The organism is Stakelama marina (genome assembly GCF_018122655.1).
Taxonomy (GTDB): Bacteria; Pseudomonadota; Alphaproteobacteria; order Sphingomonadales; family Sphingomonadaceae; genus Sphingomonas; species Sphingomonas marina.
In genome coordinates this window covers 114,859-170,489 of the sequence record NZ_JAGRQC010000003.1, presented here as the reverse complement: position 1 = coordinate 170,489, position 55,631 = coordinate 114,859, and the positions used below count along the sequence as shown (strand labels likewise).

The window sequence follows — 55,631 nt, the reverse complement described above, 5'->3', positions numbered from 1 at the left end:
CCGCCCGCGCCGTCGACCGCGCGCGCGGCGACGCCGGCATCGGTCAGCGCCTTTACCACGGCATCGACATGCGCGTCGGGGCCGGCGACGCCGATCGGCGTGTTGATCCGCTGGCCCGCCCAGATCGCGGTTTTCAGCGCCGCCTCGCCCTTGTCGGTCGGGATATCGGCGGGCGCGTTTTCGTCGTCCTTCGCCGCCGGATTGGCCTTGAACGCGATGTCGGGCAGCGCCGCCGCCGGCGGGATCAGTTCTACCGACCAGCCGGTCGCGACCTGCGCGACGCGCTGTTCGAGCGTGCGGTAGGCGGCGAGCCCGGTATCGGGCAGCGGCTTGGCGGTCACCACCGCGCGGCGATGGTCGCGGTCGAGCAGCACCGACCCCGGATCGACGCCCGCGACGATGGCGAGCTGGTTGGTCAGCTGCGCCGCCGCCCGGTCGGCGGCCTGTTGCCGTGCATTTGCCTGCGCCGCCGCGATCTGCTGCGCCTCCGCCGCCGCGCCTGTCGAAACGCGATATTGCTCCAGCGTCACCTTGACCGGTTCGCCGAACAGCCGTGTCAGCGTGACCTGCGCATCGCGCTCGGCATCCTTCTGGAATTCGGGCGTCAGCACCGTGGCATCGACATGGATTGGCTTGGGATCGTAGCTGACGTCCATCTGGCTGATCCGCGAATCGTTGCTGAACTGGCTGTAGACGACGTCGCGTGCCTCACGTTGCGCGGTCGCCTCCCACGCGATCTGCTTCAGCGACAGCCCCAGCGGAATGGCGAATGCGATGAACAGCACGCCCATCACCACCGTCTGCAGGATGGTATGCTGCGGCGACAGGTCCGACCCGAAGCCATAGAGCCGCGCCATGATCGCAGCCGCCACCGCGATCGTCATCAGGTTGGTGAAGAAAAGGAGCGTCGATCCGGTGAACACCGTCCAGTTCGCGGTGGCGAGGCCATATCCCATCACCGCGAGCGGCGGCATCAACGCGGTGGCGATGGCGACGCCGACGATCGTGCCTTCGCGCCCCCGCACCATGGCATAGGAACCGGCCAGCGCCGAAAACAGCGCGACCGCGAGGTCGAACAGGTTGGGCCGGGTCCGCGCGGCGATTTCGGGCGTGACATTCTGTAGCGGCGACAGCAGCACGATCATCGCGCAGAACAGCACCGCAAGCACCACGCCCAGCCCGAGCGCGACCGCCGATGCCTTGATCTCGGCCGTGTCGAAGGTCGCGAGCCCGAAGCCCAGTCCGATGATCGGTCCCATCAGCGGCGAAATCAGCATCGCGCCGATCACCACCGCCGGCGACGACAGCAGCAGGCCGAGCACCGCGATGCCCGCCGACATCAGCGTCATGAAGGCGTAGCGGCCGCTCCACCCCGATTCGCCGCGCACCTTGTCGAGCACGCGGACATGATCGACCGACGAGACGATGTGATCGCGCCACCACGCGATGACCGGATTCTGCTGGATGATGGCAGGAGCGTCCATGGTCGATCGGGCTTAGGCGTTGCGCCCGTGAACGACAATGGGGATCGCTCGTCCGGCCTTATGGGGGTTTGCCTGCGCCGCGCCAGCCGATAGGAGGTTGCTCGAGGAAGTGAAAGGGAGGCGAATGGCGGAAAGCGTGCCAGCGAAAGCGGGTTCCGCGCTCAGGGGATTTCTGCGCAGCGAGGCATCGGGCGGCATCGTCCTGATCGTCGCGGCGCTGGCGGCAATGGTGGCCGCCAATATCCCCGGCGTTTCCGAGAGCTATTTCCACTTTCTGCATTTCGAAACCGGGCCGCTGATCAATCCCAAATACGGCCCGATGTCGGTCCATCTGTGGATCAACGACGGGTTGATGGCGATCTTCTTCTTCCTCGTGGGACTGGAGATAAAGCGCGAGTTCGTCGACGGTCGGCTTTCGACCTGGGAACGGCGCCGCCTGCCGGTAATCGCCGCGGCCGCGGGCATGATCGCGCCGGCGATCATCTATCTGACGATCACCTATAGCCGCCCCGACCTGCAGTCGGGCTGGGCGATCCCTGCCGCCACCGACATCGCCTTTGCGATCGGCGTTCTCGCGATCCTCGGCAGCCGTGCGCCGGCGTCGCTCAAGCTGTTCCTCACGACCGTCGCGATCGTCGACGATATGGGCGCGGTGGCGATCATCGCGCTTGCCTATACCGATCATCTGTCGTCGCTCGCGCTGATGCTGGCGGCGATGACGCTGGGCGCGATGTACGTGCTCAACAAATCGAACGTGCAGCGATTGTCGCCCTATGTGATCCTGGCGTTGCTACTATGGTATTTCGTGTTCCTGTCGGGCGTCCATGCGACGATCGCCGGGGTGCTGGCGGCATTCATGGTGCCGATCACCAAATCGCCGGGCGCCCCCGACGATGTCGATTCGCCGCTCCACCGGCTCGAGCACAAGCTCGAATACTGGGTCGCCTTCCTGATCGTGCCGCTGTTCGGTTTCGCCAATGCCGGCGTGTCCTTTCAGGGCATGTCGCCGTCGATCCTGTTAAACACGCTGCCGCTGGCGATCGCGCTTGGCCTGTTCGTCGGCAAGCAGGTTGGCATCTTCGGCATCATCTTCCTCGCCTATCACACCAAATTCGCGAAGACGCCCGGCGGATCGACCTGGACACAGGTGTATGGCGTGTCGCTGCTCGCCGGCATCGGCTTCACGATGAGTCTGTTCATTGGCGGGCTGGCCTTTCCCGGTGCCGAACTGCTGATCGACGAGGTGAAGATCGGCGTTCTTGCAGGTTCGATCCTGTCGGCGGTGGCCGGTTATCTGGTCCTGCGTTTTGCGCCCAGTGCCCGGACGGCGGATTGAATTGGCATTGCAACGCGGTGCAGGCACGCTAGGCTGAGGCCATGGATCGCGCCGGAACCCGGGCTGAAGCGGATGCGGCGCGCGAGCGGCTGGTGTTGGCGCTTGCCGGTGTGGCGCGGCGCGACCATGCGGCGCTGCGTCAGGTCTATGACCTGACCTCGGCGAAGCTTTTCGGCATCTGCCTGCGTATCTCCCGCGACAGGGAAGCAGCGGAAGACATTTTGCAGACGGTGTATATCAAGATCTGGGATCGTGCCGGCCGGTTTGACGCGTCGCGCGCGAGTCCGATCACCTGGCTCGGTACGATTGCCCGCAACACCGCGATCGACTGGAAGCGCGCGTCGGGTCGTATCGAATCGGCACCGGAAGAGGCCGCGCTCGAGATTGCCGACGACCGGCCGTCGGCGGACGCGCTGCTCGAGCAGGAAGAGCAGGGCGAGCGTATTTCCGAATGTATGGACGACCTCGAACAGCGCCAGCGCGGCGCGATCCGGTCGGCCTTTTTCGACGGCTTCACCTATGCCGAGCTCGCCGAGCGTGCAAAGGTGCCGCTCGGTACGATGAAGAGCTGGATTCGCCGCGGCCTGCAAAAGTTGAAGGCGTGTCTCGATGGCTGAGGGCGCGCTACCTCGCGACGAATGGGAGGCGCTGGCCGCCGAACGCGCGCTTGGCGTGATCGCGGGCGAGGATCTGGCGCGCGCGATGCGGCTCGAGCTGTCGGACCCCGATTTCGCGGCAGAGGTAGAGGCGTGGCATCGCCGGTTCGGCGCGCTTTTCGCCGAAGTCGAACCCGTCTCTCCGCCCGAAGGCGTATGGCAGGCAATCGCAACGCGCATCCAGGCCGCGAGTGGCGGGTCGGTCAGCGCGTTGCGCGCAGTGCGACGGTGGCGTGCAGGCGCGGTCGCCGCGACTGTGGTTGCCGCCTGCCTCGCGCTGGTGTTGCTGTTTCGCGGGCCAACCGAGCAGGTGCCGGTTCCTGTGCCCTCTCCGACGAGCGCAGGGCCGATGGCGGTGGCGCAGCTATCGGGGCCGGAGGCGGATTCGCCGTCGCTCGCCGCGCGCTACGATCCCGCCGACGCGACGCTGCATGTCAGCGCCAGCAAGGTCTCTCCGGCCAGCGGCATGGCGCCCGAACTCTGGGTCATTCCAGACGATGGTGTGCCGCGTTCGCTGGGCCTGATCCCCGCCAAGGGAACCTCTCAGGTGACGGTGCCGCAGGGCGACCGGTCGTTCCTGACCGATGGATCGGTGCTCGCGCTGACCTATGAGGACGCGCAGACCGCACCGCATGAAAAGCCGGGAATGGCGCCGGTCGCGCTCGGCACGATCTCGGTGCTCTAGCGCGTCGGACGTTTCGTAAATCCGGTTAGCGTTTCGTTCGAATCATCATCGCTGACATCGACTGCTTCGACGCGTGAGGCGGGCGAACCCTCATGTGCCTTTGCGATCAGCGTATCCACCATTTCGGAAGGGCCTTCGACGACCGCCTCGACACTGCCGTCGGCGCGGTTGCGGACCCAGCCGTCGAGGCCGAGCGATGTTGCCTGCTCGACCGTCCAGTCGCGGAAAAAGACGTTCTGCACACGTCCGGTGATGACAAGTCTGCGTCTGATCATGATCGGTCAACGCGCGTGCGGGCGGTGATTTCCAACCCGGTCACAGTCGCTCAAGCGTCGCGACATCGCGGGCGCCGCCGTAAAAGGCGTCGAGGCAGCGCGCGAAGGGCTGACCTTCTTCGGCGACCGCGTCGAACAGCGTCATCGACGACCGCAGCTTCATGGCGTCGATATCGCCCAGGATCGCCTTTGCACTGCGGTTGCCGGCATGGATGAGCATCGCGTCGGTCGCTTCGACCAGTCGCGGACCGAGCACCGGATGTGCCAGATAGGCGCGCGCTTCGGCGGCATCGGCAATGGCATAAGATTGAGCGGTCTCGCTGCGGCCGAGGCCTGCGATCTGGGGAAAGACGAACCACATCCAGTGGCTTGTCTTGCGGCCCGCGCGCAGTTCGGCAAGCGCCCGGTCATAGGTGCTGCGCTGCGCATCGACGAAGCGGTCAAGCGAATCGGTCATGGCGGTTCAACGCACGTGCTGCGCCTGCGGTCCCGCGCCGACGATTGCGTTGCCGCCCCTCGCGATGCCATGACGGATGGCGATGCTTCCGTCGCTTCTTATCCTTGACGACTTTCTGCGCGATCCGCACGCGATCAGGCGCCGCGCGCTGGCGCTCGATTACGATCCGGCATTCAAGAAGGGTAATTATCCCGGTCTGATTTCGGGCGATCCGCTGCCGCTTGCCGGGTTGAACGAGGCGGTGTCGGCGCGGATCGGCGTTCCCGTTGCGCCGTGCGCGGGTACGACGCACCTCCACTGCCGCCTGACGCTCGCCGGGGACAAGGGGAAAAGCGGGGTTCATATCGACCCCTGTTTTTATTCGGGTATCCTTTTCCTCAGCCTGCCCGAACACTGCAAGGGGGGTACCGAATTCTTTCGCCACAGACCGACCGGGCTCGACCGGGTGCCGTCGAACCCCGCAGAACTGGTTGCGTCGGGCTTTTCCGACGTCAACGCGCTGGTCGAAGAGGTCGTCAATCGTGACACGCTGAAGCCTGCGCGCTGGGAACGCGTCATGCAGGTGCCGATGCGCTTCAACCGGTTGATCCTGTTCAGTCCCTGGCTGTTTCACAACGCGGGCAAACCGTTCGGTGACCGCCTCGAAAATGGTCGGCTCGTCCATCTGATGTTCTTCGCCGCGGCGCAGGGTGGCACGCGCTGACGATCAGCCGATGCGGGCGTGCGCTGCCTGCAGGTCGTCGATGAAGCGCGCGGTCTCGTCCAAGGCCTTTGCGGCGTCGGGGATGCGCAGCAGATAGCTTGGATGGACGGTGATCCAGCCTTCGCCGCCATCCGTCAGTTCGATCGGGCGCCCACGCTCACGCCCGATCGTGACGTTCTTGCCGAGCAGTGCTCGCGCCGCCGTCGCACCCAGCGCGACGCGGACCTTGGGCGCGATCAGCATCACTTCCTGCTCGAGCCACCAGCGGCAGGCGTCGATCTCACCGGCGTCGGGCTTGTCATGGATGCGTCGCTTGCCGCGCGGCTTGAATTTGAAATGCTTGACCGCATTGGTGACATACACGCTCGCGCGGTCGATCCCGGCCTTTTCCAACGCATCGTCCAGCACCTGACCGGCAGGGCCGACAAAAGGCTTTCCGGCCAGATCCTCCTGATCGCCGGGCTGCTCGCCGATCAGCATCATCGCGGCGTCGACCGGACCTTCGCCGAACACGGTCTGTGTCGCGTCTTGGTAGAGGTGACAGCGCCGGCACCCCGCCGCCTCGTCGCGCAGCGCCGCCCATGCGGCCTCGCTATTGTCGCCCTTTACCGCGCGTTTCTGCACCATCGCCGTCTCCCGCTGCCGGGCACCCGCCACCAATTCGCCGACCAGCGCGGTTTCGGGCATGTTCTTCCAGTATTTGCGCGGCATTTCCTTCAGCATCGCACCGGTCTTCAGCCGCGCGGGGTTGAAGATCGACGCATAATAGGTCTTCCACACCGCTTCGATCGGGTCGCCGTCGGGTGCGTCGGCCCTGGTCGCACCGGGGCCTTCGCGCAGCGCCTTGCCGTCCCAGTGCAGCGAAAGTTCGGGCGTCAGGATCGACCAGCGCATGCTGGCGAAGCGGTTGACGAAGAACGCGGCGTTGGCGCGCACGATATGGTGTTCGGGTTCGAACCAGGCGACATAGCGTTCGCCGCGATCATCCGCCACTTGGCGAAAGCGCACGAACGCGCGCATCTTGTGAATGTCGCGCCGAACCGCCTTCGCCATCGCCGCCAGCCGGCGGACCAGCGGATCGACCTGATCGTCGATCAGCCGTGGCTGGTCTTTGAGACGGACGAGCAGCGCATAGGCGAGCGCAAAGCGTTCGGAGTCGCTGTGGAGCAGGGCATTGCGCGCCAGCTCGATGAACCGGCGCGATACGCGGATGTCGCCACGCGCGGGGGGAAAGGGGGCCTGATCGTCGGCAAACAGGTCGCCGGGAGCGCCGCCGACCTGCCATATCACCGCATCAGCAGGAACGCCGGCGGCGGCGAGCGCGCGGGCGGCGTCGCGCCAGCCCTCGAAATCGTCCTCCGCCGCCAGCCGGACCGTATGCATCCCATCCGTTCGGGAATTATTCGCGTTCGTCGCCCGATTCGCTTTCTTCGGCGCGTTCGAGTTCCTTGGGTTTGCGCGTCTCGAACACCTTGGCGAGGCGCGCTTCCTCCGCCTCGCTCAGGCCCTTGGCGGCGGCGGGGAACATGTCTTCCTCTTCCTCGTCGATATGATGTTCATAGCGGTGGCGCATGTCCTTGAACTTGGTCAGCCACGCGCTCGAGCTCATGTCGGTATCGGCAAGTTCGCCCAGAAAATCGTCGATTTCCTTGTGTTCGGACACCGAATGGCGCGCATCGTCGCGCAGATCGGGTTCTTCGAGCATCGTTGCATAGAGCGATTCCTCTTCGGCCGCGGCATGCGCCGAAACCTCGACGCGGAATTTCTCGAACAGTTCGCGCCGTTCCTCGCTGTCGCCCGACGTTTCGGCGATCTTGGCGAGCAGATCGCGGTGCCGGTCGTGGTCGCGCTTCAGATCCTCAAAAATGCGTTCGTCTGCCATGGCGTGTTTTCCTCGTGATGATGGTCCGCCTGTCCAACCGCCGAAGCCCGAATGGGTTCATTCACGCCGCAAACAGCTCGAGCTGTTCCGACCGCGGCGTAACGAGTGAGCGCAGATCGGCGCGGTCGGTCAGGAGGGTCGGTCGCCAGTCGACGGCGATCAGGAACGGCCGCACCTTGGCCACCGACACGGTCAGCCGGGAGATGTCGGACAGCCGCAATTGCCGCCAGCGCCGCGCGGTGACAATCGAATTCACCGCCTTCACACCCAGTCCGGGGACGCGCAGCAGCATCTCGCGCGGGGCGCGGTTTACATCGACGGGAAACCGGTCGCGAAATTTTAGCGCCCAGGCGAGTTTCGGATCGATGTCGAGCGGCAGCATGCCCGTCGCATCGTCGGCTGCGGCCACCACCTCGTCGGGGCGATAGTCGTAAAAGCGCATCAGCCAGTCGGACTGGTACAGGCGGTGTTCGCGCATCAGCGGTGGGCGCTGGAGCGGCAGTACCGCGCTGGGGTGGGGGATCGGGCTGAACGCCGAATAATAGACGCGGCGCAGGCGAAAGCGATCGTACAGCGTCGAGGCCCGACGGACGATATCGCCGTCGGTCGCGGCATCGGCACCGACGATCATCTGCGTCGATTGCCCGGCGGGCGCAAAACGCGGCGCCGATTTATAGCGCTTCTTCGCATCGCTCAGATCGTCGATCGCGCCGCGCATGTCGCCCATCGCGCCTTCGATGCGAACGGCCGATTTCTCGGGCGCGAGCCGCGTCAGCCCCTGTGTCGTCGGCAATTCGACATTGATCGAGACGCGGTCGGCATGAAGGCCCGCCTGATGCACCAGTTCGGGATCGGCGTCTGGGATCGTCTTCAGATGGATATAGCCGCGGAAATCATGGTCCTCGCGCAGCGACCGGGCGACCTCGACGATCTGCTCCATCGTGTAATTGGACGAACGGATGATGCCCGAGGAGAGGAACAGCCCCTCGATATAGTTGCGCCGATAGAAGGACAGCGTGAGTTGGACGACTTCCTCCGCCGTGAAGCGGGCGCGGCGGACATTCGAGCTTTTGCGGTTGATGCAGTAGTGACAGTCGAAGACGCAGCTGTTGGTCAGCAGAATCTTGAGCAGGCTGATGCAGCGGCCATCGGGGGCATAGGCATGGCAAATGCCCATCCCTTCGGTCGATCCCAGCCCCTTGCCGCCCGCCGAGGAGCGCCTGGTCGTGCCCGACGATGCGCATGACGCATCATATTTCGCGGCATCGGCCAGGATCGCCAGCTTTTCGCGAACATCGAGTTGCGCCATTTGTTCGATATATGTTCCGCACGGATGCTTGTCGAATCAAATCGTGCTGCCGGCCGCCGGCGGTGGATATGCTCTATTTCGGAAGCGGCAGGTTCTCGGCGTCGTGCTGGCGTTCCTTCGCTTCCTGCGATCCGCGTGCGATGGTCTGCTGCGAACAGCCGATCCCGCCGCCGGGGCCGACCGCCGAACAGCTACCGATGCCGGTCTTGCCGGTGTCGAGCACCTGCTCCTGCTTGACCGCCCAGCTGCGGTTTTCCGGCGCGATCTTCAGATCGCGAAGTTCCTTGGGAATCCGGTATCGCTCGGTCTCGGGACGGCGCGCGCACACGACGATCTCGTTGCCGTTGCTGTCGGTCGGGCATTTGTCGTTGCCATAGATGATGAGAACGCCGTTCTGAACCGCGCTCTGCGCCAGCGCGGGGGCGGGCGTCAGCGGCAGCACAGCGCCGATCGCGGCAAGCGGCAGCATCCATCGGGCCATCAAATCTCTCCTCGTTCCGGCGCCGCGTGACAGCGTACCGGGCAGTACATCATATCCGCTTCGATATGGCGATTGCGGCGCGGCATCCCAGCCGGATCACGCCCGACAGCACCGGATATCCGATCGCCTGTTCCGCCCCCGATTCGAGCGCGGTGTCGCGATGTTCCAGTTCCTCGTCGCGGAACTGCGCAACGGCATCCGAAAGCTCGGGATCGCTGTCGCCCAGCGTATCGAGCTGCTTTTTGTAATGATCGTCGATCTCGGTCTCGACCGCGACGGTACATGCCATCGCCGCCTCGGGGCCGAGCGCCGCCGTTGTCGCACCGAGCGCGAAGCCCGCGACATGCCAGAAGGGCTGCAACAATGTCGGACGCACGCCGCGATCGGCGATCATCTTGTCGAAAAAGGCGCGGTGGCGTTCTTCCTGCGCCGCCATGCCCGAAATCGATCGCGCCATCTTCGATCCGTCGCCCATCACCGCGAGTTGTCCGCCATAGATGCGCGTCGCGCCGAATTCGCCGGCCTGATCGACGCGGATCATCGCATCGGTCGCTTCACGGCGGTCTCCGGGTTTCCAGCGCATTATCGGCGTCCTCCCAGCAACAGGGTAAAGATCATCGCGGCTCCTCCCAGCGACAATATCGCATTGAAGCCGGCGAGCGAAATGCCGAACAGCGTCCATTGCGGCACATCACAGCGGATAACCGGCGCGTTCATCAGCTGTTCCATGAAATCGCCGCCATGCGCGGTGAAGGTCGTGCTGCACGGCGTGATGCCCTGCCACCAATGATATTCGACCCCGGCATGGAACACGCCGATCAACCCCGACACCGCGATCAGCAGTCCGGCAAGGACAACGAGCGGGACGCGGATGCGCTGGCGCGCCACCAGAAAGCCGAATCCGGCGACGACCACCGCGGCATAATGCGGCCAGCGCTGCCAGCGGCACATCTCGCACGGGAAAAGCCCGCCAAGATATTGTGAACCGAGCGCGCCTGCGAGCAGCGCCGCCGGCAGCAGCAGCGCGATCCAGTGCGCAAGCGAAATTCGCGAAGACCGCATGGCCGAATGCGCCACCGCTATTTCTTCGCGACCCTGGTGCCGCCGCCCAGCCGCGCGATCGTCTTGACCGCATAATCAAGCTGGAAGTCCTCGACGCCGTCCTTCTTCAGCGCCTCGGCGCTTTCGTCGAAGCGGGGATCTTCCTTGTCGTCGGCCTCGAGCACCGAATTATCGACCTTCGCCTCGTTGATGAGGTGCTTGCGCAGATCGACCTCGCGGAAGACGGGGCGATCCTTGTAATCGGGGTCGGAAAGCTGCGGCACCTTGATATCGGGCTCGATACCGCCTTCCTGCACCGACCGGCCCGACGGCGTGTAATAACGCGCGGTGGTCAGGCGCAGCGCGGTCTTCGGCCCCAGCGGCAGCAGTGTCTGCACCGATCCCTTGCCGAAGCTGCGTTCGCCCATGATGAGCGCGCGGTGATGGTCCTGCAGCGCGCCGGCGACGATTTCGGAGGCCGAGGCCGTGCCCGCATCGACCAGCACGACGACCGGCAGTCCATCGGCGACATCGCCCGGCACCGCCGATTCGGCGTAATAGCGTTCGATATCGACGTCGCGGCCACGCTGCGACACGATCTCGCCGTGCGTCAGGAACGTGTCCGATACCGCGATCGCCTGGGTCAGCAGCCCGCCGCCATTTTCGCGAAGATCGACGACATAGCCGAGCGGCTTGTGGCCGAGCGACTTGTTGATCGCCAAAATCGCCGCGCGCGTGTCGGCGCCGGTAGAGGCGGAGAAGGTGTTGATGTTGATGACGCCGACATCGCCCTTCACTTCCCACTTCACCGGCTTCTGGACGATCACTTCGCGCGTCAGCGTGACGTCGATCGGCTTGTCCTTGCCCGGACGGATCAGCGTCAGCGATACCTTGCTGCCCGGCTTGCCGCGCATCGCCTCGACCGCATGGTCGAGCGTGTCGCCATAGATCAGCTTGCCGTCGATATGCGTGATATAGTCGCCGGCCTTGATCCCGGCGCGGTCGGCGGGGGTATCCTCGGTCGGCGCGATCACCTTGACCGCGCCGTCCTCCATCGTGACGGTCAGGCCCAGCCCGCCATAATTGCCCTGCGTCTGGATCTGCAGATTGTCGTAATCGAGCTCGTCGACATAGGAGCTGTGCGGATCGAGCGCTGCCAGCATCCCGTCGATCGCGCCCTTGACCAGCGTCTTGTCGTCGACCTTGTCGACATAATCGGCCTTCACCCGGTTATAGACGTCCATGAACAGGTCGAGCTGGCGATAGCTGTTGGTGTCGACCTGGGCCATCGCGCCGGTGGACACGGGGATAAGCGCCAGCGCGCCAACCACCGCGGTAGCCTGCAACAGGGGACGGAACATTCGGTACGCCTTCGTCAAAGAGGGAATTCTCCACCGGTGATAGCCGCAATCGGGTGCCGGATCAAAGCGCGACCTTGCTGAACGGGCGATGACGCGGGCATTTCAGCCGAGCAGCCCGGTAAGGTCGACCGGCTCGCCCTTGCGGCGCAGCTCGACGGTGACGCGCGGTTCGTCGCCCTGCGGTGCGCGGCCGATCGGCTTGCCCTGCGCCACGCGGTCGCCGCGCGACACCGAAAGCCCGCCCAGTCCGGTGACGAGCGTCGTCCAGCCCTTGCCGTGATCGATCAGGACGATATCGCCGTAATTGCCGAATTTCCGCGCGACGAGCACGCGCCCCGCCGCCGGCGCGACGACGCGCGCCCCCGGCCATGCGGCAAGCGTCAGCCCGCGCGAGCGAACGCCGCTGTCCGAAACCTCGCCCAGCCCGGTTTCGACCTGACCGACAACGGGAAGAATATAGGGTGAAGCGCCCGCCTTATCCTGTTTGTGGGGCGAATCGTCGTCGCCGTCGTCGGTGGGGCGCGGCAGCGGCCCCGGCAGCGCGGCAAGCTGTTCGCGCGTCGCGGCGGCAGCGTTGATGACGTCCATCCTGTCGACGATGTCGCGCGCACGCTCGCCCAGCGCGATCGCGCGGTCCGATTCGACCATCGCGCTGCGGTTGAGGTCGCGCGCATTGAGACGGTGCCTCGCCTCCATCTTCGCCAGCGCCATGCGTTCGTCCTCGAGCCGCTGGCGACTGTCGCTGAGGCTCTTGACCGCGAGTTGCGCCTGCGACCGCAGTGCCTGGACGCGGTCGATCTCTGCGCGCAGGTCGGCGGTCCTCGCGCGCACGACGGGCATCATCGTGCCGAGCATCGCGCGAACATGGACGATGTCGCGCGTCGATCCGGGCTGAGCGATGCTCAGCACCGCAGGCCGCCGCGCGAGCGACTGTAACGCCGCTACCAGCCGGGCGATCGGCTCCTGCCGCTCGCCGAGCCGGCTGCGCTGATTGGCGAGGCGCCTGCGCGTGATCGCGACCCGGGCCTGCGCCGCTTCGATATCCGAACGCGCGGCGTCGATCCGCGCCGAAACCGCGGCCTTTTCGGCGCGTGCGCGGGCGGCGGCGTCGCGCTCCTTCTTCGCTGCGGCTTCGAGTTGCGACGATCGCCTGCGCGCGGCCGCAGCGTCTTCGCGCGCGTTCTGCAGTCGTTCGCGCTGCGTATCGAGCGCGGTCTGCGCGGGTAGAATCGTGGCTGCGCCAATGCCCAGCGCCGCCGCAACAGACAGGATGGCCGCTCGTCCCCGCCGCATCGGTTCAGCCTTCGCGGTGATAGGGGTGGTTGGCAAGGATGCTCGCCGCGCGCCAGAGCTGCTCGGCAAGCATCGCGCGCGCCATCATGTGCGGCCAGGTCAGCTTGCCGAACGACAGCAGCAGATCGGCCTCGGCGCGGTCGCTGTCGTCGAAACCATCGGCGGCGCCGATCATGAACCGCGCCTCGCGCACGCCGTCTTCGCGCCAGTGCCCGACCAGCGCCGCGAAATCGGTCGAGGGCATATCCTTGCCCTTTTCATCGAGGAGGACGAGGCGGCTATTGGCCTCGCGCGCGGGAATCTTGCCGCCCTGATCCGGCAACTCGGTGACTTTGGTCGGCCAGGTCACGCGCTTCAGATAGCGCGCGACCAGATCGGCCTCCGGGCTGCGCCCGATACGCCCGCGCGCGACGATATGGATCAGCACGGGCGCAAGGGACGGATCAGGCGTGTTCGGGCGATGCGTCGCCGAACGCCCACATCCGTTCCAGATTGTAGAAGCTGCGCACTTCCGGCCGGAACAGGTGGACGATCACGTCGCCGGCATCGATCAACACCCAGTCGGCGGTGTTCAGCCCCTCGATCTTGGGGCTGTGGCCGAACTGATCCTTGATCTTCTGCGCAAGCTTGGTCGCCATCGACGCGACCTGACGCGAAGAACGGCCCGATGCGACGACCATATAGTCGGCGATGCTGCTCTTTCCCGCGAGCGGGATCGACACGGCCTCGACCGCCTGATCGTCGTCGAGCGACTTCATGACGAGCGCATGCAACGCCGAGACCTCTTCGGGGTCTGGCGTCCGGACTGCATTGGGCGAAGTTGCCAAGGTGACTCCTAGGGTTGCAACGAATGCGTGCTCTGCGATTGGGACGGCGGAAACCGCCGGTGCCAGGCCGGATCGGCGGCGCGGATGCGGGTCGCCGAAGTAGGATCAGGGGAAAAACGCAACAGCACGAGTGCCGGCAATCTCCACTTCGTCCAGTTCTTCGCCTGGCCTGCGGGCCGCACGAAGCGCCGCAGCCAGCCCATGGCAGGACTTGCCCGGGCAGCTGCATCATACCCCGGACGCGCGACGACCGCAATCGGAACCGTGCGCGCGATTCTCCGCCAGTCGCGCCAGCGGTGGAACTGGCCGAGATTGTCGGCCCCCATCAGCCAGATGAAATCGTGATTGGGATAGTGGCGGACCAGCTTTTTCAGCGTGTCGGCGGTGTAGCGGGTGCCGAGCGTGCGTTCGATATCGCTCGGGCGGATGCGGGCGCGGCGCGATGCCGCGCGCGCCGACGCCATCCGCGCTGCAAACGGCGCCATGTCGCCGCTGTCTTCCTTCAGCGGGTTGCCCGGCGACACCAGCCACCACACCTCGTCGAGCCCGAGCGCGTCCAGGGCATCGAGCGAAATCGCCCGGTGCCCCGAATGCGCCGGATTGAACGAGCCGCCGAGCAGACCGATACGCCGTTTCATGGCCCCGCGATGGCAGGCTTCGCGCCGCCCGGCAAGCGCATCAGCGCGTCGCGCTGCCGGGGTCCATGCCCTCGCGATATTCCCCCTGCCGCGCGATCATCCAGCCGGGATATTCCTTGGGCAGCTCGCTCACCGCGTCGAGTTTCGCCAGCTCGTCCTCGCTCAGCGTCAGTTCGACCGCACCGAGATTGTCCTGCAACTGGTCGAGCCGCTTTGCGCCGACGATCACGCTGGTGACGTGCGGCCGCGACAGCAGCCAGCCGAGCGCGACCTGCGCGACCGAGACATTGTGCGCCTCGGCAATCGGCTCCATCGCGTCGAGCACCTTGTCGGCGCGGTTCATGTCGACCGGAGGAAAATCGAAATTCGCACGCCGCCCCTCGGCGCCTTCCTTGCGATATTTGCCCGACAGCAGACCGCCCGCGAGCGGGCTCCACACCATCAGGCCCAGCTTTTCGCTGTTCATCATCGGTACGATCTCGCGCTCCAGGTCGCGCCCGGCGATGGTGTAATAGGATTGAACCGTCTCGAACCGCGCCAGCCGATCCTTCGCCGAAATGCCGAGCGCCTTGGCGATCTGCCACGCCGCCCAGTTCGACACGCCGATATAGCGGACATGGCCCTGCCGCACACAGTCGTCGAGCGCACCCAGCGTCTCCTCGATCGGCGTCATCGGGTCCCAGCCATGGATCTGATAGAGGTCGATATGATCGGTGCCGAGGCGGGTCAGGCTGGCCTTGACCTGATCCATGATGTGCCCGCGCGACGCACCGCGGTCGTTGACGCCCTCGCCCATCGGACCGAGCACCTTGGTCGCCAGCACGACATCCTCGCGCTTGATGCCGAGGTCCTTCAGCGCCTGCCCGGTGATCTTTTCCGACAGTCCCTGCGAATAGACGTTCGCAGTGTCGATGAAATTGATACCGCCGTCGATCGCCGCCTTGACGAGATCGTTGGCTTCGTCCTGCTGGACCTGGCCGACCTGCTTGAAAAAGCCCTCGCCGCCGAAGGTCATCGTGCCGAGGCACAGTTCGGAAACGAACAGGCCGGTATTGCCGAGGCGATTGTAGCGCATGGAAGAACTCCGTTGATCGGTGGGCGCGGGCGCGCGAACGGCGCTCGCAGGGCATGTCGGCGGGGCGGTCACGGCGCTGCGCGGTCCGAAGGCCCGTGGCCGGGATCGGAGTGGAGCGCGAGGCGATCGGAAATGTCGACGGCCGGGAGATGGTGGTCCCCCGGCCGTCCGGCAATGGTTGCTATTGTTGGAAAATTTCGATCAGCGCGCGTCAGGGACGCGTCTGACCGGTGCCGAGCACCACCCATTTATACGTCGTCAGCCCTTCGAGCGCGACCGGGCCGCGCGCGTGCAGCCGACCGGTCGAAATGCCGATTTCGGCGCCCAGCCCGAATTCGCCGCCATCGGCGAACTGGCTCGACGCGTTCCACATCACGATGGCCGAATCTACGCCGTTCAGGAATTTCTGCGCGGTCGCCTCGTCACCGGTGACGATGGCGTCGGTATGGCCCGACGAATGTTCGGCGATATGCGCCATCGCGCCGTCGACGCCATCGACGAACTTCACCGCGACGATCGGCTCCAGATATTCGGTGTCCCAGTCCTCGTCATTGGCGGCGACGACGTTGGCGCCGGCCTTCTGCGCTTCGGCGTCGCCGCGTACTTCGCAGCCCGCTTCGGCGAGCGCGGCGATGATCGGCTTGGGATCGGCGAATGCGCGGTCGATCAGCAGCGTTTCCATCGCGCCGCAGATGCCGGTGCGGCGCATCTTGGCGTTGACCGCGATCTCGCGCGCCATATCGGGGTCGGCAGCCTTGTCGATATAGGTGTGGTTGATGCCGTCGAGATGCGCGAGCACCGCGACCTTGGCCTCGTCCTGCACGCGCGCGACCAGGCTCTTGCCGCCGCGCGGCACGATCAGGTCGATGAGCCCCGCCGCGGTCAGCATCGCACCCACGGCGGCGCGGTCGGTGGTGGGGACAAGCTGCACGGCATCGCCCGGCACGCCGCCTGCTTCCAGCCCGCGCGCGAGTGCCTTATGCACCGCGCGGTTCGATTCGATCGCTTCCGATCCGCCGCGCAGGATCGCGGCATTGCCCGACATCACGCACAGCGCGCCGGCATCGGCGGTGACGTTGGGGCGGCTCTCATAGATGATGCCGATCACGCCGATCGGCACGCGCACACGGCGCAGCTTCATGCCGTTGGGGCGCTCGCTCTCGGAAATGATCGAACCGACGGGATCGTTGAGGTTAGCCACGGCTTCGACGCCAGCGGCCATTCCTTCGATCCGGTCGTCGTCGAGCTTCAACCGGTCGAGCATCGCGCCCGACAGGCCCTTTTCCTCGGCGCGCTTCATGTCCTCGGCATTGGCGGCCTTGATATCCGCGGCAGAGGTACGGATTTCGGTGGCGGCCTTTTTCAGCGCAGCGGCCTTTTCCGCACTCGACATCGCGGCGAGCGTGCGCGCGACGCTGCGGGCGCGCTTGCCCATGTCGGTGACCAGCGCCTTGGGGTCCTGGTTCTCTGTGATCGGGGTGACGGTGGCGTTCATCAAATCCTCCGGGCTTTTCTTCTCGTCTGACGTGCGCGCTGGCGGCGCGCGGAAACTGTGCTACGACTTCGCCCCATGACAGGGGGTCTGGAAGCAGCGGGCGACATCGCCACCGGCGCGCTGATCGGGCGCGCGATCGAACCGTCACGGGGCGAACATGCCGGCGACGGCGATGGCGGTCTATGCCTAAACTGCGGAACCGCGCTTGTGGGTCCACATTGTCATCGCTGCGGGCAGGATGCCCATGTTCATCGGTCGATCGGGGCGATCGGCCATGAACTCCTACATGGGGTGCTTCATTTCGAGGGCAAGCTCTGGCGCACGCTTCCAATGCTCGCCTGGCACCCCGGCGTCCTGACGCGCCGCTATATCGCGGGGGAGCGCGCACGCTTCGTCACACCGATGGCGCTGTTCCTGTTCTCGATCTTCACGATGTTCGCGGTGTTCTCGATCATCGGCCTGTCGCCGCCGGCAGAAGTCGGCAATGTCGTCCAGGTCCGCGACGGCATGGAGCAGGTCACCAAGCGCACCGAAAAGGCACGCGCCGACCTTGTCGAACAGCGCAACGCGCTGAATCCCGGCGACCCCGAACGCACCCGGATCGACGCGCGCATCGCAAAGATCGACGGTGATCTCGAAAGCCTGAAGCATGTCCCGTCGGTCATCGACCTGAAAGAGGGCGAGGCGAATATAAATAGCGGCTGGGACCGGCTCGATCACGGCATCGAGAAATGGCGCAAGAACCCGGGGCTGATGCTCTACAAGCTGCAATCGAGCGGCTATAAATTCTCGTGGTTGCTCATCCCGATATCGCTGCCCTTCATGTGGTCGCTGTTCTTCTGGAAGCGCGGCATCCACATGTACGACCATGCGGTCTTCGTGACCTATTCGATCGCGTTCATGTCGCTCCTGTTCATCGCGCTGACCATCGCCGGCGCATTCGGCGTCGGCATGACCGCGCTGTCGATCGTCGGTGTCACCATCCCGCTCTGGCATATCCACCGCCAGCTGAAGGAAGCGTACAGGCTAAGCCGGTTCTCCGCGCTGTGGCGCGAGCTGATGCTGCTATTCTACATGATCCTCATCGGCACGATCTTCTTTGTCGCGCTGCTGATGCTGGGGATGCTGGGCTAGAATCCGGCGTTCTCTGGCCATGTCGGCCTGCTTATGCGGCCTCACAACATGCCGATATCGTGCAGCCACTGCTTGACCTCTGCCGGCCATTCGGTGGTGACGGGATCCTTGGTCGGGCGCATGCCGAACGCGTGGCCGCCCCTGGCGTATAGGCGCATATCGACCGGTACGCCGGCATCGTTCAGCGCCAGCGCATAGGCCATCGCGTGACGAACATTGTCGGTGGGGTCGTTCATCGCCTGTATGATGAGCGTCGGCGGAGCGTTCGCGCTGATCTGCGCCCACGGCGCTAGTTCCAGGTTGTTCCTGCCCTTGTCCGGGTCCCACAGCCGGGCGGTATAGGCCATGATCGCAAAGTCGGGCCGCGGTGACTGACGGTCGGCGGCATCGGCGACCGGATAGGTTCGCTGGGTCGTATTGCTCATGTTCGCGACGAGATATGCGCCCGCGGAAAAGCCGATCACGCCGATCTTGTCCGGGTCTATGCCGTAGGTCGAAGCGCGTTGCCGCAACAATCCCATGGCGCGCTGGGCATCTTCCAGTCCCAGCAGCACTTTCGGCCGTTTGGCCCGACCATTTTCCTTCGGCCAGACCTGCGGCGTCCGGTATTTCAGGACGACACAGGTGATGCCGAGCCGCGTCACCCAGTCGCAGATCTCGGTGCCTTCCAGGTCCATCGCGACCGCGTAGAATCCACCGCCCGGCAGGACCATCATCGCGGCGCCCGTATTCGGGCCCTCGGGGCGGTAGATCGTCATCGTTGGCCGGGTAATGTAACTCGCCCAATGCCATTTGCGGCCCCCGACAAGCGGTGATCCATTGCCGGTTGCTTCGGGATGATCGCCGGTATCGGGTTTCTTGAGCGCGACATTTGCGGGCCAAAGCGGAATCTGCGTCGCGCCTGCGGGCGGCTGCCAGACCCCCGGATGCTCTATCTTCGGAACCTCTTTCCTTGGCGGCAAAGTGTCGGATTGTCGGCTTTGGCCATGCGCCGCGCCAGTGCTTCCTGCGGCTATGATAAGCAGAGCAAGCAAGCCGAACCGCGCCATGATCGTCTCCCGAGTTGAAATCCTTGCTTACACGAATCTCGTGGAGCGCAAGCGCCGGAATGCACGGGCGGACAGGCTCGCGCGCAGCCGCCCGGCAGTTTTCGGTTCCGCCCGGAGAAACGATACAAAAAAAACCTCCCGCAGCGAACCGCGGGAGGGTCTGTGTTCTTGTCCTTTGTACCGGCTCAGGCGCCTTGCGGGCTCGGATTGCCGAAGGGGCCGCGCGGGCGTTTGGTCTTGGGGATCGAGGTGCCACCGACCGGCACCTGCTTCACATCGGCGTCGACCGTGTCGCGGCCGATATCCTCGCCGGCGATCAGGCGCTTGATCTCGTCGCCCGAGAGCGTCTCGTAATCGAGCATCGCACCCGCGAGCAGGTGGAGCTGATCGATATGTTCGGTCAGCACTTCCTTCGCGCGCTGATAGCCATCCTCGACGATGCGGCGGATTTCGCTGTCGATCGCCTTGGCGGTCTCGTCCGACATCGAGCTGTTCTGCTGGCGCGAATAGCCGAGGAACACCTCTTCCTCGCCCTCCGAATACATCAGCGGGCCCATCTTGTCTGACATGCCCCAGCGCGTGACCATGTCGCGCGCCAGCTTGGTGGCATATTGGATGTCGCCGCTCGCGCCGCTTGACACCTTGTCATAGCCGAAGATGATTTCCTCGGCGATGCGCCCGCCCATCGAAACCGCCAGGTTCGCGTACATCTTGTCGCGGTGATACGAATAGCTGTCGCGTTCGGGAAGCCGCATGACCATGCCCAGCGCGCGACCGCGCGGGATGATCGTCGCCTTGTGGATCGGGTCCGACGCCGGCTCGTGCAGCGCGACGATCGCGTGCCCCGCCTCGTGATAGGCGGTCATCCGCTTTTCGTCGTCGGTCATCACCATGGATTTCCGTTCGGAACCCATCATGACCTTGTCCTTGGCCTCTTCGAACTCGCTCATCGCGACAAGGCGCTTCGAACGCCGCGCGGCGATCAGCGCCGCCTCGTTGACGAGATTGGCGAGGTCGGCGCCCGAAAAGCCCGGCGTGCCGCGCGCGATGACCCGCGCATCGACATCGGGTGCCAGCGGCACCTTCTTCATATGGACCTGGAGGATCTTGACCCGGCCCTCGATATCGGGACGCGGCACCGTCACCTGACGGTCGAAACGGCCCGGACGCAGCAGCGCGGGGTCGAGCACATCGGGGCGGTTGGTCGCCGCGACGATGATGATGCCTTCATTGGCCTCGAACCCGTCCATTTCGACGAGAAGCTGGTTGAGCGTCTGTTCGCGTTCGTCATTGCCGTTGCCGAGCCCCGCGCCGCGGTGGCGGCCGACGGCGTCGATCTCGTCGATAAAGACGATGCACGGCGCGGCCTTCTTCGCCTGTTCGAACATGTCGCGGACACGGCTGGCGCCGACGCCGACGAACATCTCGACGAAATCGGAACCCGAAATGGTGAAGAACGGCACGCCCGCCTCGCCGGCGATCGCGCGCGCGAGCAGCGTCTTACCCGTACCCGGCGAACCGACGAGCAGCGCGCCCTTCGGAATCTTGCCGCCCAACTTGGCGAATTTGGTCGGGTCCTTCAGGAACTCGACGATCTCCTGCAATTCCTCGCGCGCCTCGTCGATGCCGGCGACGTCCTCGAACGTGACCTTGCCTTCCTTCTGCGTCAGCATCCGCGCCTTGGACTTGCCAAAGCCCATCGCGCCCGACCCCGAATTTTTCTGCATCTGTCGGACCACGAAGAAGGCGATACCGAGGAACAGCAGGAAGGGCAGCGACTGGACGAGCAGATACTGCCACAGCGAACCCTGTTCGGGCGGCTGCGCGGTGATCGTGACTCCCGAATTGCGAAGCGTCTGGATCAGCTGCGGGTCCTGCGGCGCATTGGCGCTGAACTTCTTGCCGTCGCTCAGCACGCCCGAAACCGCGTCCTTTCCGACATTCACGCTCTTCACATCGCCAGCCTCGACCTTGTCGAGGAAGCTCGAATAGGAAATCTGCGAATCGACCGGCTGCGTCGAGCGTCCGTCGAGCAGCGTGACGAACAGGGCAAGCGCGACGAGAATGCCGACCCAGATCAGCAGGCTCTTCATCCAGGGATTGCCGCCGCCGCCGTTTTCGGGGCCGCCCGGCTGCTTGTCGTTATCGTTCATGCGTGTAGATACCTTTCCTCTCCTACTAGATAGGAGATCACAGGTTAATGGCAACGGAACAACGCCGATCAGTGTGATCGACGCGGTGGGGCCTTGGCAAAGGTCCAGCGGCCGCCAGACGGCGTCACCAGCACCCCGGCCTGCGTTGCCGGCTTGTGGTTTTCGAGCGCATCGAGCAGCGCCTCGACATTGCTGGCCGCCGAAAATGCGGGCGACTCGATGCCCCAGTCGGCGCGCGTCTGTTCGATTCCCTTGCGCGCGATGATCCGGCGGACGCCGCGCGGCAATCCGGAAACATCGCATCCGGCTTCGTCGTGAGCGCGTTCGCGCCAGACCCAGTCCGCGACCGCCAGCAAGTCGGCCTCCGCCTCGGCCAGATATTCGGCCGACCTTGCCACCGCGCCCGCATCGAACCACGGCGCACCCGCCAGCCATGTACGCAGCCTCGCCCGGTCGAAGCGCGGATCGGCATTGCTCGGATCATCGACGAAGGGAAGCTGTGCGGCCTGCGCCGCCGACCGCAATTCACTGCGCCGCCAGCGGAGCAGCGGGCGGATGATGCGCACGCGCCCCGGCTCGGCATGGACGCCGCGCACCCCCGCCAGCCCCGACAGGCCCGCCGCTCGGCCCGCGCGCATCAGAAAGGTTTCGGCCTGGTCGTCGGCATGGTGCGCGGTTGCGACCGCCACCGCACCGTGCTCCGCCGCCCAGCTTTCGAGCAGCCGATAGCGTTCGGCGCGCGCCCAGGCGTGGAGATTGTCGCCCCCGGGCCCGCCTGCCACAGACAGCGTCGCGTGCTCGATGCCGCGTTCGGCGCAGGCGGACGCGACCATCGCGGCCTCGCTGGCCGATTCGCGCCTCAGCCCGTGATCGACCGTGGCGGCAATTACCGATCCCGGAAACGCCGCGGCGCCAAGCGCGAGCATCGCCATGCTGTCGGGCCCGCCCGACACTGCGAGCGCAAGCGGCGCCCCGGGTGCCGGAGACATTTCCGTCAGCCGCGCGCAGTCCTCGCCGAATCGTTCGACTTGCGCCCGATCCGGCGCGCGCCGATCATTTGCAGTTGGCGGTGTCACGGCCCTCGGCGATCCCCGCCTTCATCGAAGCCGAGATCTTGTTTCCATAGACATCGGTCAGCTCGTCATAGACCTGGCAGGCGTCCGACGGCTTCTTGAGCTGGATCAGCGCCTTGGCGAGATAGAACAGGCTGTCGGGCGCGCGTTCGCCATTGGGCATCTTCTTGTAATTGTCGTAAAAGGCGATCGAGGCGAGCGACGGCTTGCCTTCGTCGAGATAGGCGCGGCCGAGCAGGTTCTGCGCAAAGCTCGCCCGGCGGCTGTCGGGATATTTGGCGACCACCGATTTCAGTTGCTTTTCCGCTTCGGGATACAGTTTCGCATCCCACAGGCGATAGCCGTAGATATAGGCATCCTCCGCAGGATCGCCGGTGTCGGGCCGTTCGACCGCAGCGACGCGTTGCGCGCGCGCGTTGCTCGCCGTGGGATGCGCGGTCGCAGCCTTGTCGCCCTGTTCGCCGTCGGGCGCCTTCAATACGCCGTTGCCGTGCACGCCGGGCGGCGGCGTATAGTCGTCATCGCCTGCGGCCGTGCCGCCGCCAGCAGCAGTGCCGCCGCCAGCGGCTGGACCGCCGCCCTGCAACGCAGCCAGCTTCGCATCGGTCGCCTTCTTGTACGCGTTGAACGCGTCCTCGAGCTGGCGCACCTTGTACTGCGACTGTTCGACCTGGCCCGTCAGCGTGGAAATCTGCGATTCGAGCGCGGTCACGCGCGATTCGAGATTGACGAGCGGGCCCGCCGCGGGGGAGCCGGGCTGCGTCTGGGGTTGCTGTTGCGGCGTGATCTGCGGCTGGAAATATTTGCCCGCGCCGTCGGGAAAGACCTTGCGCTGCACGGCGCGCATTTCCTGTTCCAGCCGGTCGACGCGGCGGTCGATCGTGGTCTGGGCCTGCGCGGCGCCTGCGGCGGCCAGACCGGTCGCGATCAGCGCGGCGCCAATAAGAAAACGCATTGTCACATCCCTTGGTGGAGTTGAACCTGTCGGCGGCATGGCACCAATCGCCTGTCGCCAGCCTTAAGTACCTGTCGTGGCGGAAGTCTGGGTATCGCTGCTGCCACGCGCGCGAAGCGCGTCGGCGCTGACCCCGACATCCTTGATCGCGCGTTCGGGCGGGCCGAGCGGCGCGACTTCGGAGCCGTTGATCGTGACCTTCAGTTCGCCCGGACGACCGACATTGATCATCGGCTGGTTGGCGTCCTGCGGCACATTGTAGCTCTCGCCCTGTTGCAGCGTCTTCATCACCAGCGTCTTGTTGTCGGCGTCATAGACGCGGATCCACACCGGCCCGGTCGCGGTCAGCGTCACCTGCCCGCCGGTCTGCGGCGTCGGAGTGGGGGCAGGGGCCGTCGGCTGCTGTTGCTGCTGCGGCGTCTGCGTCTGCGCGACTTGCGCCGGCGGCTCGGCCTCGTCGCCGCGGAACCAGTCGGTGCCGTACCAGATGCCAGCACCGATCAGCACGAGCACCGCGATGATCGCGCTGATCATGGCAATCCCGCCCGAAGGCACGCGGTCGGGGTCGCTGACGTCATAGGGTATGTGCGGCGCTTCGCGCTCATAGCCCGTGTCGAGTTCGGCGCGCAGGTCGCGGCCCACCGCCGCCTCGTCGAGGCCGACGACGCGGGCATGCGCCTTGGCGAACCCCATCGCATAGGTGGTCGAGGGCAGGCGCGAATAATCCGATTCCTCGATTGCTTCGAGGTGGCGCCGCGGGATGCGCGTCCGCGACGCGATATCGTCGATATCGAGACCCTGTTTGACGCGGGCGTCGCGCAACCGCTCGCCGACGGATTTGGGAAACAGGTCGTCGCCGTTTTCGGCTTCGGATTCGCCCATCAAACTCTCCAGCGGGGAGGGTTGCGACCGGTAAGAGATCCCCGCTCCCCTTGGATGTCCAACAGCAGCGACGCGCTGTCAACGCCGCAGCCGCGGATTTGCGCCGCGATCAGGCGAGTTCGACGCCGTTTTCGATCGCCCAGCGCTTGAGCGGCTCGCGCAGACTGCGCTGCGGTGCGGCAAGCATGTCGGCAACCGCCTCCATCACCTTGCCCCGGTCGAGCGAGCGAATCATCGCCTTGACGGGGCCGACCGCGGCGGGCGTGATCGACAGACGTTCGATTCCAATTCCGATCAGCGCCATCGCGTCGAGCGGACGGCCGCCCATTTCGCCGCATACGGCGACGGGTACGTCGGCGGCGCGCGCCTGATCGGCGACGCGGCGCAGGAAGCGCAGAATCGACGGGCTCAGCCAGTCATAGCGCATCGCAAGCTTGGGGTGCGCGCGGTCGGCGGCGAACAGGAACTGGGTCAGATCGTTGGTGCCGATCGACAGGAATTGCAGCTTGGGCAGCAGCATGTCGAGCGTCTCGGCAAGCGCCGGAACCTCGAGCATCGCGCCGTAGCGGATCTCGGTCGGCAGCTTGCGCCCGCGCGAGTGAATCCATTCGCGCTGCTGTTCGAATATCGCGCGCGCCTCGTCGAACTCCCAGGGTTCGGAAACCATCGGGAACATGACGTTCAGCGTGCGCCCCGCCGCCGCCTCGATCAAGGCGCGCGCCTGCGCCTTCATCAGCGCGTCGCGTTCCAGCCCCAGCCGCAGCGCGCGCCAGCCCATCGCGGGATTTTCTTCTTCGTCATCGGCGTCGTGATCGAGATAGGGCAGCGTCTTGTCGCCGCCGACATCGACGGTGCGAAAGGTAACGGGCCGGTCGCCCGCGGCATCGAGCACGTCGCGGTACAGCCGTTGCTGGCGCTCGCGCTGCGGCAGCGTCGCCGATACGAGGAACTGGAACTCGGTGCGGAACAGGCCGATGCCGTCGGCACCGGTCACGTCGAGCGCGGCGACATCGTCGCGCAGACCGGCATTGACCATCACCGTGACGCGGTGCCCGTCCCTGGTGACCGGCGGCTCGGATTTCAGCTTGGCGAACTTGGCGCGCCGTTCCTGCGTCAGCAGCAGCTTCGCCTCGAACGATTCCTCCATCGCCTCGTTCGGGCGGATGATGACCGATTCCTCTGCGGCATCGAGCAGCAGCATGTCGCCTTCCGCGATCAGCCGGCGGACATCGCGCACCCGGCCGATCATCGGCAGGCCCATCGCGCGCGCCACGATGGTGACATGCGCGGTCAGCGATCCTTCCTCCAGGATCACGCCCTTCAGCCGCCGGCGGTCATATTCCAGCAGCTCGGCAGGACCCAGATTGCGCGCGATCAGGATCGAATCCTGTCGCAGCCCCAGTTGCGCCGCGGTGCCGAGCTGGCCCGACACGATCCGGATCAGCCGGTTGGACAGGTCTTCCAGATCGTGCATCCGGTCGCGCAGCAGCGGATCGTCGATCTCGCGCATGCGCATCCGGGTGCGTTGCTGGACGCGTTCGATCGCCGCCTCGGCGGTCAGGCCGCTGTCGATCGCCTCGTTGATGCGCCGTGCCCAGCCCTCGTCATAGGCGAACATCTTGTAGGTTTCGAGGACCTCTTCATGCTCGCCGCCGACGCCGAATTCGGCCTGGCTCGACATGCGCTCGATGCCGTCGCGCATCTTGTCGAACGCGGCATAGACGCGGTGACGCTCGGACTCGGTGTCCTCCGCGACGGTATGTTCGATATGGATGCGCGGCTGGTGATAGACGGCGATGCCCGCGGCCATGCCATCGACCAGTTTGAAACCCGACACCTGTTCGGTCGCGGTCGATTGCGGGCGGGTCGACGGATCGCTCGTCGAATCGACCAGCCCGGCATTGGCGATGAGTTCGCTCAGCACCATGGCGACGGTCTGCAGCGCCTCGATCTCGACATCCTCGTACCGGCGCGGGTCGGCATGCTGCACCGCCAGCACGCCGACCGCGCGTTCGCGCCGGATGATGGGAACGCCGGCAAAGCTGTGGAACCGGTCCTCGCCCGTTTCGGGGCGATAGGCGAAGTCGGGATGCGCCGCGGCTTCGGCCAGGTTCAGCGTCTCGACATTGGCGGCGATGGTGCCGACCAGACCTTCGCCCGGTGCCAGCTTGGTAACGTGGACCGCCTCCTGGTCGAGGCCGCGCGTCGCGAACAGTTCGAGCAGCCCCTCGCGCAGCAGATAGATCGAGCAGACCTCGCTATCGAGTGCTTCGCCGATGATGTTGACGACCGCGTTCAGCTTCGATTGCGCCCGGTCGCGCGATGCCATCACGTCGTGAAGACGTGTCAGGATTTCGCGGGCGGATGCGGCGGCCGAAAGGGGCATGGTCACTCGCTATCAGATTGCCGCATCCCGCGCCAATGACAAGGATCAGCCCTCGGCCGGCGCGCCGGCGGCGGCGGCAAGGATGCAAAGCGCGCCGACCACCGCGAAGAAGGTCAGCTGGACCGGCCCCGCCTTGCCTTCCTTGCGTCCGATGATGAAGGCGATGGCGCATTGAAAGGCATAGAACAGCGCGAATGCGCGCGACGCGACGGCGATGACCTGAAACGAATCGGTCGTCCAGGTGACGAGGATGGCGAGCGCGCCGGCGAGCAGGAAGCCCGTCGCCACCGTCAGGCGTTGGCGCGACAGTTCGATGGCAAGTCCCGTCGATCCGATCGAATCGGCGACCGCAGCGCTCAACTGGCTGGTTACCGCCGCTGCCAGCACGAACGCGCCAAGGAACGGCGCGACCGATTCCATCACGTCGAGCACGCCCGCCACGCCTTCCGTGCCCGCCGCCTGGCCGAGGCGGGGCGTCAGCAGGACAAGGAATAGGACATAGATGACCGATGAGATCAGCTGCGCGTTGCGCATCGTGCGGATGCGCGTCTTGCGATCATAGCTTTCGCCCATATAGCGCGATGTCTCGAACCCCTGCACGGTGATGAGCAGGCCGAGGAGCAACAGCACGCTGTTCCAGGAGACGTTGACGGGCGGCAGCGTCTCCGGTCCCGCGGTACGGATCCAGTCGAGCGCGAGCGCGGCGAGCATTCCTGCGATCAGGCCGAGCTTCAGCGACACGCTCGCATCGGCCACGCGCTCCACCCGGCGCAGCCCGCCGGTAAAGGCGAGTGCGGTCAGGACGGCGATGATCGCGGTGACGATGACATTGGCGAGCAGTTCCGATTCGGAATGGACCGCGCGCAGGATGAACATCGCCAGCAATTTCAGATAATAGGCGACCGATACGGCATAGGCGGCGGCGAGCACGCCCTGCGCGACGCGCGCCGTCCACGCGACGGGATCGTTGAACCGCGCCTCGGTCAGATAGGGTTCGGCCGCTGCGATGTTGAAGCGCACGATCGACCCGACACCATAGGCGAGCAGCAGCAGCGCGATCATCGCGGGCGCTGCCAATGCGCCGAATTCGCGTGCCAGCAACGGCCCGCAGATCAGGAAGCCGCTGCCGATGATCGACGCCAGCGGCGTGACCGTGGCGAGCCAGGATTCGCTGCGCGCGAACCGCGCGAACATCAATGTCAGCGCCACGATCAGGCCAAGCCCGATCGCAACGCCGATGACCACGTGATCGCTCATGCGCGCGAAATTCCCCTGTTCGTTTCTCGGTGCCCGTACCGCGCCCCGGACGGGGTGCGAGGATCAGGAACGCGCGAGAACGCTAGCGGCTCCGCAAGAGCGCGCAAAGTCCCAGCGATCAGTCCTGCCGCTTTTCGAGCGCCGACGCCGCTTCGGCCATCAGCGCGGCGATGATGTCGGCGACCGGTTCCTCGGCCTTGACCATGCCGACCGACTGTCCGGCCATCACCGATCCGTGCTCGACATCGCCGTCGATCACCGCCCGCCGAAGCGCACCTGCCCAGTAATGTTCGATCTGGAGCTGCGCCTCGGCCATTTCGACCGCGCCTTCGTCGAGCGCCTGTGCGACTTCGCGCTGCTTTTTCGTGAACAGCTCGCCGCCGGCGTTCTTCAGCGCGCGAACCGGAATGACGGGCAGGCGCGGGTCGATCTGCACGCTCGTCACCGCGTCGCGGGCGGAGGCGCGGATGAACGCCTTCTTGAAATTCTCATGCGCGATTGATTCGGTGGCGCAGACGAAGCGCGTGCCGAGCTGTACGCCCGCCGCGCCCATTTCCAAATATCCGGCGATCGCCTCTCCCCGGCCGATACCGCCGGCGACGAATACCGGAATGTCGCCTGCCACTTCGGGCAGGATTTCCTGCGCCAGCACCGACGTCGATACGGGGCCGATATGGCCACCCGCCTCGTTGCCCTCGACCACCAGCGCGTCGACGCCCGACCGGATCAGCTTCTTCGCCATGACGAGCGCGGGTGCGAAACAGATCAGCTTCGCGCCGGTATTCTTGATCGCCTCGATCGCCCCCTTGGGCGGCAGGCCGCCGGCGAGGACGACATGGCCGACATCGTGGCGCCTGCACACCTCGATCAGCTCGAACAGCTGCGGGTGCATGGTGATCAGGTTGACGCCGAACGGCTTCGTCGTGCGCTCCTTCGTGCCCGCGATCTCGGCATCGAGCAGTTCGGGCGTCATCGCGCCGCACGCGATCACGCCGAACCCGCCGGCATTGGATATCGCGGCCACCAGATTGCGTTCGGATACCCAGGACATCGCGCCGCCCATGATGGCGACATCGGTGCCCAGGAATTCGCAGCCGCGGGCCATGCGGCGGGCGAGGCGTTCCTCGCCGACAGTGGAAGTGCTGGTCATATCAGTGCCGTAGCGTCGCGAGGGTGGATCGGGCAAGCTGCTAAGCGAAAGGAAGACGATGCGACAGGCTGCAACCGAGATCACGATCGAAACGAGCGGGCAGGGGCTGTGGGAATGTACCGGTCATGTCTCGGACTGGGCGGCGGACAGCGGGATCGTGCAAGGTCTGCTGACGCTGTTCGTCCGTCATACCTCGGCATCGCTGCTGATTCAGGAAAATGCGGCGCCGGCGGCGCGGCGCGACCTGGAGGCCTATTTCGCCCGCATCGCGCCCGAAAGCGATGCCTATGAACATGACGACGAAGGCCCCGACGACATGCCCGCGCACCTGCGGTCGGCGCTGAGCGCGACTAGCCTGTCGATACCCGTGGCCGGCGGCCGTCCGGTGCTCGGCACGTGGCAGGGCATCTATCTGTTCGAACATCGCCGCGCCCCGCAGCGCCGCCGCGTCGCGCTGCATCTGATCGGCGAATAGGAGGCGCCAGCTGTTGGATAGGGAGCGGACAATCAGAAATATACGAGGCATGGTGGGAGTACGATCCATCGCCACAGCCTTATGCGCTTGCCTGATTGCGAGTTGCACAATGGCGGCACAAACATTTCCTCAAAAACCTGCCGCTGAGAGGTGTTTCGACGTCTTGGTTTTCGGTAAAATCGTCGGTCAAACCCCCAGCGACCCTCCGAACCTCGGAGATGGCAATATCCTCATGTCGTGGCCATACTTTATCGACCTCAAGATTACGCGCGTAAATAAAGGCAAAATCGGCGCGAAAAAAATCACGGCCCTTTCCGTCCAGCACACCTACTGGCGCAGTGATTTGGGGACGAAAAAGTGGTGGCTGCGACGCAATACCGAGGGCGGCTATAACATCCTCACAGTTCAAGGAGGTCATGAGCCGCCGCAATGTTCGGCAGCAATGCCCCCCGCGACTGCATATTTGACGCCAGCACCAGGCCAAACGCTCGACGACATGAGAAAAGCCGGGAAGCAACGGTATGGGAGCAGGCCATAATCACGTCTGGCCCTGCTGCCGTTGATCCTTACGTCGGCTACTGGGCGAACAACGACGACACGTCCCTGCCTACCCCCTCATCTATTCCTGAAAATGCCGGCGCGGCAGTAGGGCGATGATCAGCGTCAGGACCGCCGCTGCGGCGGGCGCCGCCCAGAACGCCCACTCGCCATAGTCGGTGAAGGTGAACGATCCGCCCAGCACGCCGCAGAAGAAGCCGACCCATAGCAGCAGGTCGCGCAGCCATTCCCAGCGCCCGCCGACGCCCATCAGTGCGCAGCCGAGCTTCTGCCCGAACCGCACCAGCGTGCCGGTCATATAGGTGATGTTGATGCGGATATGGCCGCCGAACGCGAAGACGCCGTTTTCGGCGCCCATCGCCGCGGCAAGGAACAGCAGCGCCACCGGGCGCGGGCCGAGCCAGTCGGTCACCGCCGCCGCAGCGAGCAGCAACGTGACGGCGACCATCACGCTGACGCCCTTCCAGCGCGGCCAGGCATGGTTGATTACCGAGGATAATACGACGCCGCTCAGAAAGCTGAGGATCAGCGATCCGGCGATGACCGCGTCGCGATATTCGGACGTGCCGAGCGACACGCCGATACGCGTCGTGTTGCCGCTCATGAACGAGGCGAAGAAGCCGCCAAGGCTCGCATAGGCCAGCGCATCGACGAAACCGGCAAGCGCTGCGAGCAGGATGGCGACGCCGATGACGGGCATGGGATAGCGTTGCATCGCGCGCCTTTTCGCGCATATGGCCGCGCATTTCCAGCCCATCTTCGCGCAATGGTTGCACGCCTTCGCGAAATGTCTAAGGGCGCGGGCGATGGAGACGCTTCCCGCCTGGCAGATCGGCCCGCTGCTGCCGTGGCTCGACCTGATCGCGATCGCCGTGTTCGCGGCGACCGGCGCGGTGGCGGCGACGCGCAGCGCGCAGACCTTCGTCACCGCCGCCTTTTTCGCGCTGATTACCGGTGTCGGTGGCGGCACGGTGCGCGATCTTCTGATCGGGGCGCCTGTCTTCTGGGTGCATGACCGGCTCGTCGCGGGCATATGCCTTGCCGCCGCGCTGATCGTGTGGCTGACGCCCGAAGGGTTCTGGCAGGGAAAGGTCTTTGCCTGGCTCGATGCGATGGGGCTGTCCGCCTATGCGGTGTTCGGCGCGGCAAAGGCGCTCGCATTCGGCATTCCGCCCATTCCGGCAATGGTCATGGGCATCGTGACCGCCTGTGTCGGTGGTATCATCCGCGACATGCTGGCCAACGAACCGTCGATCCTGATGCGGCCCGAACTTTATGTCACCGCAGCGGCGCTCGCTTCCAGCCTGTATGTCGTGCTCGGGTTGTGCGATGTATCGACGCCGCTTGCCGCCGCTGTCGCCGCGCTTGCGGGTTTCGTGCTGCGCGGCGCCGCGATCCAGTGGAAATTGTCGCTTCCGGCCTATCGCGGCCAGCGCTAGGCGCGCGAGCCAAGCGGATGCATTCGCGCTCACCCTGAGCCTGCCCAAGGGTGGGGCAGCCGCCCGGCTTCGACGGGCTCAGCCTGAGTGCGGGGAGGGCGAGCGGGAGCGGAAGCTCAGGACCGTACCAGCCCGACCTCGCTGAACGGCTTGGGTTCGGGCGGCGGGATGGTGCTTTCGTTCAGCTTTGCCACCCAGAAACCGATGTCGATCCACTGGCCATGCTTGAACCCCGCCTCGCGGATCGCACCCGATCGTTCGAACCCGGCTGCCTCGTGGATGCGGATCGATGCGTCGTTGGGCATCGCGATCACGGCGATGGCCCGGGTGAAATCCTGCGCGCGCAGCGTGGCGATCAGCGCGCTGTATAACAGGCTCCCCACGCCGCGCCGGGTGTCGTCGTGCGCGATGTAGATGGAGGCTTCGCAGATATAGCGATACGCCGGACGGTCACGAAACGGCCCGGCATAGGCATAGCCCGCGATGCGTGGTTCGGCGCCTTCCTCCACAATTTCCGCGACCAGCCAGGGATAAAAGCCGCGATGCCTTTCGATCCGCGCGCGCATCGCCGCGGCGTCGGGTGCCTCGCTTTCGAACGAGACGTGCCCGCCCTCGACATAGGGGGCATAGATCGCGGCGATGGCATCGGCATCGCCCGGTTCCGCGACGCGGATGGCGATCATTGCATGAAACGGTCGATCAGCACGTCCATCAGCTTTTCGTCCTTCGCCGTCACCGTCGGCGGGCCGAAGCCCGTGCAGACGAGGCAGCGCGCCTGGACGGTCCCGCCGCGCACCAGCCGCCTGGCGTCGCCCAGCGCATGCGCGAAGGTCGCGCGGCGCTCGGCCGACAGCTTGGCGAACAGGTCGGTCGAACCGCGATCGACGCTGTCGTCGTCGTCACCCTTATTGGCGAACTGTTCGACGAACCTGGCCCATTCGCTCGGCTTCTTCTCCAGATAGACGGCATGGACCTTGTCGGGGTCCAGCTTGGCGCGCCGTGCCGCCTCGGCGATGGCATCGTCGAGGCCGCCGAACTTGTCGACCAGCTTCAACTGATGCGCGGTGCCGCCGATCCATACGCGGCCCTGGCCGATCTCGTCGACATGCTGCGGCGTCATGTGGCGCGACTTGGCGACCAGCGAGATGAAGCGGCGATATCCGCTTTCGATCTGCGCCTGCAGCACCGCGTCGAACTGTTCGTTGGTTCCGCCATAGATATCCGGCTGCCCGCTGAGCGGCGTCGTCTTCACGCCGTCGGCATTGACGCCGATTTTCTTCAGCGTGCCTTCAAAGGTCGGGATGATGCCGAAAATGCCGATCGACCCGGTGATCGTGTTGGGTTCGGCGAAGATTTCGTCGCCCGCGGTCGATACCCAATATCCGCCGCTCGCCGCCAGCGATCCCATCGAGGTCACCACCGGCAGGCCCTGCGCCTTGGCCTGGAGGATCGCCTGACGGATTTCCTCCGACGCCAGCGCCGAACCGCCCGGCGAATCGACACGCACGACCAGCGCCTTCAGATTCTTCTTTTCGAGCCCGTCGAGGACCAGCTTCGAAATCGTGTCGCCCGCCGCGGTGCCCGGTCCGCCCTTGCCGTCGACGATCTCTCCGGCCACCGTCACCACGCCGATCGCAGCGCCGCCTTTGGGCAGCGGATTGGCGCTCACCCAGTCGTCATAGCTGATCGTCTTGAAACTGCCCGCCGGCTTGTCGTCGTCGGTGCCGACGATCTGTGCCACGCGCTTGCCGAACGCCACCCGGTCGCCCAGCTTGTCGACCATGCCGGCGGCGAGGTTCGCCTTGGCGAGGTCGCCCTGCGTCGCCTTGATCGCGCTCGCCGGGTCGGTGAGGAAAGGTTCGATCTTCGCCTTGGGCCGTGCCTTTTCGATCCCGGCGCGCCACTGGTCGAAAATCGATCCGTAGAGCGCTTCCGCCGCGCGCCTCGCGGGCTCCGACTGATCGGAGCGGATATAGGGCTCGACCGCCGACTTGTACGTGCCGACGCGATAGACATGCGCGTTGATGCCCAGCTTGTCGATCAGTCCCTTGTAGTAGAGCTGCGATCCGCCGGGGCCGCGCAGCACCACGCCGCCCATCGGGCTCGTCCAGACCTCGCTTGCGGCGGAGGCGAGGCGATAGCCCGAATCGGTATAGGCGGTGGCATAGGCGAGCACCGGCTTGCCGCTGTCGCGCACGCGCTGGACGGCGTCGGCGACGTCGCTGATCGCGGTCGGATAGCCGCCCATGAACCGGTCGAGGTCGAGCACGACCGCCTTTACCCGGTTGTCGCCCTTCGCCTTGTCGAGTGCGCGAACGACGTCGCGCAAGCGGTATTCATTGGCTGTCTGGCCGCCCGTCAACATCGCGAAGGGGGCGACCTCCTTGGGCTGTTCGACGATCGTGCCGTCGAGCGACAGCAGCAGCGCGCCGTCATGGATCGACGCCGCATGCGGACGCGCCGAAAGCGCCGCGAACAGCGCGCCGAAGAACAGAAGGAGCAGCAGCAGGACGAGCGCGTCCTTGATGCCGACCAGTATCTTCCAGGCGCCCTTGACCAGCTTCACCGAACAATCTCCCGCATCAATCCCGATCCTGCCTACTGTACCGCACCGGGTGCGTAAAGCTGGAGTGTTACCAGGGCAATACGGCGATTTTGGCGGAGCGCGAACCCTTGCAAGCTGCTAAGCGCGCGCGGCCATGGATGCGTTTGCTCCCCCCGCCCGGCCACTCGTCGCCGGTCCGCCCGCCGGCTGGCGGCGCGAGCTGGGTGCGCTCGTCCGGTTGAGCGCGCCGCTCGTCGGCGCGAATCTGCTGCAGATGGCGATCTATTCGAGCGACGTAATCTTCGTCGCGCGGCTCGGGTCGCATGCGCTCGCCGCCGCGACGCTCGGCGTCTATCTCTATGCGGTGCTGCTGTTCGCGTTGATCGGTCTGGTCAACGCCGCGGCGCCGGTGATCGCCGCGGAACTGGGGCGAAAGCGCCATGCAGTGCGAGAGGTGCGCCGGTCGTTCCGCATGGCGATCTGGCTGTCGGTCATCGCCTCGCTGCCGATGATGGCGCTTCTGGCGCATGGCGGCACGCTGCTGGGCTGGATGGGGCAGGACCCGGGTGCATCGGCGCAGGCGGGGCGGTATCTCGGCATCCTGTTGATCTCGATGATCCCGGCGGTTGCAGGCAATGTGCTCAGGATCACCGTTTCGGCGCTCGGCCGGCCGCACTGGGCGATGGCGGTCACCGCCTTCGGCCTGGTTGCCAATATTATCGGCAACTGGCTGTTGGTATTCGGCAATCTGGGCTTTCCGCGGCTCGGCCTTACCGGCGCGGCGATCGCCAGCGTCGCGACGGTATACCTGATGCTGGGTGCCTATGCGCTGATCCTGCTGCGCGATGCGAAGCTGCGGCGATACCGGCTGTTCGGCAAATGGTGGCGGCCCGAATGGTCGCGGCTGGTGGAGATGGTGCGCCTTGGCGTCCCGATCGCGATCACGATGACCTTCGAAGGCGCGATCTTCAGCGCGGCGACCTTCCTGATGGGATTGATCGGCGTGACCGAGGTCGCCGCCCATGCCGTGGCGATGCAGATCGCGGCGATCACCTTTCAGGTGCCCTACGGCATCGCGCAGGCGGCGACGATTCGCGTCGGCATGGCCTATGGTGCGCGCGATGCCGCATGGATCGCACTCGCAGGGCGGACCGCGCTGGCGCTGGGTATCGGTTTCATGGGGCTGGCGGCGCTGGCGCTTCTCATCTGGCCGCGACTGTTCGTCCATGCCTATCTGGCGGGCGGCAGCGGCGATGCCGACACCGTCGCGCTTGCCGTGCGCTATCTGAGCATTGCCGCTGCGTTCCAGCTGTTCGACGGTGCGCAGGCGGTGGCGGCGGGCGTGCTTCGCGGGCTGCAGGACACGCGCATTCCCATGGTGCTTGCGGGGCTGGGATATTGGGTCGCCGGGTTCGGTGCCGCGATCCTGTTCGGATTTGGACTGGGATGGCAGGGTACCGGTATCTGGATCGGTCTGGCGACCGGGCTTGCGGTCGTTGCGCTCCTGCTCGGCGCACGCTGGGCGATGCGTGCCCGGATCGGGCTTTTGCCGCAGCCGTCGCGCGGTTGATCGCGCGTCGGGCAAAAGCGTAAAAAATTTGTCGCGAAACCCGTTGACGATGCGCGGGGTCGTTCGCATATCCGCGTCCGTTAGCACTCGACACAGGTGAGTGCTAAAAGGGTAATCAACATCCGTAGTCAGGAAAGGAAAGCGCGCATGAACTTTCGTCCGCTGCACGATCGCGTGCTCGTTCGCCGCGTAGAGGCCGAGGAAAAGACGGCCGGCGGCATCATCATCCCCGATACCGCCAAGGAAAAGCCGCAGGAAGGCGAAGTCGTCGCCGCCGGCACCGGCGCCAAGTCCGAGGACGGCAAGGTCGTTCCGCTGGACGTCAAGGCCGGCGACCGCATCCTGTTCGGCAAGTGGTCGGGCACCGAGGTCAAGGTCGATGGCGAAGACCTGATTATTATGAAGGAAAGCGACATCCTGGGCATCGTCGGCTGATTGCCTGACGCACTTCCCATCCGTTTTCTACAAGTTTCGAAAGGATAGAACACATGGCAGCGAAGGACGTGAAATTCTCGCGCGACGCGCGCGAACGCATCATGAAGGGCGTCGATATCCTCGCCGATGCGGTGCAGGTCACGCTCGGCCCCAAGGGCCGCAACGTCGTCATCGACAAGAGCTTCGGCGCGCCGCGCATCACCAAGGACGGTGTGACGGTCGCCAAGGAAATCGAACTCAAGGACAAGTTCGAGAATATGGGCGCGCAGATGGTCCGCGAGGTCGCCTCGAAGACCAACGACGTCGCCGGTGATGGTACCACGACCGCGACCGTGCTCGCCCGCGCCATCGTGCGCGAGGGCATGAAGTCGGTGGCCGCCGGCATGAACCCGATGGACCTGAAGCGCGGCATCGACATGGCCGTCAAGAAGGTGGTCGAGGACATCAAGGGCCGTTCGAAGGACGTCTCGGGCAACCAGGAAATCGCCCAGGTCGGCACCATCTCGGCCAATGGTGACAAGGAAGTCGGCGAAAAGATCGCGGAAGCGATGGAAAAGGTCGGCAAGGAAGGCGTCATCACCGTCGAAGAGGCGAAGGGTCTCGACTTCGAACTCGACACGGTCGAGGGCATGCAGTTCGACCGCGGCTATCTCAGCCCGTATTTCGTCACCAATCCGGAAAAGATGAATGTCGAGCTGAACGATCCGTACATCCTCATCTTCGAAAAGAAGCTGTCGAACCTGCAGTCGCTGCTTCCGATCCTCGAAGCGGTCGTGCAGTCGGGTCGTCCGCTGCTCATCATCGCCGAGGACATCGAAGGCGAAGCGCTCGCGACGCTCGTCGTCAACAAGCTGCGCGGCGGCCTGAAGGTCGCGGCGGTCAAGGCTCCGGGCTTCGGCGATCGTCGCAAGGCGATGCTCGAGGACATCGCGATCCTGACCAAGGGCGAAGTCGTCAGCGAAGATCTCGGCATCAAGCTCGAGAATGTCACGCTGAACATGCTCGGAACGGCAAAGCGCGTCACCATCGACAAGGACAACACCACCATCGTCGACGGTGCGGGTGAGGCCGATGCGATCAAGGCGCGCACCGACCAGATCCGTCAGCAGATCGAAACCACGACCAGCGACTATGACCGCGAGAAGCTCCAGGAGCGCCTCGCCAAGCTCGCCGGCGGCGTTGCCGTCATCAAGGTCGGCGGTGCGACCGAGGTCGAGGTCAAGGAGCGCAAGGACCGCGTCGACGACGCGCTGCACGCCACGCGCGCCGCAGTCGAAGAGGGCATCGTCCCCGGTGGCGGTACCGCTCTCCTCTACGCCACCAAGGCGATCGAGGGCCTGACCGGCGAGAATGACGACCAGACCCGCGGCGTCGATATCGTCCGCAAGGCGCTCTACGCCCCGGTCCGTCAGATCGCGCAGAATGCGGGCTTCGACGGTGCGGTGGTCTCGGGCAAGCTGCTCGACGGAGGCGACACCTCGATGGGCTTCAACGCCGCCAACGACACCTATGAGAATCTGGTGTCGGTCGGCGTGATCGACCCGACCAAGGTCGTCCGCACCGCGCTGCAGGACGCTGCCTCGGTCGCCGGCCTGCTCATCACGACCGAAGCGACGGTCGCCGAGCTGCCCGAAGACAAGCCGGCGGCGCCCGCCGGTGGCGACATGGGTGGCATGGGCGGAATGGGCGGCATGGGCTTCTAAGCTCGCAGCCGTTCGCCCAGGCGAACCAGCAAGGACGGGGCCGGCGATCGCGATCGCCGGCCCTTTTCTTTTGGATTCCGCCGAAGCCTCATTTCGATATATGGCCGACTATGCGACCGGGCGTTTTATTCGTGCGGTACCTCGCTGTAAGAAACAACGATAGGGCTTGGTAAGTTATTTACATTTGGCCGTTCAGAAGAACGGCTGTTGTTTTATCGACCATCTGTCGGTATCAGAAGCGGAAATACGCGAAGGGAGTATCTTGATGACCGGTAAGTTTTTTGCAGCGGTTGCTGCCACATCGTTGATTGCCGCGCCGGCCATGGCCGCGCCGGCCAATTCGGCCCCGACCCGTGCGAGCGCCGCGCTTCCGACGGCGACGGCCCTGACGGTAGTGAAGAACGTTCGCACGTCGAAGAAGGTCAAGAAGTCGTCGAACCTGTCGAGCGGCGCGCTTATCCCGGCAGTCCTCATCGGTGCCGGCATCGTTGCGATCCCGATCGTTGCGGCGGCAACCGACAACAAGGCGACCACCCCGGGTGTCGACAGCCCGGGCTAAGCCGGTCTGACCGACATACAGGTATAGGAGAGGGGCCCGCGCAATCGGGCCCCTCTTTCTTTTTGGCGTGATGGCGGATCAGAAACGCCGACCGCAATTTGAAGCGAGCGAATCACCTGTAAACGCCCCCCCTTTTTGCCCGCGGCCGCAACCCTTTACGGGTTCGTCGCTTTCCTACCGGTATGGAGCATCCGCACCGGTCCCGAATCCCGATCGACAGTCTCGTCTTCGGCTATGTCCCCATGCTGCCATTTGTCGCGGCGGCGCTCGGCGTGTGGCTGCTGCCCGCACCCTGGCCCGCGATCGCGGTCTGGCTGGTGGTGATATGGGGCGGGCTGATCCTGTGCTTTGTCGGCGGGGTGCGACGCGGTTACGGCTTCGGCAACGACCGCGCATCGACCCCGGCCGAGATCGCGACAATGCTCGTCTATTTCTGCCTCGCCGGCTTTGCGCTGTTCCTGCCCTGGCCGCGCCTTGCGCTGCTCGTCCTGGCAGCCGGTTTCGTGATCGCCGCGGCGCTCGACACGCACGCGGCGCGGCGTGGCAACGCGCCGGCGCATTTCGCAAAGCTTCGTCCGCCGCAATTCTCGATCGCGGTGGTGTCGCTCCTCGTCATCGCGCTTGCGGTCTGACCGGTGTTATAATCAGGCGATACACCCTTTCCCGAGGCAGCGAATCGCGGCATGGTCCCCTCAATTCAACTTGCCGGGGAGCATCATGACCGACCTCAACCGCCGCGAAGCCATCGCAACGACCGCGCTCGCCAGCATGGCGATCGCCATGCCCGCCTGGGCGCAGGACAAGGCGACGCCCACCGATACCGCCGCCTGGGACCTGTCCGACCTCTATCCCGGCGACGCTGCCTGGGATGCCGCGCGCAAGGCGGCGCTCGCCGAATTGCCGTCGCTCAAATCCTATAAGGGTACGCTCGGCGACAGCGCTTCCGCTCTCGCCAGGGCGCTGACCGCGCAGTCCGATATCGGTCGCAAGATCGCGCGCATCTATACCTATGCCAGCCTCAACGCCGATGCCGATGTTCGCGTCGCCGCCAATCAGGAAAAGCGCAGCCAGGCGATCGACCTCTATACCGCCTATGGCGAGGCGACGGCATGGATGGCGCCCGAAATACTGTCGGTCGGCAAGGACAAGGTCGATGGTTTCGTCGCCCGGAACCCGGTCCTGAAAAAGCGCTTCGCCTTTTATCTCGACAACACGCTGCGTCAGGCCCCGCACACACTGTCGAGCGACGAGGAGGCCTTGCTCGCAAGCGCCAATTCGCCGCTTGGCGCGTCGCAGACGACCGCCGGCCAGCTTCGCGCGGCAAGCATTCCGTGGCCGACGATCACGCTTTCGACGGGCAAGCAGGTGCGGCTCGACGATCAGGGCTATTCGCTCAACCGCGACGCGCCCGACCGCACCGACCGCAAAAAGGTGTTCGACGCCTTTTGGGGCGAATATAAACAGTTCGAAAGCGCTTTCGGTTCGACCTATGACGGTCAGCTGAAGGCCGATGTCTTCCAGATGAAGGCGCGCAAATATCCAACCTGTGTCGCGGCGGCGCTGTCGGGGGCCAACGTGCCCGAGGCCGTTTATCGCACGCTCGTCACCGAGACGAATGAAGGCCTGCCGCAACTCCATCGCTATTTCGCGCTGCGGCAGAAGCTGCTCGGCCTGCCCGACATGCATTATTACGACATCTATCCGCCGCTGGTGAAGCTCGACCGCAAGATCACCGTGCCGCAGATGCGTGAGACGGTGTTGAAGGCGGTTGCGCCGCTCGGCCCCGATTATGTGAAGGAACTGGCGAACGCGACCGCGCAGAAGTGGATGGACCCGCTGCCGCGGCCGGGCAAGCGGTCGGGTGCCTATATGAACCCCGCCGCCGCCTATGACGTCCATCCCTATCTGCTGCTCAACCTGGGTGAGAATTACGAAGGGATGAGCACATTCGCGCACGAATGGGGGCACGCGATGCACACGCTCCTCGCCAATGCTGCACAGCCCTACGACACCGCCGACTATCCGATCTTCCTTGCCGAGATCGCCTCGACGCTCAACGAGCAACTGCTCGTCGCGTACATGCTCGAGCGTGCCGAGACCAAGGAAGAGAAAATCTTCTATCTCGGGCAGCAGATGGAAAATATCCGTGGCACCTATTTCCGCCAGGCGATGTTCGCCGAGTTCGAATTGAAGGCGCACGACATGGCGGAGGCGGGCGAGGGTACGTCGGGCCAGTCGTTCACGCGCATCTACGGCGACCTCGTCCACCGCTATCACGGTCCGAAGGTGGCGATCGACCCGACCTATACGGTCGAATGGGCCTATATCCCGCACTTCTACAACAGCTTCTACGTCTATCAGTACGCGACCTCGATCGCGGCAGCGTCCTATTTCGCGCGCGCTATCCTGAAAGGCGGCGCGAAGGAGCGCGACAATTATCTGAGCGTGTTGAAGGCGGGCGGATCGGACTATCCGACCGAAATCCTTAAGCGGGCCGGACTCGATATGGCGTCGCCCGCGCCGTACCGCGCGATTATCCAGACCTTCAAGGAAACGCTCGATCAGGCCGAATCGCTGATGGCGTGATACGGACCGGCCGCCGCCCCGACACCTGCCCGGGGCGGCGGCCGGTATTCGGTCAGCCTTTTCGGATCGGCCCGCCGATCGACCAGCAAAAGCCGAACGGATCGCGGATCTGGCCGTAGCGGTCGCCCCAGAACTGGTCGGCCAACTCCATGCCCACGGTGGCGCCCGCGCCGACTGCGCGATCGAACCAGCGATCGGCATCGTCGACCTGCAGGTGCAGCGTCATCGCCGCGGGTTCGCCGGCGGGCTTTCCGCTATATTCGGGGAAATCGTCGTTGAGCATCACCGACGATCCATTGATGCGCAGGTGCGAATGCATCAGGCGCGTGCCATCTTCGGCAAGGTTGCGCGCCACTTCCTCGGCGCCAAAGGCATGTTTGTAGAATTCGACCGCCTCCGCGCCGCGGCCGTCGCGAATCGTCAGATGTGGCGTTACACCGGATGCCGGCCCCTGCGCCTCGTCTGCCACACGCTCCTCCCTGTCTGAACTCGAACAAGCGGACTGTGTACGCTAGCGTGCCGATAACCCGAAGGGCTTTTCGGCGATAGGCGCACGCATTCACCAGGCGCGCGCCGCATGGCCTTGCTTTTAGCGCAAAGCTCGGTTAAGCGCACCGCCTTTCCGCGATTTGTGAGGAACTGTCCGGCCAACAGGGCTGCCGCGGCCGTTCGCGATCGTCGAAGCATAAGGAGACGAAAATGCCCAAGCTCAAGACCAAGAGCGGCGTCAAGAAGCGCTTCAAGTTCACCGCTTCCGGCAAGGTGAAGCACGGTGTGGCGGGCAAGCGCCACCGGCTCATCAGCCACAACGCCAAATATATCCGCCAGAACCGCGGCACCTCGGTGCTGTCCGATGCCGATACTGCCCATGTGCGCCAGTGGGCGCCCTACGGCCTGAAGTAAGGAGCACGGACCATGGCACGAGTAAAGCGCGGTACGACCACCCGCACCAAGCACAAGCGCATTCTGGATCAGGCGAAGGGCTATTATGGCCGTCGCAAGAATACGATCCGGATCGCGCGTCAGGCCGTCGAAAAGGCCGGCCAGTACGCTTATCGCGACCGCAAGGTTAAGAAGCGCAGCTTCCGCGCCCTGTGGATTCAGCGCATTAACGCCGGCGTTCGCGCCGAAGGCCTGACCTACAGCCAGTTCATGCACGGGCTGAAGCTCGCCGGCATCGAACTGGACCGCAAGGTTCTCGCCGACATCGCGATGCACGAAGGCGACGCGTTCAAGGCGATCGTCGAGCAGGCCAAGGCAGCTTTGCCCGCCGCCTGACACCCGCCAGGGCAACGAGTTCGAAGGGCGCCGGCAGCAATGTCGGCGCCCTTTTTCGTTTCGGCTGCGGCATGCACGGAACGATGCTTGCCGCTAAGCACTTGATCGCACCGCGCGCCAGTCGCTAACGCCGCTTGCGACTTCCACCCGTTCCAACCGAAGGATCAGCGTGACCACAGACGAAATCGACCAGCTTCGCGAGGATGTGCTCGCCGCGATCGACGTGGCCGCCGGCCCCGATGCGCTGGAGGCGGTGCGCGTCCATGCGCTCGGCAAGCAGGGCACGGTGACCGCGCTCCTCAAATCGCTTGGCAAGATGACGCCCGAGGAACGCCAGGTTCAGGGTCCGCGCATCCACGGCCTGCGCGAGGCGGTGAATGCGGCGATCGGCGCACGCCGTGAAAAGCTTGAAGCCGCAATCCTTGCCGACAAGCTGGCGAGCGAGACGCTCGACATGACGCTGCCCGTCGATGTCCCCACATCGGGGACCGTACATCCGGTCAGCCAGGTCATGGACGAGCTCGCCGAAATCTTCGCTGACCTGGGCTTCGCAGTGGCGACGGGGCCGGAGATCGAGGACGACTGGCACAATTTCACCGCGCTCAACATTCCCGACACGCACCCGGCGCGCGCGATGCATGACACCTTCTACTTCCCGCCCGACGACTCGGGTGAGCAGAAGATGCTGCTGCGCACGCATACGTCGCCGGTGCAGATCCGCACGATGGTCGATCAGAAGCCGCCGATCCGCATCATCGCGCCGGGCCGCACCTATCGCTCGGATTCGGACGCGACGCACACGCCGATGTTCCATCAGGTCGAAGGGCTCGTGATCGACAAGGGGATCACGCTCGGCCACCTGAAATGGACGCTCGAGACGTTCCTCAAGGCATTTTTCGAGCGCGACGACATCGTGCTGCGCCTGCGCCCTAGCTACTTCCCGTTCACCGAGCCCTCGGCCGAGGTCGATGTCGGTTTCTCGATCGAGAAGGGCAAGCGCGTCATCGGCGGCTCCGAAGGCTGGATGGAAGTGCTCGGCTCCGGAATGGTGCACCCCAAGGTGATCGAGGCCTGCGGGCTCGACCCCAAGGAGTGGCAGGGCTTCGCGTTCGGCTGCGGCATCGACCGGCTGGCGATGCTCAAATACGGGATGGACGATTTGCGCGCCTTTTTCGACGGCGATCTTCGCTGGCTGCGCCACTACGGCTTCTCCGCGCTCGACGTGCCTACGCTGAGCGGAGGAGTGGGCGCATGAAGTTCACCCTCAACTGGCTCCGCGAGCATCTCGACACCGATGCCGATATCGACACCGTCACCGACACGCTGACGCGAATCGGCCTGGAGGTCGAAGGTGTCGAGAATCCGGGCGAAAAGCTCAGCCACTTCAAGGTCGCGAAGGTGCTGACCGCCGATTCGCACCCCGATGCCGACAAGCTGCAGGTGCTCACCGTCGATGCCGGTGGCGATCCGCTTCAGGTCGTGTGTGGCGCGCCCAATGCCCGCGCCGGCATGATCGGCGTGTTCGGCCCTCCCGGCGCCTATGTCCCCGGTTCGGGTTTCGAACTGAAGGTCGCGGCGATTCGCGGCGTCACCTCGCATGGCATGATGTGTTCGGTGCGCGAACTCGAACTGGGCGATGCGCATGACGGTATCATCGAACTGGGGGATGATGCGCAGGCCGCGGTCGGCCTTCCCTATCCCGATTATGCCGGCCTGACCGATCCGGTGATCGACGTCGCGATCACGCCGAACCGGCAGGATTGCATGGGCGTGCGCGGTATCGCCCGCGATCTTGCCGCCGCAGGGCTGGGCACGCTCAAGCCGCTCGGCGACGTCTATCGCATGGGCGAGGTGAAGCCCGTTGTCGGCGAAGGTCCCGGCCCCGATGTCCGCACCGACGATGCCGAGGGCTGTCCGGCCTTTTACGCACAGTCGGTTTCCGGTGTCAGCAATGGTGAGGCGCCAGCCTGGATGCGGCGCTATCTGACCGCGATCGGGCAGAAACCGATTTCCACGCTCGTCGATATCACCAATTTCGTGATGATCGATCTCGGCCGCCCGCTTCACGTCTATGACCGTGCGAAGCTCAAGGGCGCTTTGGTCGCACGCAAGGCGAAGGATGGCGAGACGGTCACCGCGCTCAACGGCAAGACCTATACGCTGGGCGATACGATGACCGTCATCGCCGACGAAGCCCAGGTGCACGATATCGGCGGGATCATGGGCGGCGAGGATTCGGGCGTTGCCGACGACACGACCGACGTGCTGATCGAATGCGCCTATTTCGATCCCGATCATATCGCGCGCACCGGCCAGAAGCTCGTGCTGACCAGCGATGCGCGCCAACGCTTCGAACGCGGCGTCGATCCGGCGTTCCTCGACGAAGGCCTCGCAATCGCAACATGGCTCGTCACCGAACATTGCGGCGGCACGCCGAGCGGCGTCACGCGGTCCGGCGAACCGCCCGCGACGCCGCTCACGATCGGCTATGACCCGAAACGCGCCGAAACGCTGGGTGGCCTTGCCATCGATGCCGAGCGGCAGAAGTCGATTCTCGAAGGCCTGGGTTTCACCGTCTCCGACGACTGGCAGGTGACCGTCCCGACCTGGCGGCGCGACATCGACGGCACCGCCGATCTGGTCGAAGAAGTGATCCGCATCGAAGGCATCGACAAGGTGCCCTCGACACCGATCGCGCGCGCACCCGGCGTCGCCGCACCCACTGCGACCGCCGAACAGAAGCTCGAACGCCGCGTGCGCCGCTCGGCTGCGGCGCGCGGTTTCCACGAGGCGGTGACGTGGAGCTTCGTGTCGGAGGCCGAGGCAGAGCCGTTCGGCGGCGGTGCATGGACGCTCGCCAATCCGATCAGCGAGGACCTCAAGGTCATGCGCCCCTCGCTGCTGCCGGGGCTGTTGTCGGCGGCGCGGCGCAACATCGATCGCGGGGCGGACGGTGTTCGCCTGTTCGAGATCGGCCGGCGCTATCTGGCGGATGGAGAACGCCCGACGCTGACGCTGGTCATGGCGGGCGAAAAGTCGCCGCGTGCGTGGAACAGCGGCAAGGCGTTGCCCTTCGACGCGTTCGATGCCAAGACCGAGGCGCTGGCGCTGCTCGCTGCGGCAGGGGCGCCCGCCGACAAGCTGATGGTGATGGGAGAGGCTGGCGAGAGCTGGCATCCCGGCCGGTCGGGCACGCTGCGGCTGGGGCCGAAAAATGTCCTGGCGAGCTTCGGCATCGTCCATCCGGGGCTCATCAAGGCCTTCGATCTCGACGGGCCGGTCGCGGCGGTCGAGATTTTCCTCGACGCGATCCCAGAAAAGCGCAGCACCGGCTTCATGCGCCCGGCCTATACGCCGCCCGCGCTGCAGGCGGTTCGCCGCGATTTCGCGTTCCTTGCCCCGGCCGACCTTGGCGCCGACCAGCTGATCCGTGCAGTGCGCGGCGCCGACAAGAAGGCGATCGTCGACGCGCGTCTGTTCGACCTCTTCACCGGCGAAGGTATCGAGGAGGGCAAGAAGAGCATGGCGGTCGAAGTCACGCTCCAGCCCGGAGGCAAGAGCTTCACCGACGAGGAAATCAAGGCGGTCGCCGACAAGGTCGTGAAGGCGGCGGAGCAGCAGGGCGCGGTGCTCAGGGGGTAACGCTGACGGGGTGACGGCACCCCCGCCTCGACCGTCATCCTGACGAACGTCAGGATCCAGAGCCCGAAGCGCTTGCGGCTCTGGATCCCGGATCAAGTGCGGGATGACGAAGGGCGCGGAAACTGCGCACCATTGACGAACAGGAAACGGGAGAAACCAACATGCGAACAGCCCTCATCACCGGTGGTACCGCTGGTATCGGCGAAGCCGCCGTCCGCGCCTTCGTGAAGGCGGGCTGGCGTGTCGTTGCGACCGGCAGGCGTCAGGAGCGGCTCGACGCGCTGGTGGGCGAGCTTGGCGCCGACAAGGTTCATCCGTGCGCGTTCGACGTTCGCGACGCGGCGGCGCGCGACGCCGCGCTGGATGCGCTGCCCGAGGGCTTTCGCGACATCGACCTGCTGGTCAACAATGCCGGGCTCGCGCTCGGCACCAACCCCGCGCAGGACAGCGATATCGACGACTGGAAGGTGATGGTCGACACCAACATCACCGCGCTGATTTCGCTGACGCGCAAGCTGCTTCCCGGCCTGATCGAGCGAAAGGGTGCGATCATCAACCTGTCGTCGGTCGCCGCGACCTATCCCTATACCGGCGGCAACGTCTATGGCGGGACCAAGGCGTTCGTCCGCCAGTTCTCGCTCGGGCTGCGTTCGGACCTTCACGGGACCGGCGTCCGCGTGACCTCGATCGAACCGGGCATGGTCGAAACCGAATTCACCATCGTGCGCACCGGCGGCGACAAACAGGCGTCGGACAAGCTTTACGGCGGTGCCGATCCGATGACCGGCGAGGATATCGCCGACACCATCCTGTGGGTTGCCGAACTGCCGCCGCATCTCAATATCAACACGCTCGAACTGATGCCGGTCAGCCAGTCCTTTGCCGGCTTCCAGGTCGCGCGTAAGGATTGAGCATGGAACAGACCGCCCCCGCGCCTTCGGGACCACGCGTCGCGCTACTGCGCGCGGGCGGGCTGGTGCTCGTCGCGCTGATCGTCGCGATCGCCTATCTGTCGATCTTCGGCTGGCTGTTCGTCAACCTCTTCACGCCCCGCCGCGGCTAATCGCAAAAGCGCTGGCAATGTAGGGTTTCGGCTGCTCCAAGCTGGCCGATGCTGTTGTCGCGCCCCTGCCAGTCCCTTTTGCGCTCCAAATCTGGCGGGAGGGCGAAGCAGGGGGGACGTGTCGCAAACTTCGCTAACTTCCGGCGCCGGGCGTGACGCGCGGTCGCGGCGAATCAGGCGGCGTCGTCGGCGTCGAGGCCATAGGCGGTGTGCAGCACGCGCACCGCAAGCTCGGTATAGTCTTCCTCGATCAGGACGCTGACCTTGATTTCGGAGGTCGTGATCGCCTGAATGTTGATGCCGCGCTCGCCCAGCGTCTGGAACATCTGCGCCGCGACACCAGCATGGCTGCGCATGCCGACGCCGACGACCGAAATCTTGGCGACGCGCGTGTCGTGGACCAGCTTGGCATAACCGATCGCCTCGCGATTGCTCTCCAGCGTTTCCAGCGCGCGCGGCATGTCCGCCTGCGGCACGGTGAAGGTGACGTCGGTCGATCCGGCCGAATGCGCGATGTTCTGCACGATCATGTCGACATTGATGTTGGCGTCGGCCAGCGGGGTGAAGATCGACGCGACCGCACCGGGCTTGTCGGGCACCTCGGCAAGCGTGATCTTGGCCTCGCCCTTGTCGTGCGCGATGCCGGTGATGAGCTGGCGTTCCATGTCGTCGATCTCCTCTTCGCCCACGATCAGCGTGCCGGGTTCGGGATTGTCGGTGGCCTCGACGAACGAGGACAGCACCTGAACGCGCACGCCTTCCTTCATCGCCAGTCCTACCGAACGGGTCTGCAACACCTTCGCACCCACGCTCGCCAGTTCGAGCATTTCTTCATAGGTGACGCGGTTGAGCTTGCGCGCGCGCGGCACGATGCGCGGGTCGGTCGTATAGACGCCGTCGACATCGGTATAGATGTCGCAGCGGTCGGCCTTCATCGCCGCCGCCATCGCCACCGCGCTGGTGTCCGATCCGCCGCGTCCCAGCGTCGCGACGCGTTCGCCCGCGGCAAGCCCCTGAAATCCCGGGATGACGGCGACCTCGCGTTCGGCCAGGCTGGCGTTCAGCGCCTTGGTGTCGATATCGGCGATCCGCGCCGAGGCATGGCCGTCCGAGGTGCGGATCGGCAATTGCCAGCCGAGCCACGACCGCGCGGGCACGCCGATCGCCTGCAGCGCGATGGCAAGCAGCCCGCTCGTCACCTGCTCGCCCGACGACACCACCACGTCATATTCGCGCGCGTCATAGAGCGACGACGCCTCGCGACAGAAATTGACCAGCCGGTCGGTCTCGCCCGCCATCGCCGATACGACGACCGCGACCTCGTTGCCCGCGTCCCATTCGCGCTTCACGCGCTCGGCGACGATTCGGATGCGTTCGATCCCGGCCATCGATGTGCCGCCGAACTTCATCACGATACGCGCCATGCGAAAGGGTTCCCGGTGTCAGGGTGCGGAAGCGCGCCTGATAGAAAGCACGTGCGCCGAAGGCAAGCACAGCCGTGCTTCGCCGCCCCGAACAAGCGCTTGGGGCGCGGCGCGGCTGCTGATACAGCGATCGCCATGACCGACCATGCACGCGCTTCGACGATCGATCCGGCCGAGGCCGAACATTTCGGGCGGCTCGCCGCCGACTGGTGGAATCCGAAGGGCTCTTCGGCGATGCTCCACCGGCTCAATCCGGTACGGTTGCAATATCTTCGCGAGGCGATCGACCATCACTGGGACAGCGACGAACACGGCTTCGCGCCGCTTGGCGGCAAGACCGCGCTCGACGTCGGGTGCGGGGCGGGGCTGCTCGCCGAACCGCTCGCGCGGCTGGGCGCATCGGTGACAGGCATCGACGCCGCGCCCGAAAATATCGGCGCCGCGCAGGCGCATGCGCAGGCGGTCGGCCTCGACATCGACTATATCGCGGGCGGCATCGAGAATGTCGCCGGACGCCGCTTCGACCTCGTCACCTCGATGGAGGTGATTGAACATGTCGCCGACCCTGCGGCATTCGTCGCCGGCCTTGCGGGTGCGCTTGCCGATGGCGGGCTGATGGTGCTTTCGACGCCCAACCGCACCGCATTGTCGCGTATCGCGATGATTACGCTGGGCGAAGGGACGGGCGCGATTCCGAAGGGAACGCACGACTGGAGCCGTTTCCTGACGCCGGAGGAGCTGACGGCGCTCCTCAAGGAGGCCGGGCTGGAGGTGACCGATGTACGCGGCCTGAGCTTCGCGCCGGGCCGGGGTTTTACCCTCTCGGCCGACACGAAGCTCGATTATCTGGTGACTGCCAGGGCTGCCTAGGCGGCCTTTTCGGCATCCTTCGCCCGCTCGATCGCCTCGACGACGATCCGGCGCGCTTCGTCGGCGCCGCCCCAGGTGCCGATACGCACCCACTTCTCGGTCTCGAGGTCCTTATAGTGGGTGAAGAAATGCTCGATCTGCTTGAACACGATGTCGGGCAGGTCCTCCATTTCTTCCACCTTGGTGTAATAGGGGAAGGTCGAATCGACCGGCACGCAGACGAGCTTTTCGTCGCCGCCATGTTCGTCTTCGAGATTCAGCACCGCGATCGGCCGCGCCCGCACCACCGATCCGGCGATGAAGGGCGAACGCGCCACGACCAGCGCGTCGAGCGGGTCGCCATCGGGCGACAACGTGTGCGGCACGAACCCGTAATTCGCCGGATAGCGCATCGGCGTGTGCAGGATGCGGTCGACGAACAGCGCGCCCGATTCCTTGTCGAACTCGTACTTTACGGGTTCGCCGCCGATGGGCACTTCGATGATGACGTTAAGGCTGTGCGGCGGGTTGTCGCCCACCGGCACCATATCGATACGCATTTTCGCTCCTTGGCTTATTTGGGAGCGAGCAGCCGGTCGAGCCCGGTTTCGCCCTTCCCGATTTTTTCGAGGTGCGGATAGCGCAGCCCATCGTGATAGTCGATGGCGATATCACGGTAGCGTTCGCCCTCCTTCACCAACAGCCTGACCGGCGTCTGCGTGCCCTTCGCCGCGGTGATGGCGTCCTTCATCCGGTCGCCGCTGAACTCCATTCCGTTGACCGCGACGATCTTGCTGCCGGTATCCAGGCCCTGCTTGAATGCTGGGCTGTCCCAGATCACGCTGGAGATGTCGCCATCGGTATCGGCGACGATGCCGACCGAGCGGCTGACGTCGACGCGCTTGCGGTTCTTGTCCAGCTTCTCGAGGAAACCGTTCGGCGTGCTGTTATAGACGAGCTTGTACCCGTTGCGTTCGAAGCCCTTGAGCGGCGCCGGCGCGCCGACGGCGGTCAGCCGCTTCTTGAGGAGCGATGCCCAGTCATAGGGCACGATGCTGTTCAGCGTCGCGACGACATCGTCGAAATTATAAGTGAGCTCCCCCCAGTCGCCGTCGTTCATACCGAAGAACGCTCTCGCGAAATCGTCGAGCGACTTCTTGCCGCCCGATTGCTCGCGCAGGATCGAATCGACTTCCATCCAGACGAGCAGCCCTTCGTTGTAATAATCTTCCGAGCGCTGCCAGCTGTACCAGCCGCGGGGGCGGCGCTGCGAGATGATCGGGTCGTTCGTCGTGTCGATCAGCGGACGCCACTGGCGGGCGGGCGCCGTGTCGAGGTTCGAGGCGATCAGCGCATATTCGTCGAGCGTGGTCTGTTTGGACACAAGGCCCGATCGCGTCTGGAGGACATAGCCCCAAAACTGGTCCTGCCCCTCATACACCCACAGCCCGCTGTCGCGCATCGGCATCCGGTAATCTGGCGTCCAGAGATCGGCCGGGCGGCGATATTTGCCATCCCAGCTATGGTTGTATTCGTGCGGCAGCAGATTGCGCGAATAGGGATTGTCGTCCCATTTGGTGAAATATCCCGTTTTGACGCCGTCTTCGGAACTGCGATGATGTTCGAGGCCGATTCCGCCCAGCGTGTCGGAAATCGTCAGCAGGAAATCATAATGGTCGTAATGCTCGGCGCCGTAGAGCTTGACCGCCTGTTCGACGAGCCGTTTGTGCGCGGCGATCTGCTCTGGCGTCGCGTCCAGTTCCTTGGCGGTATCGGCAACGGCGTTCAGCGTCACCTTCGGCGACAGCGCCCATTTCTTGTAATGCGCACCAGCGATGATCGGCGAATCGACCAGCACCTGATAATTGGTCTTTTCATAGGCATAGGTCGATCCGCGCGTGTTGGCGCGCAGCGCAGACGCGGCCGTCCATCCCTCGGGATATTTGACCGTCGCGACGACGGGAATGTCGCGGACATAATAGCCGGCCGGATACAGCGTCATCTTGTCGAACTGCAGGCTCAGCATCTCGTCGGTCATCATCACGCGGCCCTGATTGGTCCGCGTCGGCGACAGGAACTGAAAACTGAGCTTCAGTTCCTTCGCACCCTCGGGCACGTCGATATGATAGGCCGCGACATCGACCGGATCGCGCGTCCAGGCGACGTCCTTGCCGTTCGCCGTGATGTGCAGCCCGGCAAGCTTGTCGATCGGTCCGGTCGGCGAATGATGGCCCGGTATCCATTTCGGATAGAGCAGCGTCATCGGCCCGGCCTTGGCGACGGGGATCGTCTCCTCGACGGTGAAGATGCGCTGCTGAGTGTTGGTCGCATCGACATTGATCTCGATCGTGCCCGGATAGGCGATGTCGCGCGCCTCGGGGATCGTGTTCTCGAACGGAACGGGATCGGGTTTGGAGATCTGCTGAGCGCTGGCTGCGGTGGACGACAGTAGCAGGGCGGCAAGCGCAAGTCGGCGGATCATCGATGGCGGACCTTTCGGTTGGGAGACGGCTTCTAAAATCGAAGGATGAAATATTGTTACGGCACGAAACGGCGGTCCGTCCAGTCCCTTGCCGTACTCCGCCCCCAAAGGCTTCACGGGTTGCTTACCATTGGGCGCTAGCAATTCCGCGATGTTTTACGATGCCGCTCTCTCCCGCGCGATTTCCGTCGATCCCCGCCCACGCTCGGCGGTAAGCGCGCGCACGGGGTTTGCCGGGCTCGCGGGGCTGATCGCCTGGATGGCGGTGGCGCGTCATTACGGCATGGACGGCCCCTATGCCGCGCTGGTCAATCTGCTTGCCTGCGCGGTGCCGATGCTCTTCGTCGCGATCTTTGTCGACAAGGTACACCGCAATCCATCGACGGGCATCGACTGGTCGGCACGGCGCCCGTGGCGCGAAACGATCGATATCAGCCTGACCAAGCTGGTCGGACTGTGGCTGACCTGGGCCGCGATCGCGCTCGTCTATGTCACCTGCCGCTTTTACTGGTCGAGCGAATGGGCGCCGTTTCCCTTTGCGATGTGGGCGCTGGAAAATGCCGCGCCGGCGATCGTCGCGCTCTCGATTCCCTATGTCCTGTGGCTCGACCGTCATCTGGTCGCGCCGAAGGACGGCGCATGGACGCTCGGCGCCTGGGTGCTGGGCCTCGACGAGCCGATCGACCGCGAGGCGATCTACGATCATATGCGAAGCTGGGCGGTAAAGGGTTTCTTCCTGGCCTTCATGCTGGCGATCGTGCCGCCGGGGTTCGGTGATTTCGTGCGCGGCGACACCAGTCGGCTGCTTCACGACCCGGTGGCGCTCGCCAACTGGCTCATCACCTTCATGTTCGTCGTCGATGTGGCGTTCGCGACGGTCGGCTACATGCTGACGATGAAGCCGCTCGATGCGCATATCCGCAGCGCCAATCCCTTTGCCGCCGCCTGGGTCGCGGCGCTGATCTGCTATCCGCCCTTCACGCTGATGAGCGATGGCGGACCGCTCGATTACCATCAGGGCACGAAGGAATGGACCTGGTGGTTCGCCGGCCACCCCGTCCTGCTTGCAGGTGTCGGCGTGGTGCTGGTCGTGCTGACGGCGATCTATGCCTGGGCGACGGTCGCATTCGGCTTTCGCTTCTCGAACCTCACCAATCGCGGCATCCTGACCAACGGTCCCTATGCCCTGTCACGCCATCCTGCCTATCTGTCGAAGAACCTGTTCTGGTGGTTGTCGACCATCCCGGTGCTGACCACGGGAAGCTGGACCGATGCGGTGCGTGCGACGCTGCTGATGGGGGTGGTGTCGGGCGTCTATTACTGGCGCGCACGGACAGAGGAACGGCACCTGCTCGCCGATCCCGATTACGTCGCCTATTACGACTGGATGGAGCGCAACGGCCCGGTGCCGCGCTTCTTTGCGTGGATCAAGGGCAAGCCTCGTGGTCCCGCCGCCCCGGCAACCGAAGCCTGACCATCCACCGCGCTCAGGCTGAGCCTGTCGAATCCGCGTGGCGGAAAACACCCTTCGACGAGCTCAGGACGAGCGCGTCGAGCGTTCGGGCGAGAGCTAGAACCGCGTCTCGGCATAGATGCGGCAGACATCGCCGCCCCATTCGCCGTGATAATGGTCGAGCAGGACCTGCGCCGGTACCTTGCCGGTGCGCACGATCTCGCGCAGCGGGTCGAGAAAGCCGGTTTCGTTGTCGCCCGAACCGTTGAGCCGCGCGCGCGCGGTCAGCCCGGCATTCGCTATGTCGAGGATTTCGGGCGCGAGATCGCCAAGCGTGCGCCCGCCGGGGACGGGTGCGTCGAGGCCCAGCTTCGGTACCCAGTCACGCAGCTCCTGCCGCTCCTCGATCGTCCAGTGCTTCACCACGTCCCAAGCCGCACCCAGCGCGCCGTCGTCGTAGAGCAGTCCGACCCACAGCGCCGGCAGTGCGCAGATCCGCCCCCACGGTCCGCCATCGGCGCCGCGCATCTCGAGGAAGGTCTTGAGCCGGACCTCGGGGAACGCGGTCGAGAGGTGATCGGCCCAGTCGTCCATCGTTGGCTTCTCGCCGGGTAGTACCGACAGTTCGCCGTTCAGGAAATCGCGGAAACTTAGGCCCGCCGCGTCGATATATTTGCCGTCGCGATAGACGAAGTACATCGGCACATCGAGTGCGTAATCGGCATAGCGTTCGTACCCGAACCCGTCTTCGAAGACGAAGGGCAGCATCCCGGTGCGATGTGGGTCGGTGTCTGACCAGATATGGCTGCGGAACGACAGGAAGCCGTTGGGCTTGCGCTCGGTGAACGGCGAATTGGCGAACAGCGCGGTCGCGAGCGGCTGGAGCGCGAGCCCGACGCGAAACTTCTTCGCCATGTCGGCTTCGCTGGAATAGTCGAGATTGACCTGGATCGTGCAGGTCCGAAGCATCATGTCGAGGCCGAGCGAGCCGACCTTCGGCATGTGATTGGCCATGATGCCGTAGCGCCCCTTGGGCATCATCGGCAGGTCGCTTCGCGCCTTGTCGGGCCACATGCCGAGCCCGAGAAAGCCGAGCCCCAGCTTCTCGCCCACCGCCTTCACCTGTTTGAGGTGGCGGTCGGCCTCGGCGCAGGTCTGGTGGATATTGTCGAGCGGCGCGCCCGACAGTTCGAGCTGGCCGGCAGGCTCGAGGCTGACGGTGCCGTCGGGGCCGCTGAGCGCGATGATCTTGCCGCCCTCCTCGACCGGCTGCCAGCCGAATTCGGTGAGCGCGTTCAGCAGGTCCCGTATGCCGCCCGGTTCCTCCCAGGAGGGCGCATGGAGATCGTCGAGCTTGTAGACGAATTTCTCGTGCTCGGTACCGATGCGCCAGCGCTCGCGCGGCTTCTCGCCCGATGCGAAATAGTCGACAAGCTGAGCACGATCCTCGATCGGCGCCGCGTTGCTGTTCGAAACCGTTTTCGTGCTCATGGCGCGCCATGTAGCGATGGCGCGCGCCCGGCGCCAGTGCCGCTCACCAATCGCCCGCCGCGGCCATCCACAGCGTAACCGCCGCTGCTGCCGCGGTATCGGCGCGCAGGATGCGCGGTCCGAGCGAGATTCCGCGTGCCTGCGGTAACGCCTTGATCGCCGCGCGCTCTTCGTCGTCGAAGCCGCCTTCGGGGCCGATCAGGATCGCCGCCGGACCGGGTGCGCCGCGCATCGCCTCGAGCGCGGGCGCGCCGCCTTCCTCGTCGGCGAAGAACAGCGTCCGCCCCTCGGGCCAGTCGCCGAGCATCCGGTCGAGCTTCACCGGCTCGGCAAGTTCGGGCAGCGCGGTGCGCGCGCATTGCTCGGCAGCCTCGACCATATGCGCCTCGAGCCGGTCGGTCTTGACCTTGTCGACCACGCCGCGCCGCGTCAGCACCGGCACCACTCTAGCGACGCCCAGTTCGCAGGCCTTTTCGACCATCCAGTCGATGCGGCCCTTCTTGATCGGCGACAGGCACAGCCACAGGTCGGGCACCGGCTCGCGCGTCCGAAGCTGCTCGGTCACCTCGAGCACCAGGTCGCGCTTGCGTACCTCGCGCGCGATGCCGAGCCATTCGCCCGTCACGTCGTCGCACAGCTTCACCGGATCGCCTTCGCCCGTCCGCATCACCGAAATCAGGTAATGCGCCTGCGCTGCGTCCAGACGAATGCGCTGCCCCGCCGACAGCGTCTCGCCGACGAACAGCCGCGGCGTCGATTGCGGGGGCCAGGCGGGCGTCGCCACCATCAGCGCTATTTCGCCAGCGCGCGCAGCACCGCTTCCCACTGCTTCACGCCGGGATCGATCGTGGCGAGCGGGAGCCGTTCGTTCAGGCCGTGCGCATAATCGTCCGACGCCTTCATGAAGGTGCTGTTGACGCCGTATGCGGGAATGCCCTTGGCGCGGAAGAACATGCTGTCGGTCGCACCCGCCGACATGTCGGGGATTACCGGCACGCCCGGCGCGCGCGCGGCGATGGCGTCGGTTACCGCCTTCACCACC

General features: G+C 65.1%; 56 protein-coding genes (2 of these 56 only partly in view). 22 read left to right on the top strand and 34 right to left on the bottom strand.

From position 1 onward, the window contains the following. A protein-coding gene (locus J7S20_RS10570; protein ID WP_284054200.1) for a DUF389 domain-containing protein crosses the window boundary here: on the bottom strand, window positions 1–1,484 show its 5' portion. The gene continues 49 nt to the left of window position 1, outside the view; the window shows 1,484 of its 1,533 coding nt (coding positions 1–1,484); its start codon is at window positions 1,482–1,484; its stop codon lies beyond the left edge, outside the window. A gap of 124 nt (window positions 1,485–1,608) precedes the next feature. Between J7S20_RS10570 and nhaA the strand changes: the two genes are divergently transcribed. From nhaA to J7S20_RS10555, 3 genes are read left to right on the top strand one after another with little or no spacing between them, the layout of a single operon-like run. Then, window positions 1,609–2,820 (top strand): Na+/H+ antiporter NhaA, encoded by a 1,212-nt coding sequence (nhaA, locus tag J7S20_RS10565; protein WP_284054199.1) that lies wholly within the window; start codon window positions 1,609–1,611, stop codon window positions 2,818–2,820. Window positions 2,821–2,861: 41 nt separating this feature from the next. After that, window positions 2,862–3,437 (top strand): sigma-70 family RNA polymerase sigma factor, encoded by a 576-nt coding sequence (locus tag J7S20_RS10560; protein ID WP_284054198.1) that lies wholly within the window; start codon window positions 2,862–2,864, stop codon window positions 3,435–3,437. Continuing rightward, window positions 3,430–4,161, top strand: a complete 732-nt coding sequence (locus J7S20_RS10555) for an anti-sigma factor (protein ID WP_284054197.1) — start codon at window positions 3,430–3,432, stop codon at window positions 4,159–4,161. Before J7S20_RS10560 ends, J7S20_RS10555 begins: the two co-directional genes overlap by 8 nt. Here J7S20_RS10555 and J7S20_RS10550 read toward each other — a convergent pair. After that, entirely contained in the window at window positions 4,158–4,436 is a 279-nt protein-coding gene (locus tag J7S20_RS10550; protein WP_284054196.1) for an acylphosphatase, read from the bottom strand. The two genes, J7S20_RS10555 and J7S20_RS10550, sit on opposite strands and share 4 nt — an antisense overlap. A gap of 40 nt (window positions 4,437–4,476) precedes the next feature. Next, window positions 4,477–4,893, bottom strand: coding sequence for a DUF1810 domain-containing protein (locus J7S20_RS10545; protein ID WP_284054195.1), 417 nt, complete (start codon window positions 4,891–4,893; stop codon window positions 4,477–4,479). An 82-nt stretch (window positions 4,894–4,975) separates the two neighbouring features. Here J7S20_RS10545 and J7S20_RS10540 point away from each other — a divergent pair, with 82 nt between their 5' ends. After that, entirely contained in the window at window positions 4,976–5,596 is a 621-nt protein-coding gene (locus J7S20_RS10540) for a DUF6445 family protein (protein WP_284054194.1), read from the top strand. Window positions 5,597–5,599: 3 nt separating this feature from the next. Here the strand turns inward: J7S20_RS10540 and J7S20_RS10535 are convergent, their stop codons facing one another. From J7S20_RS10535 to J7S20_RS10475, 13 genes are all read right to left on the bottom strand, one after another. After that, window positions 5,600–6,979, bottom strand: coding sequence for a UdgX family uracil-DNA binding protein (locus tag J7S20_RS10535; protein ID WP_284054193.1), 1,380 nt, complete (start codon window positions 6,977–6,979; stop codon window positions 5,600–5,602). A gap of 16 nt (window positions 6,980–6,995) precedes the next feature. Beyond that, window positions 6,996–7,478, bottom strand: coding sequence for a hemerythrin domain-containing protein (locus J7S20_RS10530; RefSeq protein ID WP_284054192.1), 483 nt, complete (start codon window positions 7,476–7,478; stop codon window positions 6,996–6,998). 61 nt (window positions 7,479–7,539) lie between these two features. Beyond that, window positions 7,540–8,787, bottom strand: a complete 1,248-nt coding sequence (locus J7S20_RS10525) for a putative DNA modification/repair radical SAM protein (protein ID WP_284054191.1) — start codon at window positions 8,785–8,787, stop codon at window positions 7,540–7,542. 73 nt (window positions 8,788–8,860) lie between these two features. Further along, on the bottom strand, window positions 8,861–9,268 hold the full coding sequence (locus J7S20_RS10520) for a hypothetical protein (RefSeq protein WP_284054190.1): 408 nt from the start codon (window positions 9,266–9,268) through the stop codon (window positions 8,861–8,863). Between the two features lie 49 nt (window positions 9,269–9,317). Next, entirely contained in the window at window positions 9,318–9,851 is a 534-nt protein-coding gene (locus J7S20_RS10515) for a demethoxyubiquinone hydroxylase family protein (RefSeq protein WP_284054189.1), read from the bottom strand. Next, window positions 9,851–10,330: a disulfide bond formation protein B gene (locus tag J7S20_RS10510; protein WP_284054188.1), complete on the bottom strand. Its 480-nt coding sequence runs from the start codon at window positions 10,328–10,330 to the stop codon at window positions 9,851–9,853. Before J7S20_RS10510 ends, J7S20_RS10515 begins: the two co-directional genes overlap by 1 nt. A 17-nt stretch (window positions 10,331–10,347) precedes the next feature. After that, the gene (locus J7S20_RS10505) at window positions 10,348–11,670 is read right to left on the bottom strand and encodes a S41 family peptidase (RefSeq protein WP_284054187.1); all 1,323 of its coding nucleotides are present in this window, start codon (window positions 11,668–11,670) and stop codon (window positions 10,348–10,350) included. 102 nt (window positions 11,671–11,772) lie between these two features. Then, a complete protein-coding gene (locus tag J7S20_RS10500; RefSeq protein ID WP_284054186.1) occupies window positions 11,773–12,963 on the bottom strand; it encodes a murein hydrolase activator EnvC family protein in 1,191 nt (396 codons plus the stop codon). A 4-nt stretch (window positions 12,964–12,967) separates the two neighbouring features. After that, window positions 12,968–13,390: a 23S rRNA (pseudouridine(1915)-N(3))-methyltransferase RlmH gene (locus J7S20_RS10495; RefSeq protein WP_284054185.1), complete on the bottom strand. Its 423-nt coding sequence runs from the start codon at window positions 13,388–13,390 to the stop codon at window positions 12,968–12,970. Window positions 13,391–13,406: 16 nt separating this feature from the next. Then, window positions 13,407–13,790 (bottom strand): ribosome silencing factor, encoded by a 384-nt coding sequence (rsfS, locus tag J7S20_RS10490; RefSeq protein ID WP_488578131.1) that lies wholly within the window; start codon window positions 13,788–13,790, stop codon window positions 13,407–13,409. An 8-nt stretch (window positions 13,791–13,798) separates the two neighbouring features. Continuing rightward, complete coding sequence (locus J7S20_RS10485) at window positions 13,799–14,428, bottom strand: nicotinate-nucleotide adenylyltransferase (protein ID WP_284054184.1); 630 nt, start codon at window positions 14,426–14,428, stop codon at window positions 13,799–13,801. A 40-nt stretch (window positions 14,429–14,468) separates the two neighbouring features. After that, window positions 14,469–15,503 carry an aldo/keto reductase gene (locus J7S20_RS10480; protein ID WP_284054183.1) on the bottom strand — a complete coding sequence of 345 codons (1,035 nt, stop codon included), beginning with the start codon at window positions 15,501–15,503 and terminating at the stop codon, window positions 14,469–14,471. 211 nt (window positions 15,504–15,714) lie between these two features. Then, window positions 15,715–16,998, bottom strand: a complete 1,284-nt coding sequence (locus tag J7S20_RS10475; protein ID WP_284054182.1) for a glutamate-5-semialdehyde dehydrogenase — start codon at window positions 16,996–16,998, stop codon at window positions 15,715–15,717. A gap of 75 nt (window positions 16,999–17,073) precedes the next feature. On the opposite strand from J7S20_RS10475, the gene J7S20_RS10470 reads away from it, so the two are divergent. Next, on the top strand, window positions 17,074–18,132 hold the full coding sequence (locus tag J7S20_RS10470; RefSeq protein WP_284054181.1) for a DUF3667 domain-containing protein: 1,059 nt from the start codon (window positions 17,074–17,076) through the stop codon (window positions 18,130–18,132). A gap of 41 nt (window positions 18,133–18,173) precedes the next feature. On the opposite strand, the gene J7S20_RS10465 is transcribed toward J7S20_RS10470, so the two are convergent. From J7S20_RS10465 to J7S20_RS10430, 8 genes are all read right to left on the bottom strand, one after another. After that, the gene (locus tag J7S20_RS10465; protein ID WP_284054180.1) at window positions 18,174–19,094 is read right to left on the bottom strand and encodes an alpha/beta hydrolase; all 921 of its coding nucleotides are present in this window, start codon (window positions 19,092–19,094) and stop codon (window positions 18,174–18,176) included. Window positions 19,095–19,366: 272 nt separating this feature from the next. After that, entirely contained in the window at window positions 19,367–21,334 is a 1,968-nt protein-coding gene (ftsH, locus tag J7S20_RS10460) for an ATP-dependent zinc metalloprotease FtsH (RefSeq protein ID WP_284054179.1), read from the bottom strand. 68 nt (window positions 21,335–21,402) lie between these two features. Beyond that, complete coding sequence (gene tilS / locus J7S20_RS10455; RefSeq protein ID WP_284054178.1) at window positions 21,403–22,323, bottom strand: tRNA lysidine(34) synthetase TilS; 921 nt, start codon at window positions 22,321–22,323, stop codon at window positions 21,403–21,405. A 64-nt stretch (window positions 22,324–22,387) separates the two neighbouring features. Next, on the bottom strand, window positions 22,388–23,362 hold the full coding sequence (locus tag J7S20_RS10450; protein ID WP_284054177.1) for a hypothetical protein: 975 nt from the start codon (window positions 23,360–23,362) through the stop codon (window positions 22,388–22,390). Window positions 23,363–23,425: 63 nt separating this feature from the next. Continuing rightward, entirely contained in the window at window positions 23,426–24,244 is an 819-nt protein-coding gene (locus J7S20_RS10445) for a helix-turn-helix domain-containing protein (RefSeq protein ID WP_284054176.1), read from the bottom strand. Window positions 24,245–24,353: 109 nt separating this feature from the next. Then, window positions 24,354–26,630 (bottom strand): phosphoenolpyruvate--protein phosphotransferase, encoded by a 2,277-nt coding sequence (gene ptsP / locus J7S20_RS10440; protein ID WP_284054576.1) that lies wholly within the window; start codon window positions 26,628–26,630, stop codon window positions 24,354–24,356. A gap of 45 nt (window positions 26,631–26,675) precedes the next feature. Next, on the bottom strand, window positions 26,676–27,887 hold the full coding sequence (locus J7S20_RS10435; RefSeq protein WP_284054175.1) for a hypothetical protein: 1,212 nt from the start codon (window positions 27,885–27,887) through the stop codon (window positions 26,676–26,678). A gap of 118 nt (window positions 27,888–28,005) precedes the next feature. After that, complete coding sequence (locus J7S20_RS10430) at window positions 28,006–29,037, bottom strand: NAD(P)H-dependent flavin oxidoreductase (protein ID WP_284054174.1); 1,032 nt, start codon at window positions 29,035–29,037, stop codon at window positions 28,006–28,008. 58 nt (window positions 29,038–29,095) lie between these two features. Here J7S20_RS10430 and J7S20_RS10425 point away from each other — a divergent pair, with 58 nt between their 5' ends. Beyond that, window positions 29,096–29,512: a secondary thiamine-phosphate synthase enzyme YjbQ gene (locus J7S20_RS10425; protein ID WP_284054173.1), complete on the top strand. Its 417-nt coding sequence runs from the start codon at window positions 29,096–29,098 to the stop codon at window positions 29,510–29,512. A 109-nt stretch (window positions 29,513–29,621) separates the two neighbouring features. Further along, complete coding sequence (locus J7S20_RS10420; RefSeq protein ID WP_284054172.1) at window positions 29,622–30,050, top strand: hypothetical protein; 429 nt, start codon at window positions 29,622–29,624, stop codon at window positions 30,048–30,050. 81 nt (window positions 30,051–30,131) lie between these two features. Here the strand turns inward: J7S20_RS10420 and J7S20_RS10415 are convergent, their stop codons facing one another. Further along, window positions 30,132–30,785: a YoaK family protein gene (locus J7S20_RS10415; protein ID WP_284054171.1), complete on the bottom strand. Its 654-nt coding sequence runs from the start codon at window positions 30,783–30,785 to the stop codon at window positions 30,132–30,134. Between the two features lie 91 nt (window positions 30,786–30,876). Here J7S20_RS10415 and J7S20_RS10410 point away from each other — a divergent pair, with 91 nt between their 5' ends. Continuing rightward, a complete protein-coding gene (locus tag J7S20_RS10410; RefSeq protein ID WP_284054170.1) occupies window positions 30,877–31,509 on the top strand; it encodes a trimeric intracellular cation channel family protein in 633 nt (210 codons plus the stop codon). Window positions 31,510–31,625: 116 nt separating this feature from the next. On the opposite strand, the gene J7S20_RS10405 is transcribed toward J7S20_RS10410, so the two are convergent. Continuing rightward, window positions 31,626–32,192 (bottom strand): GNAT family N-acetyltransferase, encoded by a 567-nt coding sequence (locus tag J7S20_RS10405; RefSeq protein ID WP_284054169.1) that lies wholly within the window; start codon window positions 32,190–32,192, stop codon window positions 31,626–31,628. Then, complete coding sequence (gene sppA, locus J7S20_RS10400; protein WP_284054168.1) at window positions 32,189–34,075, bottom strand: signal peptide peptidase SppA; 1,887 nt, start codon at window positions 34,073–34,075, stop codon at window positions 32,189–32,191. The genes J7S20_RS10405 and sppA overlap by 4 nt, the downstream gene beginning before the upstream one ends. Before the next feature lie 133 nt (window positions 34,076–34,208). Between sppA and J7S20_RS10395 the strand changes: the two genes are divergently transcribed. The 6 genes from J7S20_RS10395 (at window position 34,209) to pepF (ending at window position 40,907) form a co-directional block, all read left to right on the top strand. Continuing rightward, on the top strand, window positions 34,209–35,624 hold the full coding sequence (locus J7S20_RS10395) for an MATE family efflux transporter (RefSeq protein ID WP_284054167.1): 1,416 nt from the start codon (window positions 34,209–34,211) through the stop codon (window positions 35,622–35,624). Window positions 35,625–35,771: 147 nt separating this feature from the next. After that, window positions 35,772–36,059 (top strand): co-chaperone GroES, encoded by a 288-nt coding sequence (gene groES, locus J7S20_RS10390; RefSeq protein ID WP_284054166.1) that lies wholly within the window; start codon window positions 35,772–35,774, stop codon window positions 36,057–36,059. A 53-nt stretch (window positions 36,060–36,112) separates the two neighbouring features. Beyond that, a complete protein-coding gene (gene groL / locus J7S20_RS10385) occupies window positions 36,113–37,762 on the top strand; it encodes a chaperonin GroEL (RefSeq protein ID WP_284054165.1) in 1,650 nt (549 codons plus the stop codon). Window positions 37,763–38,027: 265 nt separating this feature from the next. Next, window positions 38,028–38,321: a hypothetical protein gene (locus tag J7S20_RS10380; RefSeq protein WP_284054164.1), complete on the top strand. Its 294-nt coding sequence runs from the start codon at window positions 38,028–38,030 to the stop codon at window positions 38,319–38,321. 182 nt (window positions 38,322–38,503) lie between these two features. Beyond that, window positions 38,504–38,953 (top strand): DUF3429 domain-containing protein, encoded by a 450-nt coding sequence (locus J7S20_RS10375; protein ID WP_284054163.1) that lies wholly within the window; start codon window positions 38,504–38,506, stop codon window positions 38,951–38,953. Window positions 38,954–39,038: 85 nt separating this feature from the next. Further along, the gene (gene pepF / locus J7S20_RS10370) at window positions 39,039–40,907 is read left to right on the top strand and encodes an oligoendopeptidase F (RefSeq protein WP_284054162.1); all 1,869 of its coding nucleotides are present in this window, start codon (window positions 39,039–39,041) and stop codon (window positions 40,905–40,907) included. Window positions 40,908–40,959: 52 nt separating this feature from the next. On the opposite strand, the gene J7S20_RS10365 is transcribed toward pepF, so the two are convergent. Next, a complete protein-coding gene (locus tag J7S20_RS10365; protein WP_284054161.1) occupies window positions 40,960–41,376 on the bottom strand; it encodes a VOC family protein in 417 nt (138 codons plus the stop codon). Between the two features lie 230 nt (window positions 41,377–41,606). Here J7S20_RS10365 and rpmI point away from each other — a divergent pair, with 230 nt between their 5' ends. The 6 genes from rpmI (at window position 41,607) to J7S20_RS10335 (ending at window position 46,890) form a co-directional block, all read left to right on the top strand. Beyond that, window positions 41,607–41,810, top strand: a complete 204-nt coding sequence (gene rpmI / locus J7S20_RS10360; RefSeq protein WP_284054160.1) for a 50S ribosomal protein L35 — start codon at window positions 41,607–41,609, stop codon at window positions 41,808–41,810. Between the two features lie 12 nt (window positions 41,811–41,822). Then, window positions 41,823–42,185, top strand: coding sequence for a 50S ribosomal protein L20 (gene rplT, locus J7S20_RS10355; protein WP_284054159.1), 363 nt, complete (start codon window positions 41,823–41,825; stop codon window positions 42,183–42,185). A gap of 184 nt (window positions 42,186–42,369) precedes the next feature. Next, complete coding sequence (gene pheS, locus J7S20_RS10350; RefSeq protein ID WP_284054575.1) at window positions 42,370–43,440, top strand: phenylalanine--tRNA ligase subunit alpha; 1,071 nt, start codon at window positions 42,370–42,372, stop codon at window positions 43,438–43,440. Next, a complete protein-coding gene (pheT, locus tag J7S20_RS10345; RefSeq protein ID WP_284054158.1) occupies window positions 43,437–45,827 on the top strand; it encodes a phenylalanine--tRNA ligase subunit beta in 2,391 nt (796 codons plus the stop codon). The genes pheS and pheT overlap by 4 nt, the downstream gene beginning before the upstream one ends. Window positions 45,828–45,988: 161 nt before the next feature. After that, window positions 45,989–46,738 carry an SDR family NAD(P)-dependent oxidoreductase gene (locus J7S20_RS10340; RefSeq protein WP_284054157.1) on the top strand — a complete coding sequence of 250 codons (750 nt, stop codon included), beginning with the start codon at window positions 45,989–45,991 and terminating at the stop codon, window positions 46,736–46,738. 2 nt (window positions 46,739–46,740) lie between these two features. After that, window positions 46,741–46,890 (top strand): hypothetical protein, encoded by a 150-nt coding sequence (locus J7S20_RS10335; protein ID WP_284054156.1) that lies wholly within the window; start codon window positions 46,741–46,743, stop codon window positions 46,888–46,890. Between the two features lie 173 nt (window positions 46,891–47,063). Here the strand turns inward: J7S20_RS10335 and J7S20_RS10330 are convergent, their stop codons facing one another. After that, window positions 47,064–48,314: an aspartate kinase gene (locus J7S20_RS10330; RefSeq protein WP_284054155.1), complete on the bottom strand. Its 1,251-nt coding sequence runs from the start codon at window positions 48,312–48,314 to the stop codon at window positions 47,064–47,066. A gap of 135 nt (window positions 48,315–48,449) precedes the next feature. Here J7S20_RS10330 and ubiG point away from each other — a divergent pair, with 135 nt between their 5' ends. Continuing rightward, window positions 48,450–49,184 carry a bifunctional 2-polyprenyl-6-hydroxyphenol methylase/3-demethylubiquinol 3-O-methyltransferase UbiG gene (gene ubiG, locus J7S20_RS10325; protein WP_284054154.1) on the top strand — a complete coding sequence of 245 codons (735 nt, stop codon included), beginning with the start codon at window positions 48,450–48,452 and terminating at the stop codon, window positions 49,182–49,184. On the opposite strand, the gene ppa is transcribed toward ubiG, so the two are convergent. Both ppa and J7S20_RS10315 read right to left on the bottom strand, forming a co-directional pair. After that, the gene (gene ppa / locus J7S20_RS10320; protein WP_284054153.1) at window positions 49,181–49,723 is read right to left on the bottom strand and encodes an inorganic diphosphatase; all 543 of its coding nucleotides are present in this window, start codon (window positions 49,721–49,723) and stop codon (window positions 49,181–49,183) included. The two genes, ubiG and ppa, sit on opposite strands and share 4 nt — an antisense overlap. Window positions 49,724–49,737: 14 nt before the next feature. Continuing rightward, on the bottom strand, window positions 49,738–51,645 hold the full coding sequence (locus tag J7S20_RS10315; protein WP_284054152.1) for a M61 family metallopeptidase: 1,908 nt from the start codon (window positions 51,643–51,645) through the stop codon (window positions 49,738–49,740). A 151-nt stretch (window positions 51,646–51,796) separates the two neighbouring features. Here J7S20_RS10315 and J7S20_RS10310 point away from each other — a divergent pair, with 151 nt between their 5' ends. After that, window positions 51,797–53,119 (top strand): methyltransferase family protein, encoded by a 1,323-nt coding sequence (locus J7S20_RS10310; protein WP_284054151.1) that lies wholly within the window; start codon window positions 51,797–51,799, stop codon window positions 53,117–53,119. A gap of 96 nt (window positions 53,120–53,215) precedes the next feature. Here J7S20_RS10310 and J7S20_RS10305 read toward each other — a convergent pair whose 3' ends face one another. The 3 genes in view from J7S20_RS10305 to J7S20_RS10295 are tightly spaced (at most 43 nt apart) and all read right to left on the bottom strand, a layout consistent with a single transcriptional unit that may run on beyond the window. Continuing rightward, on the bottom strand, window positions 53,216–54,589 hold the full coding sequence (locus J7S20_RS10305) for a glutamate--cysteine ligase (RefSeq protein ID WP_284054150.1): 1,374 nt from the start codon (window positions 54,587–54,589) through the stop codon (window positions 53,216–53,218). A 43-nt stretch (window positions 54,590–54,632) separates the two neighbouring features. Continuing rightward, window positions 54,633–55,376, bottom strand: a complete 744-nt coding sequence (locus J7S20_RS10300; protein WP_284054149.1) for a 16S rRNA (uracil(1498)-N(3))-methyltransferase — start codon at window positions 55,374–55,376, stop codon at window positions 54,633–54,635. 5 nt (window positions 55,377–55,381) lie between these two features. Beyond that, window positions 55,382–55,631: the end of a M20/M25/M40 family metallo-hydrolase gene (locus J7S20_RS10295; RefSeq protein ID WP_284054148.1), read on the bottom strand. It continues 1,151 nt past the right edge of the window; the window shows 250 of its 1,401 coding nt (coding positions 1,152–1,401); the start codon falls outside the window, past its right edge — the gene reads right to left on this strand; its stop codon occupies window positions 55,382–55,384.

Bases quoted from the DNA above. Each gene is read 5' to 3' on its own strand.
- J7S20_RS10340 (WP_284054157.1), top strand. From the start codon at position 45,989: ATGCGAACAGCCCTCATCACCGGTGGTACCGCTGGTATCGGCGAAGCC.
- rpmI (WP_284054160.1), top strand. From the start codon at position 41,607: ATGCCCAAGCTCAAGACCAAGAGCGGCGTCAAGAAGCGCTTCAAGTTC.
- J7S20_RS10560 (WP_284054198.1), top strand. From the start codon at position 2,862: ATGGATCGCGCCGGAACCCGGGCTGAAGCGGATGCGGCGCGCGAGCGG.
- J7S20_RS10305 (WP_284054150.1), bottom strand. From the start codon at position 54,589: ATGAGCACGAAAACGGTTTCGAACAGCAACGCGGCGCCGATCGAGGAT.
- J7S20_RS10435 (WP_284054175.1), bottom strand. From the start codon at position 27,887: ATGAGCGATCACGTGGTCATCGGCGTTGCGATCGGGCTTGGCCTGATC.
- J7S20_RS10555 (WP_284054197.1), top strand. From the start codon at position 3,430: ATGGCTGAGGGCGCGCTACCTCGCGACGAATGGGAGGCGCTGGCCGCC.
- J7S20_RS10300 (WP_284054149.1), bottom strand. From the start codon at position 55,376: ATGGTGGCGACGCCCGCCTGGCCCCCGCAATCGACGCCGCGGCTGTTC.
- groES (WP_284054166.1), top strand. From the start codon at position 35,772: ATGAACTTTCGTCCGCTGCACGATCGCGTGCTCGTTCGCCGCGTAGAG.
- J7S20_RS10475 (WP_284054182.1), bottom strand. From the start codon at position 16,998: ATGAACGCCACCGTCACCCCGATCACAGAGAACCAGGACCCCAAGGCG.
- J7S20_RS10415 (WP_284054171.1), bottom strand. From the start codon at position 30,785: ATGCAACGCTATCCCATGCCCGTCATCGGCGTCGCCATCCTGCTCGCA.
- J7S20_RS10500 (WP_284054186.1), bottom strand. From the start codon at position 12,963: ATGCGGCGGGGACGAGCGGCCATCCTGTCTGTTGCGGCGGCGCTGGGC.
- J7S20_RS10310 (WP_284054151.1), top strand. From the start codon at position 51,797: ATGTTTTACGATGCCGCTCTCTCCCGCGCGATTTCCGTCGATCCCCGC.
- J7S20_RS10545 (WP_284054195.1), bottom strand. From the start codon at position 4,893: ATGACCGATTCGCTTGACCGCTTCGTCGATGCGCAGCGCAGCACCTAT.
- J7S20_RS10515 (WP_284054189.1), bottom strand. From the start codon at position 9,851: ATGCGCTGGAAACCCGGAGACCGCCGTGAAGCGACCGATGCGATGATC.
- J7S20_RS10535 (WP_284054193.1), bottom strand. From the start codon at position 6,979: ATGCATACGGTCCGGCTGGCGGCGGAGGACGATTTCGAGGGCTGGCGC.
- J7S20_RS10430 (WP_284054174.1), bottom strand. From the start codon at position 29,037: ATGACCAGCACTTCCACTGTCGGCGAGGAACGCCTCGCCCGCCGCATG.
- J7S20_RS10505 (WP_284054187.1), bottom strand. From the start codon at position 11,670: ATGTTCCGTCCCCTGTTGCAGGCTACCGCGGTGGTTGGCGCGCTGGCG.
- rplT (WP_284054159.1), top strand. From the start codon at position 41,823: ATGGCACGAGTAAAGCGCGGTACGACCACCCGCACCAAGCACAAGCGC.
- J7S20_RS10330 (WP_284054155.1), bottom strand. From the start codon at position 48,314: ATGGCGCGTATCGTGATGAAGTTCGGCGGCACATCGATGGCCGGGATC.
- J7S20_RS10485 (WP_284054184.1), bottom strand. From the start codon at position 14,428: ATGAAACGGCGTATCGGTCTGCTCGGCGGCTCGTTCAATCCGGCGCAT.
- ftsH (WP_284054179.1), bottom strand. From the start codon at position 21,334: ATGAACGATAACGACAAGCAGCCGGGCGGCCCCGAAAACGGCGGCGGC.
- nhaA (WP_284054199.1), top strand. From the start codon at position 1,609: ATGGCGGAAAGCGTGCCAGCGAAAGCGGGTTCCGCGCTCAGGGGATTT.
- tilS (WP_284054178.1), bottom strand. From the start codon at position 22,323: ATGTCTCCGGCACCCGGGGCGCCGCTTGCGCTCGCAGTGTCGGGCGGG.
- ppa (WP_284054153.1), bottom strand. From the start codon at position 49,723: ATGCGTATCGATATGGTGCCGGTGGGCGACAACCCGCCGCACAGCCTT.
- J7S20_RS10480 (WP_284054183.1), bottom strand. From the start codon at position 15,503: ATGCGCTACAATCGCCTCGGCAATACCGGCCTGTTCGTTTCCGAACTG.
- pepF (WP_284054162.1), top strand. From the start codon at position 39,039: ATGACCGACCTCAACCGCCGCGAAGCCATCGCAACGACCGCGCTCGCC.
- J7S20_RS10335 (WP_284054156.1), top strand. From the start codon at position 46,741: ATGGAACAGACCGCCCCCGCGCCTTCGGGACCACGCGTCGCGCTACTG.
- J7S20_RS10540 (WP_284054194.1), top strand. From the start codon at position 4,976: ATGCTTCCGTCGCTTCTTATCCTTGACGACTTTCTGCGCGATCCGCAC.
- J7S20_RS10380 (WP_284054164.1), top strand. From the start codon at position 38,028: ATGACCGGTAAGTTTTTTGCAGCGGTTGCTGCCACATCGTTGATTGCC.
- ubiG (WP_284054154.1), top strand. From the start codon at position 48,450: ATGACCGACCATGCACGCGCTTCGACGATCGATCCGGCCGAGGCCGAA.
- J7S20_RS10525 (WP_284054191.1), bottom strand. From the start codon at position 8,787: ATGGCGCAACTCGATGTTCGCGAAAAGCTGGCGATCCTGGCCGATGCC.
- ptsP (WP_284054576.1), bottom strand. From the start codon at position 26,630: ATGCCCCTTTCGGCCGCCGCATCCGCCCGCGAAATCCTGACACGTCTT.
- J7S20_RS10470 (WP_284054181.1), top strand. From the start codon at position 17,074: ATGACAGGGGGTCTGGAAGCAGCGGGCGACATCGCCACCGGCGCGCTG.
- J7S20_RS10530 (WP_284054192.1), bottom strand. From the start codon at position 7,478: ATGGCAGACGAACGCATTTTTGAGGATCTGAAGCGCGACCACGACCGG.
- pheT (WP_284054158.1), top strand. From the start codon at position 43,437: ATGAAGTTCACCCTCAACTGGCTCCGCGAGCATCTCGACACCGATGCC.
- J7S20_RS10395 (WP_284054167.1), top strand. From the start codon at position 34,209: ATGGATGCGTTTGCTCCCCCCGCCCGGCCACTCGTCGCCGGTCCGCCC.
- J7S20_RS10420 (WP_284054172.1), top strand. From the start codon at position 29,622: ATGGCGGCACAAACATTTCCTCAAAAACCTGCCGCTGAGAGGTGTTTC.
- J7S20_RS10405 (WP_284054169.1), bottom strand. From the start codon at position 32,192: ATGATCGCCATCCGCGTCGCGGAACCGGGCGATGCCGATGCCATCGCC.
- J7S20_RS10510 (WP_284054188.1), bottom strand. From the start codon at position 10,330: ATGCGGTCTTCGCGAATTTCGCTTGCGCACTGGATCGCGCTGCTGCTG.
- J7S20_RS10520 (WP_284054190.1), bottom strand. From the start codon at position 9,268: ATGGCCCGATGGATGCTGCCGCTTGCCGCGATCGGCGCTGTGCTGCCG.
- J7S20_RS10450 (WP_284054177.1), bottom strand. From the start codon at position 23,362: ATGCGTTTTCTTATTGGCGCCGCGCTGATCGCGACCGGTCTGGCCGCC.
- J7S20_RS10445 (WP_284054176.1), bottom strand. From the start codon at position 24,244: ATGGGCGAATCCGAAGCCGAAAACGGCGACGACCTGTTTCCCAAATCC.
- J7S20_RS10315 (WP_284054152.1), bottom strand. From the start codon at position 51,645: ATGATCCGCCGACTTGCGCTTGCCGCCCTGCTACTGTCGTCCACCGCA.
- J7S20_RS10410 (WP_284054170.1), top strand. From the start codon at position 30,877: ATGGAGACGCTTCCCGCCTGGCAGATCGGCCCGCTGCTGCCGTGGCTC.
- J7S20_RS10375 (WP_284054163.1), top strand. From the start codon at position 38,504: ATGGAGCATCCGCACCGGTCCCGAATCCCGATCGACAGTCTCGTCTTC.
- groL (WP_284054165.1), top strand. From the start codon at position 36,113: ATGGCAGCGAAGGACGTGAAATTCTCGCGCGACGCGCGCGAACGCATC.
- J7S20_RS10425 (WP_284054173.1), top strand. From the start codon at position 29,096: ATGCGACAGGCTGCAACCGAGATCACGATCGAAACGAGCGGGCAGGGG.
- J7S20_RS10550 (WP_284054196.1), bottom strand. From the start codon at position 4,436: ATGATCAGACGCAGACTTGTCATCACCGGACGTGTGCAGAACGTCTTT.